Source organism: Clostridium aromativorans, from assembly GCF_020908015.1.
GTDB lineage: Bacteria > Bacillota > Clostridia > Clostridiales > Clostridiaceae > Clostridium_B > Clostridium_B aromativorans.
Map to the genome: position 1 here is coordinate 1 of NZ_JAJJPB010000024.1, position 57,671 is coordinate 57,671.

63 protein-coding genes, 3 pseudogenes and 1 other annotated feature (1 of these 67 running past the window's edge) are annotated in these 57,671 nt (G+C 33.0%); of the genes and pseudogenes, 12 read left to right on the plus strand and 54 right to left on the minus strand.

The genetic code is table 11. The features are described from left to right. Positions 1–246: 246 nt before the first annotated feature. The 12 genes and pseudogenes from LN736_RS14770 to LN736_RS14820 form a co-directional block, all read right to left on the minus strand. Positions 247–597: a DUF2200 domain-containing protein gene (locus tag LN736_RS14770; protein WP_229981841.1), complete on the minus strand. Its 351-nt coding sequence runs from the start codon at positions 595–597 to the stop codon at positions 247–249. 98 nt (positions 598–695) lie between these two features. Next, on the minus strand, positions 696–1,373 hold the full coding sequence (locus LN736_RS14775; RefSeq protein ID WP_229981842.1) for a methyltransferase family protein: 678 nt from the start codon (positions 1,371–1,373) through the stop codon (positions 696–698). A gap of 140 nt (positions 1,374–1,513) precedes the next feature. Further along, positions 1,514–1,897 carry a DUF1648 domain-containing protein gene (locus tag LN736_RS14780; protein ID WP_326839090.1) on the minus strand — a complete coding sequence of 128 codons (384 nt, stop codon included), beginning with the start codon at positions 1,895–1,897 and terminating at the stop codon, positions 1,514–1,516. Continuing rightward, a pseudogene (locus tag LN736_RS19155) lies at positions 1,860–1,961 on the minus strand (VOC family protein); the annotation flags it as partial. The gene LN736_RS14780 and the pseudogene LN736_RS19155, both read right to left, overlap by 38 nt. 18 nt (positions 1,962–1,979) lie before the next feature. Further along, entirely contained in the window at positions 1,980–2,300 is a 321-nt protein-coding gene (locus LN736_RS14785; RefSeq protein ID WP_229981844.1) for a TfoX/Sxy family protein, read from the minus strand. A 21-nt stretch (positions 2,301–2,321) separates the two neighbouring features. Beyond that, positions 2,322–2,429, minus strand: a pseudogene (locus tag LN736_RS14790) (TfoX/Sxy family DNA transformation protein); the annotation flags it as partial. A gap of 7 nt (positions 2,430–2,436) precedes the next feature. Beyond that, positions 2,437–2,751: a hypothetical protein gene (locus LN736_RS14795; protein WP_150356783.1), complete on the minus strand. Its 315-nt coding sequence runs from the start codon at positions 2,749–2,751 to the stop codon at positions 2,437–2,439. A 61-nt stretch (positions 2,752–2,812) separates the two neighbouring features. Beyond that, the gene (locus LN736_RS14800) at positions 2,813–3,685 is read right to left on the minus strand and encodes an AraC family transcriptional regulator (RefSeq protein ID WP_229981845.1); all 873 of its coding nucleotides are present in this window, start codon (positions 3,683–3,685) and stop codon (positions 2,813–2,815) included. A gap of 16 nt (positions 3,686–3,701) precedes the next feature. Continuing rightward, positions 3,702–4,811 (minus strand): C45 family autoproteolytic acyltransferase/hydolase, encoded by a 1,110-nt coding sequence (locus LN736_RS14805; protein WP_229981846.1) that lies wholly within the window; start codon positions 4,809–4,811, stop codon positions 3,702–3,704. Between the two features lie 169 nt (positions 4,812–4,980). Beyond that, positions 4,981–5,832 (minus strand): pentapeptide repeat-containing protein, encoded by an 852-nt coding sequence (locus LN736_RS14810; protein WP_229981847.1) that lies wholly within the window; start codon positions 5,830–5,832, stop codon positions 4,981–4,983. A 112-nt stretch (positions 5,833–5,944) separates the two neighbouring features. Beyond that, entirely contained in the window at positions 5,945–6,427 is a 483-nt protein-coding gene (locus tag LN736_RS14815) for a DUF6773 family protein (protein ID WP_229981848.1), read from the minus strand. Beyond that, positions 6,427–6,627 (minus strand): helix-turn-helix transcriptional regulator, encoded by a 201-nt coding sequence (locus LN736_RS14820; protein ID WP_150356779.1) that lies wholly within the window; start codon positions 6,625–6,627, stop codon positions 6,427–6,429. The genes LN736_RS14815 and LN736_RS14820 overlap by 1 nt, the downstream gene beginning before the upstream one ends. 200 nt (positions 6,628–6,827) lie before the next feature. On the opposite strand from LN736_RS14820, the gene LN736_RS14825 reads away from it, so the two are divergent. After that, positions 6,828–7,310: an RNA polymerase sigma factor gene (locus LN736_RS14825; protein ID WP_150356778.1), complete on the plus strand. Its 483-nt coding sequence runs from the start codon at positions 6,828–6,830 to the stop codon at positions 7,308–7,310. Beyond that, on the plus strand, positions 7,303–8,079 hold the full coding sequence (locus LN736_RS14830) for a hypothetical protein (protein WP_229981849.1): 777 nt from the start codon (positions 7,303–7,305) through the stop codon (positions 8,077–8,079). The genes LN736_RS14825 and LN736_RS14830 overlap by 8 nt, the downstream gene beginning before the upstream one ends. A 180-nt stretch (positions 8,080–8,259) precedes the next feature. Here the strand turns inward: LN736_RS14830 and LN736_RS14835 are convergent, their stop codons facing one another. The 6 genes from LN736_RS14835 to LN736_RS14860 form a co-directional block, all read right to left on the minus strand. Continuing rightward, positions 8,260–8,898 (minus strand): ABC-2 transporter permease, encoded by a 639-nt coding sequence (locus tag LN736_RS14835; protein ID WP_229981850.1) that lies wholly within the window; start codon positions 8,896–8,898, stop codon positions 8,260–8,262. Further along, positions 8,879–9,760, minus strand: a complete 882-nt coding sequence (locus LN736_RS14840) for an ABC transporter ATP-binding protein (RefSeq protein WP_229981851.1) — start codon at positions 9,758–9,760, stop codon at positions 8,879–8,881. The genes LN736_RS14835 and LN736_RS14840 overlap by 20 nt, the downstream gene beginning before the upstream one ends. A 2-nt stretch (positions 9,761–9,762) precedes the next feature. Beyond that, the gene (locus LN736_RS14845) at positions 9,763–10,137 is read right to left on the minus strand and encodes a GntR family transcriptional regulator (protein ID WP_150356774.1); all 375 of its coding nucleotides are present in this window, start codon (positions 10,135–10,137) and stop codon (positions 9,763–9,765) included. Between the two features lie 102 nt (positions 10,138–10,239). Next, complete coding sequence (locus LN736_RS14850) at positions 10,240–11,430, minus strand: cation:proton antiporter (protein WP_179977388.1); 1,191 nt, start codon at positions 11,428–11,430, stop codon at positions 10,240–10,242. A 46-nt stretch (positions 11,431–11,476) separates the two neighbouring features. Further along, positions 11,477–11,533, minus strand: a sequence feature (sodium ion sensor (DUF1646 type); this cis-regulatory element may regulate processes involved in with the transportation of sodium ions). Positions 11,534–11,620: 87 nt separating this feature from the next. After that, positions 11,621–13,228, minus strand: coding sequence for an ABC transporter permease (locus tag LN736_RS14855; protein WP_229981852.1), 1,608 nt, complete (start codon positions 13,226–13,228; stop codon positions 11,621–11,623). Continuing rightward, positions 13,215–14,132 carry an ABC transporter ATP-binding protein gene (locus LN736_RS14860; RefSeq protein ID WP_229981853.1) on the minus strand — a complete coding sequence of 306 codons (918 nt, stop codon included), beginning with the start codon at positions 14,130–14,132 and terminating at the stop codon, positions 13,215–13,217. Before LN736_RS14860 ends, LN736_RS14855 begins: the two co-directional genes overlap by 14 nt. 148 nt (positions 14,133–14,280) lie before the next feature. Here LN736_RS14860 and LN736_RS14865 point away from each other — a divergent pair, with 148 nt between their 5' ends. After that, the gene (locus tag LN736_RS14865; protein WP_229981854.1) at positions 14,281–14,883 is read left to right on the plus strand and encodes a TetR/AcrR family transcriptional regulator; all 603 of its coding nucleotides are present in this window, start codon (positions 14,281–14,283) and stop codon (positions 14,881–14,883) included. Positions 14,884–14,908: 25 nt separating this feature from the next. Here the strand turns inward: LN736_RS14865 and LN736_RS14870 are convergent, their stop codons facing one another. From LN736_RS14870 to LN736_RS14900, 7 genes are all read right to left on the minus strand, one after another. Next, positions 14,909–15,742: an alpha/beta fold hydrolase gene (locus tag LN736_RS14870; RefSeq protein ID WP_229981855.1), complete on the minus strand. Its 834-nt coding sequence runs from the start codon at positions 15,740–15,742 to the stop codon at positions 14,909–14,911. A 13-nt stretch (positions 15,743–15,755) separates the two neighbouring features. Next, positions 15,756–16,247, minus strand: a complete 492-nt coding sequence (locus LN736_RS14875) for a flavodoxin family protein (protein ID WP_229981856.1) — start codon at positions 16,245–16,247, stop codon at positions 15,756–15,758. 171 nt (positions 16,248–16,418) lie between these two features. Beyond that, on the minus strand, positions 16,419–17,018 hold the full coding sequence (gene clpP / locus LN736_RS14880) for an ATP-dependent Clp endopeptidase proteolytic subunit ClpP (RefSeq protein ID WP_229981857.1): 600 nt from the start codon (positions 17,016–17,018) through the stop codon (positions 16,419–16,421). A 20-nt stretch (positions 17,019–17,038) separates the two neighbouring features. Further along, a complete protein-coding gene (locus LN736_RS14885; protein ID WP_229981858.1) occupies positions 17,039–17,389 on the minus strand; it encodes a helix-turn-helix transcriptional regulator in 351 nt (116 codons plus the stop codon). Between the two features lie 128 nt (positions 17,390–17,517). Continuing rightward, positions 17,518–18,138 (minus strand): DedA family protein, encoded by a 621-nt coding sequence (locus LN736_RS14890; RefSeq protein WP_229981859.1) that lies wholly within the window; start codon positions 18,136–18,138, stop codon positions 17,518–17,520. 107 nt (positions 18,139–18,245) lie between these two features. Beyond that, entirely contained in the window at positions 18,246–18,875 is a 630-nt protein-coding gene (locus LN736_RS14895) for a hypothetical protein (protein WP_229981860.1), read from the minus strand. A gap of 12 nt (positions 18,876–18,887) precedes the next feature. Next, positions 18,888–19,202: a PadR family transcriptional regulator gene (locus LN736_RS14900; RefSeq protein ID WP_229981861.1), complete on the minus strand. Its 315-nt coding sequence runs from the start codon at positions 19,200–19,202 to the stop codon at positions 18,888–18,890. Positions 19,203–19,578: 376 nt separating this feature from the next. Between LN736_RS14900 and LN736_RS14905 the strand changes: the two genes are divergently transcribed. The 3 genes from LN736_RS14905 to LN736_RS14915 all read left to right on the plus strand — a co-directional run bounded on the left by LN736_RS14905 (position 19,579) and on the right by LN736_RS14915 (position 22,653). Next, positions 19,579–20,412 (plus strand): hypothetical protein, encoded by an 834-nt coding sequence (locus LN736_RS14905; protein WP_229981862.1) that lies wholly within the window; start codon positions 19,579–19,581, stop codon positions 20,410–20,412. Between the two features lie 123 nt (positions 20,413–20,535). Beyond that, positions 20,536–21,189, plus strand: coding sequence for a response regulator transcription factor (locus LN736_RS14910; protein ID WP_229981863.1), 654 nt, complete (start codon positions 20,536–20,538; stop codon positions 21,187–21,189). Next, positions 21,190–22,653 (plus strand): sensor histidine kinase, encoded by a 1,464-nt coding sequence (locus LN736_RS14915; RefSeq protein ID WP_229981864.1) that lies wholly within the window; start codon positions 21,190–21,192, stop codon positions 22,651–22,653. It begins immediately after the preceding gene. A gap of 7 nt (positions 22,654–22,660) precedes the next feature. On the opposite strand, the gene LN736_RS14920 is transcribed toward LN736_RS14915, so the two are convergent. From LN736_RS14920 to LN736_RS14950, 7 genes are all read right to left on the minus strand, one after another. Continuing rightward, positions 22,661–23,455, minus strand: a complete 795-nt coding sequence (locus LN736_RS14920) for an ABC transporter permease subunit (RefSeq protein WP_229981891.1) — start codon at positions 23,453–23,455, stop codon at positions 22,661–22,663. 11 nt (positions 23,456–23,466) lie between these two features. Further along, positions 23,467–24,366: an ABC transporter ATP-binding protein gene (locus tag LN736_RS14925; protein WP_229981865.1), complete on the minus strand. Its 900-nt coding sequence runs from the start codon at positions 24,364–24,366 to the stop codon at positions 23,467–23,469. Then, on the minus strand, positions 24,338–25,483 hold the full coding sequence (locus LN736_RS14930; protein WP_229981866.1) for a helix-turn-helix domain-containing protein: 1,146 nt from the start codon (positions 25,481–25,483) through the stop codon (positions 24,338–24,340). Before LN736_RS14930 ends, LN736_RS14925 begins: the two co-directional genes overlap by 29 nt. 437 nt (positions 25,484–25,920) lie before the next feature. Then, positions 25,921–27,204: a S41 family peptidase gene (locus LN736_RS14935; RefSeq protein WP_229981867.1), complete on the minus strand. Its 1,284-nt coding sequence runs from the start codon at positions 27,202–27,204 to the stop codon at positions 25,921–25,923. Positions 27,205–28,697: 1,493 nt separating this feature from the next. Continuing rightward, the gene (locus LN736_RS14940) at positions 28,698–29,033 is read right to left on the minus strand and encodes a zf-HC2 domain-containing protein (protein WP_229981868.1); all 336 of its coding nucleotides are present in this window, start codon (positions 29,031–29,033) and stop codon (positions 28,698–28,700) included. Next, positions 29,030–29,506, minus strand: coding sequence for an RNA polymerase sigma factor (locus tag LN736_RS14945; protein WP_229981869.1), 477 nt, complete (start codon positions 29,504–29,506; stop codon positions 29,030–29,032). The genes LN736_RS14940 and LN736_RS14945 overlap by 4 nt, the downstream gene beginning before the upstream one ends. A 52-nt stretch (positions 29,507–29,558) precedes the next feature. Beyond that, on the minus strand, positions 29,559–31,433 hold the full coding sequence (locus LN736_RS14950) for a MutS-related protein (RefSeq protein ID WP_229981870.1): 1,875 nt from the start codon (positions 31,431–31,433) through the stop codon (positions 29,559–29,561). Positions 31,434–31,688: 255 nt separating this feature from the next. Between LN736_RS14950 and LN736_RS14955 the strand changes: the two genes are divergently transcribed. After that, on the plus strand, positions 31,689–32,252 hold the full coding sequence (locus LN736_RS14955; protein WP_229981871.1) for a TetR/AcrR family transcriptional regulator: 564 nt from the start codon (positions 31,689–31,691) through the stop codon (positions 32,250–32,252). Between the two features lie 16 nt (positions 32,253–32,268). Next, positions 32,269–33,360 carry a radical SAM protein gene (locus tag LN736_RS14960; RefSeq protein ID WP_229981872.1) on the plus strand — a complete coding sequence of 364 codons (1,092 nt, stop codon included), beginning with the start codon at positions 32,269–32,271 and terminating at the stop codon, positions 33,358–33,360. An 83-nt stretch (positions 33,361–33,443) separates the two neighbouring features. Here LN736_RS14960 and LN736_RS14965 read toward each other — a convergent pair whose 3' ends face one another. From LN736_RS14965 to LN736_RS15020, 12 genes are all read right to left on the minus strand, one after another. After that, positions 33,444–34,277: a DNA adenine methylase gene (locus tag LN736_RS14965; protein WP_229981873.1), complete on the minus strand. Its 834-nt coding sequence runs from the start codon at positions 34,275–34,277 to the stop codon at positions 33,444–33,446. A 59-nt stretch (positions 34,278–34,336) separates the two neighbouring features. Next, positions 34,337–34,702, minus strand: a complete 366-nt coding sequence (locus LN736_RS14970; protein WP_229981874.1) for a VOC family protein — start codon at positions 34,700–34,702, stop codon at positions 34,337–34,339. 26 nt (positions 34,703–34,728) lie between these two features. Then, positions 34,729–35,295, minus strand: coding sequence for a DUF1835 domain-containing protein (locus LN736_RS14975; protein ID WP_229981875.1), 567 nt, complete (start codon positions 35,293–35,295; stop codon positions 34,729–34,731). 53 nt (positions 35,296–35,348) lie between these two features. After that, positions 35,349–36,083, minus strand: coding sequence for a site-2 protease family protein (locus LN736_RS14980; RefSeq protein WP_229981876.1), 735 nt, complete (start codon positions 36,081–36,083; stop codon positions 35,349–35,351). 71 nt (positions 36,084–36,154) lie between these two features. Next, positions 36,155–37,168 carry a HAMP domain-containing sensor histidine kinase gene (locus LN736_RS14985; RefSeq protein ID WP_229981877.1) on the minus strand — a complete coding sequence of 338 codons (1,014 nt, stop codon included), beginning with the start codon at positions 37,166–37,168 and terminating at the stop codon, positions 36,155–36,157. 80 nt (positions 37,169–37,248) lie between these two features. Further along, on the minus strand, positions 37,249–38,475 hold the full coding sequence (locus tag LN736_RS14990; RefSeq protein WP_229981878.1) for a HAMP domain-containing sensor histidine kinase: 1,227 nt from the start codon (positions 38,473–38,475) through the stop codon (positions 37,249–37,251). A gap of 140 nt (positions 38,476–38,615) precedes the next feature. Beyond that, complete coding sequence (locus LN736_RS14995) at positions 38,616–39,311, minus strand: response regulator transcription factor (RefSeq protein WP_229981879.1); 696 nt, start codon at positions 39,309–39,311, stop codon at positions 38,616–38,618. A 58-nt stretch (positions 39,312–39,369) separates the two neighbouring features. Beyond that, positions 39,370–40,602, minus strand: coding sequence for a hypothetical protein (locus tag LN736_RS15000; RefSeq protein WP_229981880.1), 1,233 nt, complete (start codon positions 40,600–40,602; stop codon positions 39,370–39,372). Between the two features lie 221 nt (positions 40,603–40,823). Continuing rightward, positions 40,824–41,348: a peptidylprolyl isomerase gene (locus LN736_RS15005; protein WP_229981881.1), complete on the minus strand. Its 525-nt coding sequence runs from the start codon at positions 41,346–41,348 to the stop codon at positions 40,824–40,826. Positions 41,349–41,838: 490 nt separating this feature from the next. Further along, entirely contained in the window at positions 41,839–42,033 is a 195-nt protein-coding gene (locus LN736_RS15010; RefSeq protein WP_179977412.1) for a hypothetical protein, read from the minus strand. A gap of 216 nt (positions 42,034–42,249) precedes the next feature. Next, a complete protein-coding gene (locus LN736_RS15015; protein WP_229981882.1) occupies positions 42,250–43,077 on the minus strand; it encodes a DUF6179 domain-containing protein in 828 nt (275 codons plus the stop codon). Between the two features lie 2 nt (positions 43,078–43,079). Next, positions 43,080–43,544, minus strand: a complete 465-nt coding sequence (locus tag LN736_RS15020; RefSeq protein ID WP_229981883.1) for a DUF6323 family protein — start codon at positions 43,542–43,544, stop codon at positions 43,080–43,082. A gap of 274 nt (positions 43,545–43,818) precedes the next feature. Between LN736_RS15020 and LN736_RS15025 the strand changes: the two genes are divergently transcribed. Beyond that, entirely contained in the window at positions 43,819–45,123 is a 1,305-nt protein-coding gene (locus LN736_RS15025) for an alkaline phosphatase family protein (RefSeq protein WP_229981884.1), read from the plus strand. Between the two features lie 15 nt (positions 45,124–45,138). Here the strand turns inward: LN736_RS15025 and LN736_RS15030 are convergent, their stop codons facing one another. Beyond that, entirely contained in the window at positions 45,139–45,894 is a 756-nt protein-coding gene (locus tag LN736_RS15030; protein ID WP_268253917.1) for a dipeptidase, read from the minus strand. Between the two features lie 82 nt (positions 45,895–45,976). Here LN736_RS15030 and LN736_RS15035 point away from each other — a divergent pair, with 82 nt between their 5' ends. Further along, entirely contained in the window at positions 45,977–46,561 is a 585-nt protein-coding gene (locus tag LN736_RS15035) for a helix-turn-helix domain-containing protein (RefSeq protein WP_150358544.1), read from the plus strand. Positions 46,562–46,774: 213 nt separating this feature from the next. On the opposite strand, the gene LN736_RS15040 is transcribed toward LN736_RS15035, so the two are convergent. The 7 genes from LN736_RS15040 to LN736_RS15070 all read right to left on the minus strand — a co-directional run bounded on the left by LN736_RS15040 (position 46,775) and on the right by LN736_RS15070 (position 54,087). Beyond that, complete coding sequence (locus LN736_RS15040) at positions 46,775–48,325, minus strand: hydantoinase/oxoprolinase family protein (protein WP_229981886.1); 1,551 nt, start codon at positions 48,323–48,325, stop codon at positions 46,775–46,777. A gap of 1 nt (position 48,326) precedes the next feature. Then, a complete protein-coding gene (locus tag LN736_RS15045; protein ID WP_150358542.1) occupies positions 48,327–49,427 on the minus strand; it encodes a DUF917 domain-containing protein in 1,101 nt (366 codons plus the stop codon). A gap of 4 nt (positions 49,428–49,431) precedes the next feature. Then, positions 49,432–49,713 (minus strand): DUF6092 family protein, encoded by a 282-nt coding sequence (locus tag LN736_RS15050; RefSeq protein WP_150358541.1) that lies wholly within the window; start codon positions 49,711–49,713, stop codon positions 49,432–49,434. Further along, positions 49,710–50,246: a nitroreductase family protein gene (locus tag LN736_RS15055; RefSeq protein WP_179977416.1), complete on the minus strand. Its 537-nt coding sequence runs from the start codon at positions 50,244–50,246 to the stop codon at positions 49,710–49,712. The genes LN736_RS15050 and LN736_RS15055 overlap by 4 nt, the downstream gene beginning before the upstream one ends. 34 nt (positions 50,247–50,280) lie before the next feature. Next, positions 50,281–51,018, minus strand: a complete 738-nt coding sequence (locus LN736_RS15060; protein ID WP_150358539.1) for an aspartate/glutamate racemase family protein — start codon at positions 51,016–51,018, stop codon at positions 50,281–50,283. 73 nt (positions 51,019–51,091) lie between these two features. Next, positions 51,092–52,417, minus strand: a complete 1,326-nt coding sequence (locus LN736_RS15065) for a purine-cytosine permease family protein (RefSeq protein WP_150358538.1) — start codon at positions 52,415–52,417, stop codon at positions 51,092–51,094. A 425-nt stretch (positions 52,418–52,842) separates the two neighbouring features. Further along, complete coding sequence (locus LN736_RS15070; protein ID WP_229981887.1) at positions 52,843–54,087, minus strand: HAD-IIA family hydrolase; 1,245 nt, start codon at positions 54,085–54,087, stop codon at positions 52,843–52,845. 275 nt (positions 54,088–54,362) lie between these two features. Here LN736_RS15070 and LN736_RS15075 point away from each other — a divergent pair, with 275 nt between their 5' ends. Both LN736_RS15075 and LN736_RS15080 read left to right on the plus strand, forming a co-directional pair. Next, positions 54,363–54,527, plus strand: coding sequence for a hypothetical protein (locus tag LN736_RS15075; protein WP_179977419.1), 165 nt, complete (start codon positions 54,363–54,365; stop codon positions 54,525–54,527). 59 nt (positions 54,528–54,586) lie between these two features. Next, on the plus strand, positions 54,587–55,201 hold the full coding sequence (locus LN736_RS15080; protein ID WP_229981888.1) for a hypothetical protein: 615 nt from the start codon (positions 54,587–54,589) through the stop codon (positions 55,199–55,201). Between the two features lie 96 nt (positions 55,202–55,297). Here LN736_RS15080 and LN736_RS15085 read toward each other — a convergent pair whose 3' ends face one another. Both LN736_RS15085 and LN736_RS15090 read right to left on the minus strand, forming a co-directional pair. Next, the gene (locus LN736_RS15085; RefSeq protein ID WP_229981889.1) at positions 55,298–57,088 is read right to left on the minus strand and encodes a sigma-70 family RNA polymerase sigma factor; all 1,791 of its coding nucleotides are present in this window, start codon (positions 57,086–57,088) and stop codon (positions 55,298–55,300) included. Positions 57,089–57,278: 190 nt separating this feature from the next. Beyond that, positions 57,279–57,671: pseudogene (locus LN736_RS15090) on the minus strand (BREX-1 system adenine-specific DNA-methyltransferase PglX); its annotated part runs 409 nt beyond the window's last position; the annotation flags it as partial.

The window sequence follows — 57,671 nt, forward strand, 5'->3', positions numbered from 1 at the left end:
GTATCTAAATCCATTTATTTTACCTCATTTATATATTTACCACTGATTTTAGAATACATCATATATAATAATTCGTCAAGTAGTTATTATTTTAGGTATCGAACCTAAAATAACAAGGACTATTCATATCCAACTTATAGAAAATAGGAGAATTACGCCCTTTTTGTTAAATTGGAAATTTATCAACTTCGTGTTATGTTCATAACATACTCATAACAAGTTATTTACATAAAATATCAATAGCATTTACTTTCTCAATATTTTCTGCATTGTTTTACCTTTAGCCAGCTCATCAATTAATTTATCTAAATATCGGATTTGTCGCATTAATTCGTCTTCTATCTCTTCCACCCGATGTCCGCAAATTACTCCTTTAATGAGTGAAGCATTGGGATTAATATGAGGGGCTTGTTTAAAGAAGGTTTCCATATCCACTTCATTAATTATTTGCTGCTGTAATGAATGCTCATCATAACCGGTAAGCCAAAAAATGATTTCATTTACCTCTTTTTTTGTTCTTCCTTTTTTCTCTGCTTTTTGTATATACAGCGGATGGATACTTGAAAAAGGCATTCTAAAGACTCGTGTTTTCTCCATTTTGAAATTCTCCTTTGCTTTTTATAAAAATAATTACCACATTATTTTATTTTCTCATAAACTATTGATTTTGTATAATATAATCTCTAATATTGTGTCTACCATATGAATGGAATTAAACGATATGGCACCTTTTCACAATATTCATCATACCCCGATAAATTCTCAGACAAAAATTTTTCTTCACGAAGAAGCCTGGCTATAATAGTAAAAATTAAAGCTACTACACTAAGTAGTGCCCAATATGACCCTAATGCAATTGGTGAAAACATCATCATCAGTATTGCTCCAGAATACATAGGATGACGAACTATCGCATACATTCCAGTTGATATTACTTTCTGGTCTTTATTAACCTCAATTATAGCTGAAGTATAACTGTTCTCTTTGAATACAAGAAATACTATGAAAAACCCTACTATGACAAAAATATTTGCTAATAGACTAATATATATGGGAATATTCGACCAATGAAAACGATAATCAAATCCTGCAATAATATATATAAAGCAGAAAAACACACTTGCCATTGCTTGTATAGTTTTTTGGCTCTTTTCCTTCTCAGCAGTTAAACCTGCTTTAAGCCGTCGTTTTAAAAGTTTCTGGTCGTTTTTAAATAAATATATAGTAATCAATATTGTTGAAACAGCAAAAGTAAGCAAATAAAGCCATGCCTGCAAGTAATTAGCTGTCCATGCAGGTAAAAAAATAAATATTCCCATAGTAACTATAAGCATTATAAATCCAGATATAGTTTTTCCAACTATATTATCCATATGATCACCTCAATTATCAGTTTTATTTATAATTATATCTCATGGATAGCAATAAAATACGTAGACTTGTCAATAAGGTGAAACCCATTCCTTTTTGACAATAAGTCCTTGAGAATTTACTTTTTGCATATTTGAATTTACTATTTATCTTTCGCTAGTTGAAAGATAAAAAACATAATAGAGCCAAATATTAAAATTAAAACAACTGGCAGGAATAGGGATGATAATTTTTCTCCAGTGGTTGAGTGTAACGTTAAATATGAAAATACTGAAACCATCAACAATTTTATAGTTCCTATCATGGTCTTTAAAATTCTATATACTTTTTCTTTGTTTTGCTCTGTTACCTGTACTCCTGTATTCCATATTTGGAGAAATTTTTCTACAACGGACAACCCAATAAATATAATCCATCCAACAGCCAAAAGCACAATCAAAGAATTTTTATCTGTTATTTTATCAACCTTACCAGCAGCATTATTTTGACTCTTTTCCGTCCCAATCAATTTCAAATCCAAGGACATTTTTATAAAATTCAACCATAGTTCTCATATCACTAACAAATATTCCAATACCATCTAATTTTATTTTAATTTTCCTTTCAAGTTATTTTTTCTTTTTCACTTTCAAAGTAGGAAGTTCTTTATAAATCCCCGTAATCAGCTGATATAGAAACTCCTTATCATCAACATCCTCAACCAAAAACATTGGTTTTGCACCATCATAAGGCAACTCCTCGATTGGCTTAACCATCAAACGTTTGCTCGCATTGGTTATTTTAACTAAAAAACGATCATCATATATTCCCCCAAAAACCTTTCCTTGAAAATATAAGATATATTCTTCCATCATTCTTCTATAGGAAATATTGTTTAGTATATCTAATTGTCCAATAATAAAATCTAAATATTCTTGACTAGAAGCCATACCTTACTCCCTTTCAATTTACTATTTATGTTTGTGCCAATTATAAAAATCTTTTAGTTCTACTTTACGTTCCTGTGGTAAAGCTATTTTCTTAACACCGCGAATTGCACCTTCTAATGCTAGCAATCTTGGAAATTTATCTGTCTTTTGTTTTCTCCCCGTAATACACAACCAATGAAACCGCATTAAGTATAATTGTAACTACAAGAAGTAATGCGGAAACCATCGCTACTGCGGAAGACGTATCCATAAGTGCCGACCAATCCGCTATCCTTACTAGATAATCTGTATAGAAAATTTGCATACACAATGAAATAGCGCAGGCGCTGACGCTTGCTACGGATAAGACAGTCCATTTCCTATTACGTCGCACAAGATTAATAACAGGAAGTATCCATGCAATCAGCCCAAGTACAAGACTTCCTAGATTCAGCCAACTTGCTCCCAACAAAACCATCTCCTTCACCAAAATTACTATTTATAATACACAACATTAAATTGGAAATTAGCAACTATTCTATCGAAAAATAAATTTCAATCTGCGATTCTTCATTTTCAGCTCCTAAAAATTGCTCTGTGTAGCATTCCAAATCATCTCTGTCATCAAGTTGGAGACTACTCTTAGGTAACCAAACACCCCAAATATAATAATATGTAGAAAGCAAATTTTTTACTGTACCTTTATGTATAAATTTAGCATACCTTTCACCACTAATTTCTTTTAACTCCATACCTTCTGGAATATTAGAACCACCCGATGTTTCAATTCCTATAAATACAGCAGCTTCACTATTTTTATCAAATGTATTTGACAGACATGTAACACCCGTTTCATAAATACTATACCGATTTTTATTCATTGAAATATAATCTTGCTTTGCCAATTGAGCATTCAACTTTTCCCACATTTCAATACTGTTATTTTTCTCAATACTCATGTTAAATTTAAACCCAACAACAGATTTAGGCTCAAATGTTACGATTTCTGGTAATAAATTTGCATAATTGCATCCGGTTATTTTGTCAAGCTGCATAGGGTGATGTTTTCCTATTAATACATCAACACCATTTTTTCTATATTCTGTAGGTGTAATACCATATCTCTTCTTAAAAGCTCTTGTAAAACTTTCAGCAGATTCGAAATACAGTGAAACCGCAATATCTAAAATTCTCCTATTACTATATATAAGGTCATATGCTGCTTGAGTCAATCTCCGGCTTCTGATATAGCTGCCAATAGTTTCTCCCATCACAGCTTGAAAATAACGGTGAAAATGATAATACGAATAGGAAACTGCATTGGCAACTGATTCTACAGTCAAAGGCTCATACAAATTCGTTTCAATGAATATAACTGCTCTACCAATGATTTGCTTATCTTTCAATACAGCCTCCCCCTTTTTAATAGGTAATATTATAAAAATCTTTTCCCGCCTTTTCATAAGGAAGATTTACTATAATTTCTTGCTCTTGTAATTTTTGTACCATAAAAGTTTTCCAATCGTTGGCTTGCGGCGAACCAAAAGTCATTTCTATTTTTTTCTCGGTTGTATCAAACAACATAGAACGCAAAGTTCCAAAAAACTCGGGATAATAGTGACAGCACAATCCCTGCGGATAAGTTTCCGACAATATATCCTTTAAGTCTTGTGCTGATATTTTTCCCTTTTCAGAAAACATTTTTTCTATTATTTTATAGCGGATTACCGAGTTTTCAATTAACATTTTCTCATATGGCTTTATTTCTTGCAAAATCGTATGGTTTGTAGAAATCAAAAAGTTTTTCCTGGAGTCATTATCTAAAATGCGATATGTTTTATGACCATCTATACATTGCAATAATGCAATTTTATCATTACCATCAGCAAGCATTAGATTTATATTATATCCAATAGGTGCATCCATCGTCCATGCAATGCCTTCCTCAACATTTTTGCAGTTTTCCAAAATGCTTCGAATAACAATCCAAAAAGAAAAACCAGTTACACTTGCTTTCTGTCCTCCATCAAAGTTGCCAACAGGCAATCCATTACTGGCCTTACAAGCTGCTAACCCATATTCATTCATTCCATCACATCGTCCGAATAAATTGAGTGTAGAACCAATGTAACAATATTTTCCCCTAATAGCTGTATATGCAAAACACATTTCTTCCATTTCATCATTAAAATCGTAGTTACGTGCCATCAAAGTGTGTCCAGTTTCAATCTTGTTTGAAACTGCAGACATCAAACTGCACCCACGTTCCAGATATGTCATTGCATAAAAAATCACTTGTTCTCTTGAAATTCCAACTGTATCTGCAAAGCCTTTGATCTCCTCGTTCACACCACTGCAGTATTGGTCAAGCAAATTGGATATTTCCGTTAATTTGCTTTGAGGATAGGCCTTAGGTGGTAAAATCACCTTTTTCAATAAATCAGGTTGTGATAAAATCCAATTACCAATCTGTGTCCCAACTTCATAACTTGTTCCTATAAAATTCTTCAAGTATGTTTTCGTTTTTTTCATTAAAAGCACCTCATCTTTCAAAAAAATTATAAGATAAGGTGAGATGATATACTTGATATTTTCTGCGGATTATTTTCTAACACAAGACTTTCTAGCTTATAACGTAATAAGTTCTCTCCTTGAATTTTATTTTTATCCAGTAATGATTTCAACTCCAGGCAGCTAATTGTTATTTAAGCCAATAAATTGGTCGAATTAGTACCTCTGGCAGTTTTGTATGAGAATCTCCTTTAGCCGTATTGAGCTGAGCCTGAGTAAGAAATATACTATTTGTCAGATCAGCTCCGCTGAGATCCGCATCCCGCAAATCAGCTCCTATTAGGTCAGCACCACTTAAATCAACTCCTCTAAGATTTGCAGCAATAAGACATGCCCCTCTCAAATCTGCACCTTTAAGATTAGTTTTTCTCAGATCTGCACCAAAATAATCCGAATGGCGATATCTGCCGTTCCTATTTTTTACAGGAGTATCCCTTCTTCTGCCAGCTTTAGCACGTATCAGCTGGCTGGTATTTTTAAGCAGCAGGTTGACCTTGACTCTGTGTGCTTCCAAATCCAGTGATGAAAGGAAATCCGCATCAAGAAGTGTAAGCCTTTCAGTATCATCCAGCAATGAATTTATCTTCTCCCTGACACTTGTCTCATCTTGCAGGGTAAACGCTTCTGTTAAATACCATATCATTTCATGGAGCTGTCTCATGATTAGAAACACATGAAACATCTGCTTTGCAGTTTCTGGATACCTTCTCCAATCCCTTCCGCCGTAGGTTATCTGAGAAACTTTCTGACCTGCTCCAAAGCAGTGATAGGCACTGCATCCTTTAAGACCTTTCTTCCTTAGCTGCTTGTGAACAGAACATTTAAAGTCAGATTGTAAGTTTATGCAGGGTTTGCCGGCGTCTTTATTGGTTGGGAAACCTTCTGAAGCTGAAAAGTACAACGCCACACAACATAGACCGAAACATTTTTTACAATCCACCTTCAATTCTCTATTACGCTTATCTTCATCTGTATATATCATATTTATTTACCTCATAATTTTTAATTCAATATAGTCTTATATGAAATTTATTATAACATAATTTACAAAATATCCGATAATATTATCAATTGAAATCACAATATCAATGTCATCAAATTTCATCTTCTTCTTTGTCCAATTTTTCTGATATCTTTTTCTGTCTTTTTTTGTTTAAAATGTGTACAAGTGAAAGTCCTAAAAATGCTGTAAAAGTTCCACAGGCAAATGTAATTGCCAAAGCTGCAAACAGCAGGCTGCCTGTAAATTTTTCACTATATCTTATATAATTTGAAATTCCTACAATGACAGTTACTGTAATACCAGTTACAAGACTATTCACTACCAGTAATTTTTTACCACTATTCTTTGTTCCGTAGAGATCGTTTCCTGAAACAATATTTCTAATTACAATGTACATGGAGGCTCCAAAAAAACATGCAAATTCTGCAGCATACTGTGAAAAAGGTGCATCAAAAACATATTCCTGAACAAGTATTGACATAAGCAGTACAATAAGTAATATACCGCAGGCATCACTTTGAATTTTATGTCTTTGAGCTGTAATTCTCTCATCTTGTATTAAATTTTTTTTCATTATATTTCCTCCTCCCAGAACAATTCGTCCAATGTTTTGCCAAGTGCCTTGCAAATTGAAACACATAATTTCAATGATGGATTATAATTTCCCGATTCAATCATTCCAATGGTCTGACGTGTAACACCCACAGCTTTTGCTAAATCCTCCTGTTTCATGTCATGCTCAATACGTGCGATTTTCATTCGTTTATTTTTCATTATGACCTCCTCTAACTTTGACTGATTTATATTGCATATTATAATATAAAATATACTTTATGTCAAATATATATTGCATACATATTTTAAAAATTTAATTTTAAGCTAAAATTAAATGAACCATTTAGTAGGTATATCCATCTAACTAGTGTAAAGCAAAAAAGTAGCGCTACAGTTTGCTAAGAAAGGTAGGAAATCAATTGAATAAAGATACATTTATAGCCAATGTTCTTGAGGCTGAATCTACTTTATATCGTGTATCCAAGTCAATTTTGATTCATGAGCAGAATTGTGAGGATGCAGTTCAGGAGGCAATTTTAAAAGCCTATGATAAATTGGATACATTAAAAAAAGAACAATATTTTAAAACCTGGTTAGTTAGAATACTTATAAATGAATGTTATAGTTTAAAACGTAAGGAATATTCACAAATACCTTATGAAGAATACTTTGAGTCTGCCAAAGCTAATGATAAAAAAGATTATAGTGAGTTATATTTGGCCATTCAGAATTTACCAGAACGTATTCGTATTACAATTGTTCTTTATTATGTAGAGGGGTATTCAGTAGACGAAATTAAAGATATTTTAGAAATACCTGCAGGAACTGTAAAAAGTAGATTGGCAAAAGGACGGAATTTATTGAAAATAAAGTTAGAAGATATGGAGGTAAATTATGAATAACTATGATTGGAATAACGCCTTTCCGGATACACCTGAAAGTTTTAAAAATAGGGTAAGTGCAACATTGAATAGTTTACCGGATAAAAAGGAGAATGATAAAATGGGAAATGGGAAAATATATAAAAAAGGATCAATCAAGAAAAAAATTATAGTTGGATTAGTAGCTACTATGGTAATAGGAACAACTGTATTCGCTGCAGGAAAAGTAAGCTCTATAATTTCATATTCAAGTAGTACACCAACATATACTACTATGCCTACAGTAGAACAAGTAAAGAAGGATTTTAAATTTAATCCTAAATTAGTTAATAAATTTGATAATGGATACACTTTTGCAAATGGATGTATTGTAGATAACAAAGGAACTGATGATAAAGGTAATTTTGCAGGAAAAACAAAATCACTTGATTTTACTTATACAAAAGGGAATGATGAATTAAGTCTTTATATGGAAAATGGAAGGCTAGGTGAAAGATCAAAGAGAGAGACTGTTATTACTAATTATAATGGTATAGATTTATACTATTATTCATATACTGACAAGTTTGAACCAGAAAATTATAAAATGACAGAACAAGATAAAAAGGATAAGTTATCTGGTAAATATGTATTTAGTTATGGCTCTGATTCCGATAAGGAAAAAATCTCCCAAGTTCAAGGTTTAAATTGGATGCAAGATGGAATTAACTATTCCTTTTTAGGATCTGATTCTAATATATCAAAAGATGAACTAGTTAAAATGGCACAGCAGGTTATCAATATAAAATAAAAACAAGATAAAAGGCTTTCCATGATATATAAAAATATCCTGAAAAGCCTTTTATAGACTTGATATTTACTTGCTTTTCTCAATATGTTATGGATTATCTGTAAATAGCCTTAATAGGATCCAGCTTTGCAGCTTTATATGCAGGAATTATTCCAGAAATCATTCTATTATATCCTCATACTACAACTCTTTTTTCATATAAATATTTATGGAAATCATCATGGAGATTCCCAGAACCAGCACGGCTGCCGTGATCAATAATATATACTGTGCAATTGCAGCCATATTTGAAAATGCTGAAATATCAACACTTATATTGGCATTATAAATTAAGGGTATCCCAAAAGATACCAGCATTATTATAAGAATAAAAGCAAATTTAGTTTTTTCATATCCATATTTAAATTGAAAGGGCATATATACTCCATAGGGAATGGCACAAAAAAGAAATACAGATAAAACTGTCCTCAAATCAAGTTTTCCTATTTGCGGTATGAAAAATGCCAGTACACTATATACAATAAAGCAAATAATAAAAACCACTAAAAAGAATGCATACTTGGCCTCCACAATTGAACTTCTGGTATATGGAGCTGCACATAACAACGCATCTACCTCGGGATATTTAGCCTCTGCCAATGAGACATATTGATAAAGTATAAGTTCTGTAAAAATGACTGTGGACAGGAAAGAAATAAGTCCCGTAAACACAGGAGCACGCCATAGAATGAATAGAGGAATTGCGGCCGACACAAACAGCATGATCACAACATATCTTTTGGCCAGCAAAAAATCCTTTTTAATGAGATGAAACAGCATTATTATCCTCTCCTCCCCCAATATAGGCCAGCATGATATCTTCAATTGTAGGCCTTTCAACTAAAATGTCCTTCATGTTTTTTTTGACTTCATGTATTTTGTGGGTAATCCCTGTGAAACCGAAGTCCGTTGCTGTCAACTTTAAAAATAAATTTCTGCTGCTCTCATCAATGTATCTCTTATCCCCTTTTATCAAGCGATAATTATCAAGTAAATAATCCTTTTCCTTCTCAAATAAAATTTCACCTTTATGTATGAGGATAATCATATCAGCTATCTTATCCAAATCGGATATTATATGAGTAGAAAAAAGTACACCTTTTCCTCCCCGCTTCATGTAATCTGCCATTATATCCAAAAACTGGCTCCTAATTAAAGGGTCAAGTCCGCTGGTAGGCTCATCCATAATTAGAAGTTCAGCACCATGAGACAGTGCAAGGGTAAGTGCAAATTTCATACGCATGCCCTTTGAAAGTGTAGAAATTTTTTGACGCGGATCCAGACAAAATCGTTCCATATATGCTCTATAGTCCCTTTCACTCCAGCCTGAATAAGCAGGTGAAATTATACTTTTCATCTCCGCCATAGTCAGTTCATCATAAAAAAAACCCTCATCGAACACTACTCCAATGCGATTTTTCAGTTCATGCTCATTATGTTCAATATCTTTTCCAAAAATTTTTACACTGCCGGAAGTCTTTTTGGACAACCCAAGAATAGTTCGTATAGTGGTTGTCTTACCTGCCCCATTGATTCCTATAAAACCTGCAATACAACCCTCCGGCAAAGTAAAACTAAGATTGGAAAGTGAAAAATTTTTATAGTACTTGTTTAGGCCCTCAACTTCTAAAATATTGTTCACATTCACTCCTCCTCATACAAAATATCCATCATTTCATTTAATTCCTCTTTGCTGATACCCAGCATCTTAGCTGTTTGTATCATATCCTGCATTTTTTGTTCCACAATGCGCCGTTTTGAATCTCTCAGCAATTCCAAATTTTCTGCTGAAACAAAAGTGCCTACCCCCACCTGACTTGTTACAAAACCTTCTTGTTCCAGTTCATCATACACTCTTCTAATAGTCAGCACACTGACTTTCACATCATTGGCAAAACTTCGAATGGATGGAAGCTTATCACCTTCAGCCAGTTCTCCTCTAAAAATTGCATCTTTAATTTGATCTTTTATCTGTTTATACAATGGATTGTCAGATGTATTTGAAATTAATATTTTCATATCATACCTCTTTTTTCAATATCTTTAGTGCCGGTGTATATGTATATAATACACACTATATACTATATACACTATTTTGTCAACAAAGTTCAAATTAATTGTTTAACAATTCACCTTTTTTTCTATTCTATGAGAAAATGCCAATTTAAGTAAAATAGGCGTTATAATTGTAGTTAAAATTACAACAATTAAGGTTGGAAGAAATATTTCCTCCGTAATTATTCCCTCCTGAAGACCTATATTGGCAGTAATTATAGCAACTTCCCCTCTTGAAATCATACCTGTTCCAATTTGAATCGATTCACTCCTGCTCATCTTAAGAAACCTTGCGGCAGCACCACACCCTATCAGCTTTCCAAATACTGCTGTGACAAACATAACTATGGTAATAAAAAGCACTTCCAGATTAATTCCCTTTAGATTTGCTTCAATCCCAACACTGGCAAAAAATATAAGGGATAAAAATCCTGACGAAATTGCCTTTATGTTTCTCTCCAGATATTCCTTATAGACAAATGATGAAAACATGAGGCCGCATATATATGCACCGGTAATAGCCGCTATACCCAAAACCTCGGCAACATATGCCACTAGCAGGGTAGAAGCTATGGAAAAAGTAAGCAGTTCCCTGCCTGGTTTTATATGCTCCTTGAATTTATTTATAAGTTTGGGCAGATATACTACTCCGATTATGGCAAAAACACAAAATAAAGTTATTTTTATAAATACATACGCAATGGATAATGCTTCTGCAGCTCCGGCACTTGCCCCAGCTCCAGGGCTTTGACCTACTGCAAGAACTACAGATATGAGAATAAGCCCCAATATATCATCTATAACCGCTGCACCTAGAATATTTATACCGGTTCTCGTGTTCAGCTTTCCAAGTTCCTTGAGAGTTTCTACTGTAATACTCACACTTGTAGCAGTTAGAATAACCCCTACAAATACATTCTCCAAAAAATTGTCAAAAAATAGATATGCGCTTAAGGTTCCAAGTACAAGTGGAAGTACTATACCTGCTGTGGCAATTATCAATGAAGAAAATCCCGCCTTTTTAAATTCTTCTACGTTGGTTTCAAGACCTGCAAGAAACATAATCATAATTACTCCAATGTTTGACAAAAGCTTAATATTATCATCATACTGTACAACATTCAACATAATTGGACCAAGTACTACACCTGCCATCAATGCTCCTAGAACTTCAGGCATTTTCAGCTTTCTGCTTATAATACCCCCTATCCTTGTAAATATGAGGATCAACACAATATCCAGCAACACATTTTCCAATATAATACATCTCCTTCCAGACAAAAAAATAGGAAGCCCTTAAAAGGACTTTCCACCCCAAAAGTCATATTCTCTTGAAATCAAACAGAAATTTGATTCAACCGAAATGAAATATCTAAATTTATTAATAATACTATTTTAACAATAACATATCTGAAAACATTACGCAATAATTTAACATGTATCTATTTTATGCTTTTGTTAAAATATCTCTATTTTTAAATCCAAGCAATCCAATTACCGCCACCACGGCTGAGAGACAAATTATACAGAGCAGCGGAAAGAGCGGCAAATGTGTAATATCAATAGTATAATGGGCATAAGAGAAAGGAGATATACGCATCAGCGACCAGTCAATTATCTTCTCTTCCCAGGCCAGCTCCAGTATACTGAAGGACAACCAGATTACCCATGACAGTGCTGTTATTTTAGGCCATAAGCCATACAATAGGGCTGTTACAGCCAATAATATCCACACTGCTGGTATTTTTGAAATACTCATCATAAAAATGTACCAGAATTTACTGTTTAAATCGCCAGACGTAATCACGTAAACCAGCCCACCTACAATGCCCACGGACAGCATCAGTCCAGCAGAGCACAAAAATGCCAGAATTAAATGACTGTTCATCCACGTAATCCGACTGACTTGTTTATCCATCAATATTTCTGCCCTGCCTTCACTTTCTTCTTTTTTCAGACGCAGTACAGCAATCATGGCATAGGGAGCCACAAAAAGCGACATAAGATAAATGCTGATGCTGATAAAAACATAGCCCAGGCCTACATCCTTAGACCAGCTTGTGCCTCCCAGATTGGACAGCCAGTCACTCATTCCACCGGCATTGGATAACCCGGGAGCTATGGCTGCAAACACTACAATATACAATACTGTCCCTGTGAGCCAGCCCATAAAATTTTTTCTCTGCAAGCGCCAGGCCAGTGCCAGAGGAGTGGAAAAGCTGGGAGCTGCTTCGCTGGGACCGGAAGAAGCCGGAAGAATACCTGCTCCAAGATCCCTGCGATCTGAAAGTACATAGGCAATAAAAGTAGATACAGCTGTAAAGGCAGCACAATACAGAAGACCCCAGCCGTTATTGCCTGCAAATGGCTGGGTTAGGCGCTGCCATGCCATGGGAGTAATCCATTTGAGCAGAGTATCCCCACCTCCGAAGTTATTTAAAATAGCCATCACCATACTTAATCCCAGGGCTGCAACACCAATTCCCCGTGCAGTCCCACTTCTTTCACGGATCTGAACAGCTAAAGCACCTATTCCGGCAAAAAAACATCCGCTGACCGACATGGTGGCTCCAAAAATAAAAGAACCAACTGCGTCACCTCCAAGAGCAATGGTGCTCAAGGCGATTAACATTCCTGCTGCCAGGTTTCCAATACATGATAGAATAAGCACAGCAGTCAGATTAGCATAGGGACCTACTACATAGGAACGAATCAACTCACTGCGGCCCGACTCTTCATCTGTACGAGTGTGTCGTATTACGCTGAACAAGCTGCCAATGCCCAATGCCAGTGCAATTTGTGAAGTTCCCCGCCACACAACAGCTCCAGGAAGGTCAAAGGATATAATCGGACCAAGGAGTGAAGAAACCAATGAGTCTTCATTGAATTCAGTCAGAACATTCTGCAGTCCCTGACTGGCCATAGCAATAAAAGTAGCTGCTACTATCAATCCCAGAATCACAGGAACCAATGTCCATAAGGGCAGCAGGAACCGATCCCTACGCAGAAAGAACCTTAAAAGTGTTTTTGTACCTGTAAAATCACTGCTTTTCATTTCTAAATCCCTCCACTTTACGAATATCGTCGTCATAATGGCGCATGAACAGCTCCTCCAAGCTTGGGGGTTCAACCGTCAAAGATTTTATTCCGAGAGGCAGCAACAATTTCATGAATTTTGTGATGAAATTACGATCTACAGAAAAACGATATTTCAGGCCATTTTGTGACACATCATGAACTCCTGACAATTTTTCTAGCCCAATGGCAGCATTTTTAGTTTCCACATTGACGGTAGTACGAGTGAGATGTTGAAGTTGAGATAAAGTTCCATGTTCTACAATTTTCCCCTGTCGTATAATGCTTATTCTGTCACAGAGGGATTCCACCTCAGACAGAATATGGCTTGAAAGGAGCACAGTCCTGCCGGCCTTTTTTATTTCCGCCACACATTCCTGGAATATCATTTCCATGAGAGGGTCAAGTCCTGAGGTAGGTTCATCCAGAAGATACAGTTCCGCTTCACAGGAAAAAGCCGCCACCAAAGCTACCTTTTGACGATTCCCTTTGGAATAGGTTCCGCTCTTTTTGGTTGGATCAAGCTGAAAGCGCTTTAGGAGCTGATTTTTTCGTGAAACATCAAGCCCTCCGTGCAGCCTCCCAAGGAAGTCAATAATTTCACCTCCGGACAGCTCAGGCCATAATGTGACATCACCGGGAACATAAACAAGTCGTCGATGTAGTTTCACCGCATCACGCCAGGGATCTCTATCAAATAATGTAATTTCTCCTGAGGTTTTCTGCAAAATTCCCAGCAGTATGCGAATAGCCGTAGATTTTCCAGCACCATTGGGACCGATAAATCCGTGTACCTCCCCTTGTTTCACTGTAAGATCAATTCCCCTTAATGCCCGGGTACTTCCAAAGGATTTGATCAAATTTTGAATATGAATTACATCCATGTACATTTCTCCTTATTTATATATTTTATAACGAATTATTATAATATCTCTATAATATCCAAAAAGAAAACTTTTGTCAATAAGTTTTATATATTTTATATTGACTCATTATAAAACTTTTAGTATTATTAGAATGAGGTGAAAATACATGAATGGATATGAACGCAGAACAGAGTTGAAAAAAGATAAAATACGTGCTGCAGCATTAGAGCTTTTCTGCTCCTACGGCACGGATAAAACCAGTATTAATGAAATTGCCCAAAAGGCAGGAGTTGCACCAGCCAGTATTTATAATTATTTCGGGAGCAAGGAGGGATTGATGAAGGATGCAGTCATAAATCTCCTTGAAAAGGGATGGAAGGCAAGAAAAGAAATATGGGAAACTGATCTGCCATTTCCAGAATTGATGAAGCATGCCATATTTATGAAGAACAGCTTCATTGACAATATCAACTTGGAAGCTTTAAGAACACTTCTTGATATCGACATGGAGATAAAAAAGCTGGCGGATGATTTTTACAAAAACAGATATCCCTATATTGTAGGTAAATTCATTGAAAAAGGACGCAGAGAAGGGTATATTCGCAAGGATATTTCTACTGAAGCAGCTACGATTTATTTAAAAATGTATCAAAATGTAATTCAGCAGTCTGAGATGATGAAGAACAGCAACAGGGATCTGCTGAAAGAATTATATGATTTAATGCTGTATGGGCTAGCAGGACATCCTGCCGATGATAGGACTGAGTAAGGTGAACTCTTGCTCAGCCGTCTAATCAATCCAGTTGCATAGGGGTTTCCTGTGAATTGACTAAAAGGAACTTAGAAATTGCCCTATTAACTGCTTTAGGATTATCCTGATTTGAGTTGTGTCCGGCGTTTTCTATCATACACAGCGTACAATTCGGATCACTTTCAGCCCAGGAAACTGCAATTCTACGAATATTTCCGGATCTATCATCCCTTCCACAAAGAAGCAGCACGGGTTTTGGAAAACGGTATGTTTCATCTTCACGCAGACACGTCATGAGGGACATCATCACCTCAATGAACTCCCTTTTTTTCATCTGTGAAAGACATTCCCGTACATACGCTTTTACAGTCTCAGTGTTGCCGCAGACATTGGCACTTTGGTCTATCAGTATTTTCCATGGATAACAATAAAGTATAGGTTTTGTCAGTTTCAGCATAAATCTTTCTATTATAGACAACCTGCAGGCATTCCGTGTACAATCCACTAGCACAAGCTTTGAAACCAGTTGTGGATTTCGGTACAGTATCTCCTGGGCAAGGTTGCCGCCCATGGATTGACCTACTAGAACCGCATTTTTAATCCCATACATTTCACATAATTTTAAAAAATCCTTTAGCATATCATCAAAGCGGAATTTGTCTCCTGAAGCAAGCTTTGACAGTCCATGACCGCGTGCATCCCACAAAAGTAAATTGTAAGAGTAATCGAAAATCGGCAATTGAGGCTCAAACATCCTGTGATCACAGCCTGCACCGTGCAGGAAAATAACATACTTTGAGGTACTGCCCGGCCTGTGCCAATAATGTATATTGCATTTTTCACTTTGAAATATTTTATGCTGTAAATTCACACCCATACCTCCATGTCAATTATAGTTTCCTACAGACATCCTCAGCCCACTGTACAGCTTTTTTTACATTTTCTTCTGTATCATTTTTAAGAGGATTTTTGAATTCAATTTCACCTAAAAATTCATTTTCTCCAAGTTCACTTTTCATATTTTCAAAAGTTTTTCCATTGTTCCCACCATTGCAGCTAAATAGAGCTATTTTCTTGTGTTTTAAATTTGTCCTGGCAAAAAAACTTCTCATGGCAGGAGCAAAATTCCACGCCCAGACTGGAGTCCCAATAAATAAAACATCATACTCTTCCGGTTTTATATCATAGGGTAAAAGTTCCGGTTTTTCCTTGGCCATAGATTTTTTACCGCCTGTCAGATATCTCATCTTGCTGTTTGGATCTATATCCTTTTTGGGCTTTATCTCCAGCATATCACCTGATACAGCTTTTGAAACAGTTTCAGCTATCAGCTTTGTATTTCCTTCAAGGGAGTAGTATACAACGAGAATTTTATTTTTCATAACAAAATCTACCTCTTTTCCATTTATTAAAAATTCTTCTAACTACATATTATAATAAGTAGTTAAAAAAATCCATTTAAATGTAAAAAAAGACTTTTATATGAAGTGTGCCTCCAAATGCTAGATTTATTTGTCTAACATTTGGAATTCAGCATAAGGTCCTTTTCAATATTAAACTATGATATTATTTTTGGAAAGCACTTTGTCTACTATTCCATAATCCACAGCCTCTCTCGCAGACATAAAATAATCCCTTTCCATATCCTTTTCCACCTTTTCAAGCGGCTTGCCTGTCCTTTCACTATATATTCGGTTTATTTTTTTCTTGGTTTCAAGCAGCCACCTGGTGTGAATTTCTATATCCGTAGCCTGGCCCTGCATTCCTCCATATACTGATGGCTGATGAATCAATATCTCACTGTTTGGAAGTGCATACCTTTTTCCCTTTGTACCTACCGCCATTAAAAAGGATGCCATGCTGGCGGCCATACCAATACATATGGTTGACACATCCGGCTTTATATACTGCATTGTATCATATACCGCCATCCCTGCAGTAGTGGATCCTCCCGGACTATTTATATAAAAATTGATATCTTCATCAGGGTTCTCGGATTCGAGATACAAAAGCTGTGCCACAATGACACTTGCCGATGTATCCGTCACCTCCTCATTCAACATTACTATCCTGTCCTTTAGAAGTCTGGAATATATATCATAGGAACGCTCTCCTGAATTCGTATTTTCAACGACAACTGGCACATAACTCATAAAACCACTCCTTACCGTATTTATGCTGCCATAAAAGCAATACCATTGTTTGGATTTTTCCTGAATTTTCTGGGAGGTGCTCCATAAAACTTCTTGAATGCTTTTGTAAAAGATTCCTGTGAACTAAATTGATATTTCAATGCTATATCCACAATTTTGCTATCCGTATTTACAAGTTCCCTCGCAGCTTCTTCAAGTCTTCTTTTCCTTATATATTCAGCTACAGATTCCCCTGTAGCAGCATGAAAGATTCTATGAAAATGAAACTTCGATAAAAACACCTTTCCTGCAATATCTTCAAGCCCTATTTTTTTATCCAGATTATCATTTATATATTCAATGGATTTTCTGATGCAGACGTTATAATTCATCTAAGATCAACTCACTCCTCTGAGCTTTTCTATATTATATATCAGCCGCCAGTGTAAATCCTGTCTTTTCTTGCTCTTCTATCATAAAGGCGTTGTTTTTGTTTTCGGTATATAATAATAGAAATTTCTTAATTTTCCCTTTGTAATATCCTTTTCTTTAAAAATATCAGACAAACGACTATACATATACCTCCTAAAACAAATACCGTTATTGACGAATACATATCAAAGTAATAGAGCACCTTTTCCCAGGAGTTTCCCATAAAGGCACCAAGAGAAACCAACAGTATATTCCACGCTGTACTTCCAATTGCGGTATAAAGTAAAAACAGGAAAAAGTTGATTTTAGCCATTCCGGCAGGAATAGAAATAAGGCTTCGTATTATAGGTATGCACCGTCCAAACAGTATTGCTTTTTTACCATGTTCTTCAAACCATTTTGCGGTTTTCGCTATATCACCTTTTTTAAACCCCAAAATCTTAAATAATTTTCTGTCCAATAATTCTTCCAGTCTTTCAGGGGTCAGTAAACATCCAATACCATATAAAGCAATTGCTCCTAGGATAGAACCTAATGTTGCAAATGCAACAACACCAGCCACATTCATATTTGTATATGTGGTCATAAAGCCGCCAAAGGACAATATAATTTCTGATGGAATGGGTGGAAAAATATTTTCCAGGGCAATTAATAAGCACACTCCTATATATCCAGCCTGATTCATAATTTCAATAATCATTTCTTGCATGACAATACCTTCCTCCTTTTTAAATTACTAAATAATATTAAGTATATATCTCTCAAAAAGGCACAGTAACCAGCAGATTTATACTGTACCTTTTATGTTTTATTCTTTCACCTTTTCATCATCTTTAAAATTATTTTATTTGCAAAGTAATATATAAACATTAAAAAAGCAAATCCCATGGAATACATTAACGAAATCCATCCAACAGCAGAAAACCAAAAACTTGGCAGCACCACGTCAACAATAAACATTATAGCACTGAGCATAAGAGCTGATATTGCATAACCAATTAGATAAACATGCGATGAAATCCAAAGATAATTGCTTTCTTTTGACAAGGAATTAAATTCTTCAACCTGAAACTGACTAATTGCATGCCGTACGGCTTCTTCTTTTGACTTTCCATTATGCATCAAGTCTTCTACAAAGTCATTTAAATACGTTTTTAGTTCATCTTTCTCTGCTTTATTCATTGACAACGTATTTACATAACTGTCAATAGAATCCCTTCGCTTATATATAGAGTTTATCTTAATATGTGAAACATAATTAATAATGCTCCAGATAAAGGCAATAGCCATAGATGATCCGTACATAATCCACAATACAGTATTATTAGCTGCTGGATTTAAAGTATTGTAATAAAGAGAGCCTATCATTGCCAATGCGGATATTGCTAATAACACCGGAAAATTAATATCTTTAAAATTAAAAATCTCATTTAATAACTTATTCATTGAATTATCCTCCTAAACAAATTTGTTTACAATTTCAACTGTCTTTTTCCAATCATCTTTTAATTGTAATAACCTTTCTTTTCCTTTTCTATTTATCTTGAAGTATTTTCGTTTACCACCATTAGATTTGTTTCCAAAATAGGAATCAATAAACTCCTGCTTTTCAAGACGTTTTAAGGACAGGTACATAGTTGCCTCTAAAATTTCGAATGTACCGCTTGTTGTTCCTTTGATTATCCTAGAAATCTCATAACCATAATTGTCTCCTTTTTCCAAAACACTTAATATAAGTATATCAATGGTACCTTTCAACATTTCTTTATTCAAAATATCACTTCCTTATAGCTGTCTCATGGTAATTTCTTTTTTTAGAATTACTAAATAATATTAAGTATTTAAGGGTATTATATCATTAGTACTTAACACTGTAAAGTAATAATTTTAAAAAAGTTAGCATGAAATCTTTCCATAACTCTGATAAAGTCCATATCAACACATCTTTTAAGGAAAATAAAAAAACTTTTATAGAAATAAAAATCATATTTTACAATTAGGAGACAATTAAAGGATGAATTTAACACATACATAGTTCATAATAGAAATTGTAGTAAATATTACATGCATGGAGTAAATTACTATTTAAAAAATCATTATAATTAAATACACATTTTATACTTAAAAATATAAGAAAGGACGGTAAAAAATGAATAAAAAAAGATTGCTGACTGCAACTCTAGCTTCGGTATTGATAGCAGCAAGTACAGCAGTAATTGCTTTTGCCAGCCAATATTCTGCCAGTTCTACTAAAAATGTTGTAAAGTTGGCAGGCGATAAAGAGAATTCAACTTCAAAGGCTGCTGCTTCAAAGACTGTAACTTTAAACACTGATACTGGAGAAATTATTTTGACAGATACAGATCAAGCTGAACTTACCGATGAATTGAAAAAGATGGAAAATGGAACTATAAGGAGTAAGCCAGAAGCTGTCCAAGATCTAAAAAATTTAATCAATGATATTAAAAGTGGTAAAATTAAATTATTAGATATAAGTGATGAGCAGGCTGTTAAAACTGCCAAAAATGCAATAAAATATTACACTGGACTGGATGTAGAAGAAGTGATTCGCAGGGATGGCTTAAGACCATATATCACCAGATACAATAGTCCCTATGCCTGGGGGCCGGATATATTAGTGTCTTTTGATGGTGAGGGCAACACCAAAGATAATATTTCTGCTTCAATATCAGCTGTTGATGGAAAAGTCTACAATGTTACAGCAATAATTGGCCGTTATCCAAAAGTCAATATTGATAATGATAAAGTTAATGAAGCTGCTGCTTCGTTTCTAAAGGATAAAGGTTTTGGTGATAATTTTAAAAGTATAGCTGTTGATAATGAAAAAACTTCAGCAGGTATTGTGGGAGCAAAAGCATTATATGAGGATGGAACTGAAATATTGATGGAGTTTAATGCATCAGATAATTCTGTTGTTAACTTTACTCACTACAATTTAAAGACAATGAAGTTCGCTAAGTAATTATTAAAAGCTATAATAGACAAAATAACTTTATATATAAACAGAATTCGGGCATCAGATGGGGCTTTTTTATATTCTATCTGATGCTTGAAAATTGTTATCCAGGGTTTGGGAGGGTTTTAGATGACAAAAATATTGATTGTAGAAGATGAAGTCCCAATATCAAATCTCATTAAACTAAATTTGACATTGGCAAATTATGAATGTAAACAATGTTATGATGGACAGGAGGCTTTAAATATATTGAAAAATGAAAGCTTTGATTTAATACTTCTAGATGTAATGCTTCCTAAAATTGATGGTTTTACGCTTTATAAAAAAATAAAACCATTGGGATTACCGGCGATTTTTTTAACTGCAAGAACTTCTGTTGGTGATAGGGTAAGCGGACTCAAAATGGGGGCGGACGACTACATAATAAAGCCCTTTGAAGGTGTTGAACTAATTGCAAGAATTGAAAATGTATTAAGACATTATAATAAAAATTATAAAATACTCAAATGCAGGAATTTAGAAATAAATTTAGAAGAAAGGACAGTAAAAGAAAATGGAAAATTGATAGATCTCACATTAAAGGAATTTGAACTTTTAGCATTTTTAATGCAAAACAAAAATAAAGTTCTTACAAGAGAACGCCTGATAGAAAAGGTATGGGGATATGATTATATTGGAGAAACCAGAACTATAGACAACCATATTCAAAAATTAAGAAAAAAATTGGCCATGAGAGATAGCATAAAAACCGTATTTGGCTTGGGATATAGAATGGAGGAATAGATGAAGCTCTGGGAAAAAATATTCATAAGTACTTTACTTGTTTTTCAGGTATTCTTTATTTCTTCAAGTATTTTTTTGATTAATAGAAGTTTTAATTCGAATTTGGATAATGAAATCAATTCTGGAATAAGTGAACAAAACAGGCTTTGCATTTCACTGGCAGCGGATGTGTATTTAGCTAAAATGCATCAATATCCGGACAATATCCAGAAAAAGTTTAGTAAAGAGGATACAGACTCCATTGTAAGCACTTATATAAGCTATTTTAAAGAAGGAAAAATATTTATAAATGTAACAAACAAAAATGGAAATGAAATCATTACTAATTTTAAAGTAAATGAAGGCAAAACAAAAGAGCAATTACACGCTCCCTTAAATAAAGTTTCTTATGTAATAAAAGATGTGAAGGGTAAATCCTATTTATTTATAGACAAAAAAATTAATTTGAATGACAATGATTATAACATTTCTTATATAAAGGAAATATCTTATATATATGAAAATGAAAAATTCATGTTTAACCTTTTAATGAAGTTAAATGTGTTCTTATGTATAACTCTAGCAGCAGTCATGATAGTATTAAGTAAAATTATTACAAGACCTATAAATGGATTAATAAAATCCACCAGAAAAATATCTGAAGGAAATTTTAGTGAACGGGTGGAAATAGATACGGATGATGAAATTGGCCTGCTGGCCGAAAATTTTAACAATATGGCTGATGTCATAGAAGATAAAATAAAAGCTTTAAAAAATGTGTCACAGGATAAGCAGAGGTTTATTGATAATTTGGCACATGAACTGAGAACTCCACTGACTTCCATTATAGGCTATGCAGATTTTTTACGAACTAACAAGTGTAATGAAGAAACTTCCATACAATCTTTAAATTACATATACAGTGAAGGTAAAAGACTGGAGAGCTTATCTTCTAAATTGATGGATTTAATAATTCTTAAAAAAGAAAATTTGGATATAAAAAAGGTAAATGTAAAAGAACTTTTATATGAAATAAATAGTCGATTAACTCCCAAATTAAAAGAAAGGACTATAAATCTAAAAATCACTTCAAAAGATTTTTATATGTCAATTGATAAAGAGCTTATGATAATACTAATAAGCAATCTTGTTGACAATTCAATAAAGGCTTCTAAAAGTGGTGATGAGATTCATTTAAAGGCATATATGAATGAAGACCCTATTATTGAAGTTGAGGATATGGGGGTTGGAATTTCTAAAGCTGATATGGAAAAGATATTTGAGCCCTTTTATATGGTTGATAAATCAAGGGATAGGCGTAATAATGGAGCTGGTTTAGGACTTGCATTGTGTTCAAAAATCGCTGAAATTCACGATGCCAAAATTCATGTGGAAAGTGAGCTGGGTAAAGGCACTAGAATAAAGCTTCATTTTGTGAACAACTGTGACTTATCAGGCGTAAAATCCGGTCATAATATTATCTAATGTGTATTCAAATCAGCTTTTCAGGAATAAATCCGGAGGAAATCCTATTTATCAATATATAATCAAATACCAGCAGAATACCGCCTCCTATAAGCATTACAAGGTTATTGAGCAAAAGTACGCCTGTCATTTGACCAACTAATAAAAGGATTACTGGAATGAGAAGAAAGCCGCTTACCTGCTGTGCTTCCTGGAAGGTTTCCGATTTTGCAGATACCATCACAGTAAATGTCAGCGATAGTAAATTAACTGCAGGTGAAATCCAAAATATGATTATAAGCCATTTTATATCGGGGAAAATAAGTTTTCCAAAATAGATGAAACCACCGATATCAAATATAATACCAAAGATTATAAATGAAATAAAGGTAATTATATAAGATGGTACAAAGACACCTAAAATCTTGGCTCTGAGCAGCTGTTCCATGGATATCGGCGTATAAAGCAGGGACTCCATGGTCTTGTGTTCCTTTTCTCCCACAAAACTGCTGGCTCCGATAACTCCTGAACACATTATGGGAATTATAAGAAAATATGACGGAAACATAAAATTTAACGATACTTTTATTAAAAGCTGGGCAGGAGCATATGCACTATATTCTGAAGGCAGCTTTTTCAAGAGAGGAGCCATCTTTGCAAAGGTACTTGAATCACTTCCAATAAAATTCGCACCTACAAGTACTGCCAGAGGTATAATTACAATGAGGACAATAGGCACAATAGCCATGGGAACAATAACCCGTTTTGAACTTATTGTTTCATTTACATCTTTATATATCAATGCTTTTTCACTTTTATTCATCATTCTTTCAGTCACCTCAAATTTATATATTTAAAGTACAGCTGCTCCAGGGACCATTTCTGCTGTACTGCCTCATAGATTTCTCCACCGTCTGTCAGTATGCTTTGTATTAGAGCATTCACCTCTTTGTCTCCTGAAATAGATTTGCTGTATGTGTCATTGCCATCATGAATAAATCCAAATTTACTCGAAATATTTTTTCCTCTTATCTTCAACTGAAGAGCTGCATTTTTCCTTGAGGCAAGCTCATCAAAGGTACCCAATCCAAGGACATATCCATTATTTATAAAGCCGTATAGCGTACAAATATCCTCAGCATATTTTAACTGATGTGTGCAGAGAAATATTGTAACCTGGTTTTCCTCAGCAAGTTCTTTTATAAGCCTTGTAACATTCAGTGCATTTTCCGGGTCCAAACCGGAAGTAGGTTCGTCAAGAAATAAAATCTGAGGATTGTGAACTAATGCTACAGCCAGTGAAACCCTCTTTCTCATTCCCGTACTGAAAGATTTCACCTTCTTGTCTCTTACATCCCACAGCTCCAATCTTTTTAATATAAAGTCCACCCGTTCATCAAGCAGTTTTTCTTCCATCTCATGCATTTTTCCAAAGAACATCAGATTCTGTCTGGCAGTAAGATTTTCATAACAGGAAGCGCTTTCTGTCATAACTCCACACAATCTATGAATCTCGATATTATTTTTCCCTACAGGTATCCCCAGAATTTCAGCATGTCCTGATGTGGCTGAAAGAACCCCGTTTAGGATTCTAACTGTGGTGGTTTTCCCCGAGCCATTGGGACCGAGAAAGCCGAATATCTCACCTTTTGGTATGCTCAGACTTACACTGCTTAAAGCATTGACCTTTCCATCATAGGATTTTTCAAGATTTTCTATATTTATGGCATCCATCTGTCCCACCTAATTTCCCTTTCAATTTTTCAACAAGCAAATTGTACCGTTCATCTCCTTTTAAAGGTGAAAATGCAGGATTTTCAGCAACTGTATCAACAAAATTTTTCTTGATTGTCATATCATCTATGGGAGTATTTGTTCCGATACAATTATTATCCTCAAACCATTCAGCTACCTGGTTAAAATATTCATTCCCTTTAAATCTAATTGGAAATTTAATTCTGCAGACAGTATCCACATAGCGCTCTAAAGCATCCATTGCCTTTTCTTTTTTCTGTTTCATCAGATATCCCTGTGCAGCAGTGATATGAATTCCAAAGACATCATTTGTCAAAATATCTTTAAGTTGAAAAGAATCAATAATCTGGAGGCCCTGGGAATAGATCTTATCAAATAGAACTGGCTCTTCCACGTTCAGAAAAAGATAATTGTTTAAAAGTGTCAGTGTGCTTATTACATTATTGTAAAGCAGTATTTGATTCACGATTTTTGCTTGGTCAGTTTTTCCCTGCATCCTATATGCATTGATCAATATGGAATCATCCCCGCTGTAGGGAGCTAATTCATTATCCAGCAGGCGAATGACTTCTTCACTGTTTCCCAGTACCATCTCTGCCAATGCTTCCTTGGTATTTGCATCTTTTATTTCAGAAATATTCTCCGACTCCTCTTTTATTCTCTTGCTCAGCAATATACACTGCTGAAAAATTTGTTTTTTCACCACTTCTGTTTTTGCCAGAATGGAATAATTCAATAATAATTGAATCATGGAAAGCAAAAATGGGAAACAGGAATAATACTTTTTTATCAATTTCCTGCACTGCTCTATGACTTCATCAAAGGGATTCACGGCAAATTCATGTGAAAGACTATTATATATTTTTTTAATGTCTTGCTTTGTAAGCTGCGGAGAATATCCCAGTAATTCATCCACTGAAATGTTGAAATAGGCTGCAAGCTCTGGAAGGAGCAAAATATCAGGGTAGCACAATCCGGATTCCCATTTGGAAACAGATGCTTTGGAAACTCCAATATAATCTGCCAGCTGTTCCTGTGTTATTCCTCTCTTTTTTCTCATATGAACAATACATTTACCTATATTCAACACTTTCATATCTATCACCTCTAATAATATTTTATATGTTAATCTGTTCCCCGTAAATGGATTTGTAGTTGATTTTAGTAGAAAAAATCAACCTGGAGGAAACCTGAAAACAGGTGCTATATCTCATCCAAAAGAAGATGAGATAAAAGAACAGGGATATAATCTGTCCCTGCCCGTTTTACGGCTGATTTAACCTATTTTTAATAACTGGTTTTATATAAAGTATAAATACAATTAAAAGTATAACTAATTGTATTGCATTTAAAACAAACAAAGAATTATTAGTTAACATCTTCTCTAAAAAAAGTACTCTGCAAAAATCTATAACGAAAAAAATTACTAAAAATAATAATTTTATATTTTCTTTATTTCCATACCACCAACATAAAAACAAAAAAAGTATAATACCCTTTATTATAATATTCATGTGAATATCTCCTCTCACATTAGATTGTACTTTTAATGTAATCCATAAAGTCATCTCTGCCATTGAAATATGAGGAAGACTTCAATTTAATATTAACATCTGGATAAATTGAATCCAGATTTTTATCACTTGTTTTAAAATAATTACTTGAATACTGTATATCAACATTTACATTTGACAAATGGAGCATTTTTACTTCTCCAAAATGATTTGGCTTTCCCCCTGTTGGTTCTCCAACAAGAATTGCATTAGTATTATTTTTCAAGTCCATAGCATTTAATATAGCAGATGAAAATGTTTTTCTACCTATGATCACAAATAGATGTCCTTTACTATTTATATTGCTTCTCTTTTTAAGTTCATCCAGAAAAGTATTGAAAATCTTAGAATTTCCTCCTCCATTGTCTCTTAGATCTACAACAAGTATACTTGCTTTTTTATTATCAATAATTTTAAATGTATCTTCCGTAAACTTTGAAAATAAATAACCTTTCATATTCTGGCAGCTATTGTATTTAACATAAGCTATCTTACTGTCTTCAATATACTTGAACCAATAATTTTTATCCATTTTTTGTTTTGTAAAAGGACTTTTTGAAACATATTTTGAATCATTTGATAAAAACTTTATATTTTCATAGTCAGATCCTTTCAAAGGCCCTACCTTTACATTATTATTTTGATCTCCTGAAAAATTCACGACCACGTTATTTCCTTCAGTTATTCCTGAAATTTTAAGAACTTCATTAGATCTTATTAAATTACAAAATTGATTTTTTAAGATGGCATTATTATCTCTGGATATAAAAGAATCAATTTTGGAATGCAGCTGTTCTATTGAATATCCATTTATTCCAGTCAATTTTTTCCCCCATAAATCCTCATACTTAAGAGGTGCATCCACTACATAAATACCATCTTCAAATTGAAAAAACTTTATGGGATAAGCTGAATCACCATATATATCAACAGCTGTATGACTATCATTTATGGAACTTACTATTTTTGCAAGCTGTCCTTTCATTTGCATATCATTATATTTTCCAACTCTGCCTATAAGTAAATCCATATCCCTGTCAAATTCGGTTTTACTCTTTGAAAAAAATAAATTTTTATGTTTTTTGGGTAATTCTCTTTTTACAAACTGCAAATCCGCCCTCCATTTTTCACTTCTATCTGCTGATTTTAATACAGGTGAGCTTGTACTTCTATTAAATAAATGATATATAAAAATACCAGCTGTAATTATTATTATCAGTATTATTATTAATACAATGATCATTTTTCTTTTTTTAAATTTCATAATTTACCTCTTTTCACCTAGAATTTTAATAAGTGCTGCTATTGTTGATAATCTTACAAAAATAAAAAGAACATACTTACAATTTGGCGAACCATATTTGAAATCTGATGGCAGGTATGATTACTACTACATAGAAGAATAAAAATTATTTAAAAAATCTATAAGGTTATTTTTTGACACATACCATTTACTTGATAGTACATTATTTTTATTATCATAAGATATAACATGTATTTTATCAGAGAATAAAATTAAGGTTTGATAAGCTATTTTAGAAAATGGTTTATTTACTATTTTTATTGAATATATATTACCATCTAAATCATCCTTTGAATTTATTTCTTTTAAATTTAAAGAATCTAAAAATTTAAAAATAGTGTTTTTATCAGTACCATTTACAGATTTTATTTTACCCAATTTGTATATGTAAATGGTATCTATATTCTCTTTTAAAAAATTCTTATTTATATTTACATACATTAAATATAATAAAATACAAAATATTATACTAAATAATAAAATTAAATTATATTTTTTTTTTCATATATACACCACACCTATTTACAAAACTTAAAATACAATTCTTAAGATTTTCTTGCATACCAGCTTAAAATTTGCATTAAACAGACCGCTGTATACCAGGTCATTGTAGTATTTCCAAAAAAATAAAATGTACTTCCTGAAGACTATGCTTGTTTATAACATTCATAAGCAGGATACATTAGAATTAATGTATTATCATCCTCAGATGTTATCCATCCATTTATGACTGCAGCATGATTCCCTATATTAGAAGTTTACCTCATATATACAGATTTATTATATATATTATAACAACATAGGTAAATACTTTCAATTTATTTACGTTTTATGTATTGTAGAAAGTCACATAATAATACTAAATACTTGAATATGCATAAAATTTATAGCTAGAGGTGTACATGCAAAATTTAATTATTTTTTCTTTATTAGAAGAATCAGTATTGATTACACCTATGGCTTATTATATTTTCCATAAAAAATATAATAAGCCATGAGAAAATAGTCTAGCATATATTTATTTACGTCATAATCTTACAATTCATACTTCCTAAAGAGGAACAATCCAATTGCAGTAGACAAAGACAGGATTACAAGCGAATTTATGATAATGCTCATTGCTAGGCCGGCGGAAACCGATGTTCCGGAAACAATGAGCGACATACCGTAAATGGAGTGTCGAATACACCATTCCGCAGCTTTTGCGGCTATATCGGAAAAACTGATTAAGTTTCTTATGGCCGATACCAGTGTTTCGCTTAATAACACATAGCCAAGGCAAACAAGTATTTATGCCGTACTGTTTTTAATCAGCATGGCAAGCAAACAGATTACCGATCCCAATGCGGCATAAATAAAAATTTGGAAACATCCTGTAAAATTGTATTTCCGCTGTATTTTTTTTGAATATGTTCTCCCTTTAAAATATAGTGGCTCATATTATTTTCCTCCAATCAATAGGGTTTGGGTTCAATTCTAAAACCTATAAAGCAATAGAGAACAAGAGCCAGAAGGGCCATGAACAAGATAGTTATTAAAATGCCTTTCAATAATGATTTTATCATTCCTTTCTTCCACCTCTTTGATAATTTTTTTACCGCATCCGCATCCTTCAAATTCTGTTCTGCATTGTTAGCAAATAATGATGCATCCTCCATTGCCTTCAGCTCTGCTTTGCAGCTATCACAATGGGCAAGGTGCTCTTCAACCACCCTTTTACTGTCGTTACTGCAAACGCCATCGTGATACAATGGCAGTAAATCTTTAATTATTTCACAAGATACTTTCATCTCATCGCCTCCTGTAATTGTTTTTTTGACCTGTAAAAAATCAATCTTGCCCAGCTGTCGGTTTTCCTGAATAACTCACCAATTTGCATAAATGGAAGTTCTCCGAATACCCGTAAAGTAAAGACCTCTTTGTATGGTTCATTCAGATTATGGATCAGAACGTGTAATTGCCTTGCTGCATCTTTATCAAGATAATCTCTTTCCAGATCCCATGTTGTATATGGAAAATCCCCATCTATTTCCAGAGCCATCCGCTTTCGTTTTTTGGAAAGCGAGAAGTAAGTGTTTTTAGCAATCTGACAAAGCCATACGTATAATTTGCAGCTTCCATTGAACTTATCTATATGCTGCATGGCTTTGAAAAAAGTTTCCTGTGTAACTTCTTCAGCAATATCCTCATTACGACACAGAGCCAGCACGTATTTATATACACCGGAAAAGTTTTCTGCATATATTTCTCCAAAGTCTGCCATTTCACACCTCCCATGTATAAGACTCAGCTCCTGTAAAAGCGTTTCAAAGTTTTTAATTTTTTTCTATTTCAATACCAGCTAATTTCATTAAATATATGGCATTTCTCGTATCTGAAATTCCTTCCTTCAATTTATAGTCAAAATAAATTTTGTTGTTCCTGTAATACTCGGAAAAATGATAATTTCTGATTTTTGATTTTCTATAATTGGCCATTTCACCTAGTTCTAAGTCATGAGTAGATATAAATCCCAAATTACCGATTTTACTCAATTGTTTTACTAAAATCATTGCTCCGGTATGCCTGTCTCTCGAATTGGTTCCTTTAAAAATTTCATCTAATAAAAATAATATCTTTTTTCCTTTTTTTGAAGCTTCAACAATATTCTTAATCCTCAATATCTCCGCATAAAAAGAAGATATATTTTGTCCCAGGTTATCATTTACTCTCATACAGCTGTAAATATCCATAATAGTACAGAAAAATTCCTGGGCACATACAGGAGCTCCGGAATATGCCAACACAATATTAATTCCTACAGTTCTCAAAAATGTGCTCTTTCCAGACATATTAGACCCCGTTACAAGCATAACCGAATAAGTTTCTCCTATATTCAAATCATTACATATGCGTTTTTTTTCTTCCAGAAGAGGATATCCCATATTCTTTGCTGTAATTCTCGATGATCCAGTTACAATCCCTGGCATACACCAATGTGGATTATCGTATTTAATAACTGCAAGACTGCATAAGGCCTCTAATTCCCCTATTACATCAATCCACTTCCGGAAGCTGTCTCCCGACTTTATTTTCCATTTTTCAACAGAAATATTCCAGTAATATTCTGTCATGAGTATTGGATTCAAAATGGAATACAATATATTACGTCTATTGGCTATAGACCCGCATATTTTAGAAAAAGCCTCTATTTGCACGTATGCACTTGCTCCATCATTACTGTAAAGCTTTTTACATAAGTTCACAATATACTTTGATTTAAATTCATGCTTCTCTATAAGTCCAAGCATACTTTTATACACTTTTATGTCAGAATTATATTTTTCGGCAATAATTAAGTTTTTAATCCTGTCTTTTTTATTTATTTTTAGAATAATACACTGAATTAAAATTAAGCTGACAGAAACATAAGAAGGAACCAAATAAAACATTTTTGGCACAGTTTTGTAAATATCAAATAAAGCAGCTAAAATAAAATAGACTATTTTAACCACCAACGTCAAAGTAGCTGCGGCTGTTACAGCTGAAAGAATTCTCAGAGCCCAAATCAGCTGTTTTTTTAATATGAAATTTTTTCTCTCTTTTAACCATGAAAAAAGTTCCTTTGAATTTTGTTTATTATTTGGAATCATTTTTCCTTCTGCTTCAAATTGCTGTCTAAAATAGATTTTATGTGCAAGCTCTACAACTGTGGACTGTCTGTCATATATATTTTGTTTATACTGAGGCTTTTCTGTCAGCAATTTTTTTAACTTCTGCCTTCCAATACAAGTGTGGGCTGTATTTATCAATTGAAATAGAGAACCTTTGCCAAAAATATCGAGATCATATGAATAATTATGATTCTTATCTATAAAATCCCCGCCAATATCCTCAAAATTCCTCCATTCTCCATTTAATCGTTTTATTGAAGCTTGATTTACTTTAACCAGTGCAGCCGAGTGCATTATTTTAGTTTTCATATTTGTCTGTAAATAAGCTAGATAAAACAGCAAGCTGAGCATAATTAAAACTGTAAAATTAAATATAAAAGATTCTCTTAATATATACATTTCTATTAAAGCTATAAATCCTATTATAAAAATAAGAAGTCTTAAATTACTTATACCAGCCATATATTTTTGCTGCCTTTTAATTAATAAATTGTACCTGTGTTTTCTTTTTTTATATTCTTCCAGTGCCGATAGCATTTTTAAATCCTCCCAATTTAAATCATATTTCATCTGCTTTTTTAAAGGGCTATAAAAACTTTTTTATCTAAATTCTTGAATATATTATAGTACTACCATTAGTTACTTTCATTTCAACTGTTTCCCTTAAATGGATTTACAGTTGATTTTATAATTAAAACCTTTTTAAATTGAGCAAATTCGCATATTGATATATTATTACAATTAGGTTATAATAAAACGTGTATTAAACATGTTTGAAAGTGAGGTATCAAATTGAACAATCCAAATAGTACAAAAGAGCTATTGATAAAAACGGTAGTAGAATTATTGCAGGAGTGTAGCGATATTTCAGAAATAACCTCGAGAAAAATAACAAAAAGAGCCAATGTGAATTTATCAACAATAAATTACTATTTTAATTCCAAAGATGAATTGGTAAACATTGCTGTAAATAAATTAATAGGAGACACTGCAGATATATATTTTCAAAATATGACAAGCAGCAGCAGTTCACCAAAAGATAAGCTTAAAAATTTCTTGATTAGTATTAGTGATATGGTCGTCAATTATAAAAAATATACAAAACAGATAATTCCCTATATCTTATTAAAGGAGAAATTCATTCAAACTATGGAAATACTGCCCTTAATCAGAGATTGTTTTGAAGAAAGCAAAAGTGATAAAGAGTGCAAAGTTATTTCATATCAATTGATTTCATTTATGCAGCTGGTATTCTACAGAGCGGATGAATTTAAATCCTTCAGTAAAATTGACATCATGAATAAAAAGGAAAGAGATGAACTCATTGATATGGAACTGAATTTATTGATCAAATAAAAGTTGGAGGTTAATAATGAAAAAAACATTTAATTTATCTGAATATATGAGCAGGGGTATTGAAATTATAGTGAAGAATGTTCTAAAGTCATCTATAAAAAATCCAAAAGAAACTCAATTTTTAATAAAATATATGCTGTCGGTATCAGCTGCAAATAATAGAAGAAATATACTGGAAAGTAAAGGAGAGCATATTCCTCCGTTTTTAATGGCAAGCATTTCCTCCAGCTGCAATTTATATTGTAAGGGGTGCTATGCAAGGGCCAGCAGCTCCTGTGGAGATAACTTAAAGGATACTGAAATATCAGAAGAAAGGTGGGAACAGCTATTTAATGAAGCAAGGGAACTTGGAATCTCATTTATATTGCTCTTAGGCGGAGAACCCCTGATGAGAAGAGGTATTATTGAAAAGGCTTCTTCTGTTAAAGAAATAGTTTTTCCGATCTTCACAAACGGAATCCTGTTGGATGAGGATTATATAAATTTAATTGATAAAAATAGAAACCTGGTGCCGATAATAAGCATTGAAGGCAATGAGTATCAAACTGACTCCAGGCGTGGAAAAAATACCTATAATTCAATAATGACTGCAGTGGATAATTTAAATAAAAGAAAAATTTTATTCGGATGTTCTATAACTGTAACAACTGAAAATATAAAAACTGTCACAAATGAAGGATTTGTACAGGATCTTTATAATAAAGGAACAAGAGTACTGGTATTTGTAGAGTATACTGCGGTAGTCAAATCCACTGAAAAGCTTGCACCAACAAAAAGAGAGCGCCTTTTGCTGGAAAAAAAGCTGGAGGAATTAAGACAGGCATTTGAAAGCATGGTATTTTTATCATTTCCAGGTGATGAGAAATACATGGGAGGATGCCTGGCGGCCGGAAGAGGATTTTTTCACATAAATGCCAATGGCAGCGCAGAGCCATGTCCCCTCTCTCCCTATTCAGATGTAAATTTAAAAGACTCCAGCCTTAGAGAGGCTTTAAAATCACCATTATTCAAAAAACTTAAAGATAACGAGATGCTGGTTGGAGAACATAAAGGAGGATGTACATTATTTAAAAAAGAAGATGATGTCAAAAAATTTTTAAGTACCTGATTGCAAGTATTATATACAATATTTGCTAAATATCGTTATTGTATTTGTAGACATCAGGAAAACAGATACTATAGATAATTTACCTATATGCTATAATTTCTAATCAACACTTCTTCGACTTCCCCTCTTTTAGAGGCAACACTGTTAATTGATCTGTTAGCATTAACTATTTCAATACTATAATCACTATAAAGCTTCCTGATAAATTCGGTATTACTGTTCGATAAGAGAAATCTTACTTTCTTTTTATTTAATTCATCACAAGCTTCCTTTAATTCAATTTGCTGCTCCTTTCTAAATCCTCCTGTGGTATATCCTGTAAAATTGGAACTGTGGCTTATAGGATCATATGGAGGGTCAAAATATACAAATGAATTTTTTTTAATTCCCTTTAAAACTTCTTTATAATCACCAGATTTTATTACAATATCGTTCTCATTTAAAAATTTGCTCACTGCCCTCAAAATTGCATCATTAACGATATTAGGATTTTTATATCGTCCAAAAGGAGTATTAAAATATCCTGCTTGGTTTACTCTATATAGTCCATTATAGCATGTCTTATTCAAGTATATGAACCTGCTGGCCTTTTTTACTTCTGACCAATTTTTATACTCCTCTTTTCTGTCAAATTCTCTCATCTTATAATAAAACTCTTCATCATTGGGATAAGTTTTCAAATATTGAATCAATTCCTCTACTTTATTTTTTATAACATTATATGTATTTATTAATTCAAAATTGTAATCATTTATAACCGCTTTTTTAGGCTGCAAATCGAAAAGAACAGCTCCTCCACCCACAAATGGCTCATAATACTTATAATTACCTTTAGGTATATATTTGCTTATTCCTTTAATTAACTGACGTTTTCCCCCAACCCATTTGACAAAAGGTTGAACTGATTTATTCTTCATAAATATATTTCATTCCTTTAAAATAGATACTTTTATAAGAAAAAAGAAAGTGATGTACATCATCTGTTTTCAACTATCTGAACCTCCACTCCATTTGGATCCTCTATAAAAAAGAATTTAACTTTTGGTGATGGTGAAATAGGTCCTCTTTTAATTATTATACCTTTACTTTTCATATACTTCATAGTTTCATCCAGTGATTTTACCTCAAAGCCAATAGATATACCACTGGCTTCAATTTCAGAATTGCTGTTTCTACTGCATATCAGTTCAATTTTAGGTTTATCCTTTTCCCCAACCATGGCAATATCCACTCCTGGGCCTGGGCTAAATCTATTAAAAACTTTAATTCCCAGCAGTTCGCTGTAAAATTTCAAAGATTCCTCCATATTCTTTACATTTAATGTTATCCAGCAAAGATTCATAATATACCAATCCTCCATATCATATTTTATACTTTTTTTATTTCCAATTCTCTCATAAGATTTAAATTACCTCTATATACAATTTTTCCACTTTTTATTAGTTCTGTTATTCTCCAGAAAATAAAAATATCAGAAACATAATTCTCAGCTTTGCCTATGACTTCTCCTACTGTTCTTGGTGTAAACTCATTTCTTTTTCCGGTATTGTAAGTAATATCTGATACATTTATAGTATACAAATTATGAATTTTCTCTTCAATCATGGATAGAACATACAACATTCCACAAATTTCCGCTGGATTGTTACCATACCACAGATAAATATCTTCATCTTTAATTTTCATCAAATCATCATCAAGTTTTTTATAATCCTCCTTGATCTCCCCAAAAGTTTTGTTATCCTCTTCAATACATATTTTTTTACACCAATTAATTCTTTCTTTTAATTCAATAAATTTATCTATGGGACCATTGGATAAATCATCAAAAAATCCTATCACTTTTTTACCGTCCAGCAGCCCTGTTCCAATTGCATATTTTATACTCCCATAAGGACTGTCAGAGCAGCATATATGTATTATTTCCCCTGACATTTAATTGACCCTCCCTGCTTTTATAATTTAAATGATTATGACAAATCCCTCAATTATTTATATCGAAGAACACTTTGAAAAACTTCATTAAAATCAAATGTGACATAAAGATATATTCCGCTAACTGCCAATGATGCCAGTAGTATGCCATAAATTATTATGAATTTTATTCTGCTGCCTTTAGCTAGTTTAAAATAGAAGCTGTTTTTATATTTTATGGTAAAATCATATGTTTGGTAAATCCCTATTGCAAGAATAATAAATAATGAAATTTTGCCTTTCAGACCTTTTATAGATACAAGTAAATACAATATAAATGGCAGCCCTATATAACATATAACGGGAGATATCGCTTCAGCTATATGACCTCCATCAAGGGGTTTTACAGGAATTAAATTTATTAAGTTAATTACCATGGAAGTGAAGCTCAACACCAAGAATGTAACATCCCCTGTAAAATAATAAATTGCATAGTAGATAAATCCAAGTATGCCCCCAAAAAGTGGACCTCCTATTGCAACAATTGCGTTTTCCCTGCAGTTTTCAATATTTTCATGAACTATATATGCACCAAAAGGCGTAAACCCTCCAAAAGCAACTTTTAAATTTAAAAATTTTGCTGAAACATAATGCCCGGCTTCATGAATAAGTAAAATAAATAAATATCCCAATGCATAATAAAAATTAATGACAAGTCCCAATACCAATATTGTCAGAGAAACTATGAATACATTAAATACTATTTTCCCCACACCTGGCTTTTTTATTAAATCCACACTGTCTTTCACATTGTAATCCTCCCTATCTCCTCATTAAGTATTTGTCAATTATAGGCTTAGTTTTCTTTTATAAAAAGTATTTACAAATCATTTCTCAATTTCACATATATTATAAAGGTATTGTCCTTGTTTTTCGCCCATACCTCTCCCTTATGCAATTTAACAATATTCTTTACTATTGCAAGCCCTAATCCTGAATTATTTTCATAAGAATTTCTTGACTTATCTCCCATGTAAAACCTTTCAAATATCTTTCCAATTTGCTCATCTGATAAATCCTGAATGGGTTTGTTTTGAAAACTCACTACTGTGTTTGTTTTATCTGAAGTAATATTCACATATACACTGCTGTTTTCAACACTGTATTTTACGGCATTGGACAGTATATTCTGAAAAGCTCTGCTTATGAGGTAGGGATCCACATTCAATTTCAGATCTTCCATATCATACTTTTTTACAAATTCAATACCCGATTTCTCCGCCAGAATGGACATTTCCCCTATAATCTGTTCCATAATTTCAACTATGTTCACATTACACAACTCGGTTTTTACTTCACCGCTTTCCAGCTTTGAATACTGAAACAGATTGTCTATTAACAGCTTGAGCTTTTCCGCCCTTTCCAGAGACTTTTTACTGTAGATTTCTCTATTTTTTACAGAAGTGTTTTTGTCGTTTAATAGATATAGATAGCCAATCAAAGAGGTAAGAGGAGTTCTCAAATCATGGGACAGATTTGTCATCAATTCATTTTTAAACCTTTGAAGAGATTTTTCACGTTCCATCATATTTTTCAGATTGAGTGACATCCTATTTATTTCCTCTGCCAAAATTCCCAGTTCGTCACTGCCTCTTTTTTCAAGTTTACAGTTCAAGTTTTCCTGGGAAATTTTTACTATACTTCTGCATATATATTTTATATATATGGCTTTTTTGTAGGACCAGAAATAAATAATTCCCAGTGAGATCACAATTGGAAATGCTATTATATGCATATGCTTGAATATTTCATATACCGTAAAGCTGAATATAATTATTATAAAAAGCTCTCTGGATATACTTTTTAGGAAAAATTCTTTCATTTTACTTATCAATTTTATAACCTACTCCCCAAACCACTTTTATATATTTGGACTTTTCTGGATTTATCTCTATATTTTTCTATAAAGAGCACCTATAAACTATTTCTCAATTTTACGCATATTGTAAAAACATTATCTCTGTTTTCCGCCCACACCTCTCCCTTATGCAATTTAACAATATTCTTGACTATTGCAAGTCCCAATCCTGAATTATTTTCATGAGAATTTCTTGACTTATCGCCCGTATAGAATTTATCGAATATCTTACCTATTTGTTCATCCGACAAATCCCGAACAGGTTTATTTTGAAAACTCACTACCGTGTTTTTTTTATCTGAAGTAATATTCACATATACACTGCTGTTTTTCGCACTGTATTTTATGGCATTGGACAATACATTCTGAAAAGCTCTGCTTATGAGGTAGGGATCCACATTCAATTTCAGATCTACCATATCATACTTTTTTACAAATTCAATCCCCGACTTCTCCGCCAGAATGGACATCTCTCCTATAATCTGTTCCATAATTTCAACTATGTTCACATTACACAACTCAGGTTCTATTTCACCGCTTTCCAGCTTTGAATATTGAAACAGATTGTCTATAAATAGCTTGAGTTTTTCCGCTCTTTCCAGAGACTTTTTGCTGTAAATTTTTCTATCTTTTATGGAAACATCTATGTTATTCAATAGATACAGATAGCCAATCAAAGAGGTAAGAGGAGTTCTCAAATCATGAAATAGATTTGTTATCAATTGATTTTTAAATCTTTGAAGAAATTTTTCACGCTCCATCATATTTTTCAGATTAAGGGACATTTTGTTTATTTCTTCTGCTAAAACTTTCAATTCATCACTGCCCCTTTTTTGAATCTTATAGTCTAGATTCTTCTGTGAAATTTTTACTATGCCTTTGCATATATACTTTATATACTCAACTTTTTTATAAGACCAGAAATAAATAATTTCCAGTGAGATCACAATTGGAAATGCTATTATAAATACATGTTTGAATATTTCATGGTATGCCCCTGAGTTTTTCCATGTAACAAGTACATATTTATTTCCTGAGATATACAAATCATATAATTCATATACTGTTTTCCCAATGTGATCTTTCACCATATGCTCTCTTAAAGAATCCAAATCCATATACCTGTCTTTTATTCCCTTTGATTTCAAAACTATATTGCCTTTCATATCAGCAAGCGCTATGTTTATATTATTCAACTGTGCAAGATTATCTATATAGTAATTATTTTGGAGGTCGGTGGATTTAACATACCTGGTCCTGTACATAAGCATCATTTGATGCATTGACAAAATTCTGGGTGTTATTTTTATCAGAAATTATAATTTGGACAGAAATAGCTATTCCAATTACTAATATTATAAAACTGAATATGTTTATTATAAGAAGTTCCCTGGATATACTTTTCAGAAAAAATTTTCCTATTTTATTTATCAATTTTATAGCCTATTCCCCATACCACTTTTATGTATTTGGGCTCTCCTGGGTTTATCTCTATCTTTTCTCTTATATTCCTTATATGCACTGCCACCGTATTCTTGGAATTGTAAAAAGCTTCATTCCATACATTTTCATATATAGTTTCCGTACTGAGCACCCTTCCCCTGTTTTCCGCAAGTACCTTTAAAATAGAAAATTCAATGGGAGTAAGTTCTACTAAATTCTCCCCAACAAATACCTCATGGGATTCAGTATCTATTGTAAGATCATCTATAACAATCTTATCCCTGTTATGAGGTTTCTCCCCATTGAATTCTGAATATCTTCTGATTTGGGATCTTACCCTGGCCACCAGTTCCAGTGGATTAAAAGGTTTTGTCACATAGTCATCGGCACCTATATCAAGGCCCAATATTTTACTGCTGGGATCATCTTTTGCAGAAAGCATTATAATAGGTATTTTTTTCTCCTTTCTAATTTCAAGGCAAGTATGCAGTCCATCCAGCCCCGGCATCATTATATCCAATATTATCAAATCCACAGCTTGCTTTTTCAACTTTTCTATTGCTGACCCCCCATCACAAGCAGTGATCACCTCAAATTTGTCATTTTGGAGATAAATCTTTATTATATCCAGAATATCCTCGTCATCGTCTACTGCCAATACACTGTATCCCTTCATGCAAATGTCCCCCTTACTGCAATTCACAATTAAAACAATAATTTTATTATAACATGTTCTATAATTTTACGCTTTTTGCAGATTTGATAAAATTAAATCTTTCCGCAAAACATGAGAAGAAGTAAATCATTATAAATGTACAGGGAAATGAATAACGGGGCTGGCCTTCAGAAATAAAATACACAAGGGCAAACATGTAAAAACAAACAAGGTTGTATATTGAATAGCGATCTACAGACTTTTTACCTGAAAATCCCTTAATTGTTATTACACTGTATACAAGCAGCATGACTACAGCAGGAACAAATACCACATATCTTGCAGCATAGGCGTAAAATGAAAATATAAATTTAAAAATTGGGTTTACATTTGCACCATTGAAACTATAGTCTATTTCACTGAAGCCGATATAGGTAATAAACAGCCGTTTGAACCCAAGCTGAACAAATTCTGCTGGATGTGCTCTTATCCATTTCCGTGCTGCCCTGGAGAGCATTTTGTTTTTATCCGTAGCATTGGCATTTATATATTCAGTCTTTTTTACAACAGAATTGCGCACATTTCTGGCATCCATCCACAGGCCATATCTGTTCTGGGAATTATTGTTTACATAAAGTACTATTCCCCCATTGTTGGATATAAAAGTGAACTGCCCCAGGAGTCTGGTATTTCTATATAACCATGGGGATATGGCTACAGCACTTATTATAAATACTATAATTGAATGTTTTAATACTGCCGAAAACTTCATTTTGAAGCACAGTTCCACTATAAAAACCAGAAGAAAAAATCCCAGGAAAAATGGTTTTACCATGGCACCCGCAGCTGTCAGTACGCCAATCAGTATGTATTTGTGTTTAACATCATAGAAGTATAAAAACGTTATTAAAAGCAATATGGCAGTAAACAGTATTTCTCCTGCTAAAATACTGTTGTAGAATATATTGCTGGGGAAAACAACAAATAGACCATATGTAAATTTACGCCTTTTCTCACTCAAATCTGCTTTTTTTAATATTTTATAAAAAAGTACGTAGTTTACGAATGTAAGTGTTAAATTAAAAATTTTTGCTGCTGCCAAGCTACTGCCAAAAATTCTATATACAAGCCCCAGCACAACGGGATACCCCACAGAAGTGTAGGTGTCACCCCAAGGTCCTCCAGCCGCTATCTGTCTGGCTAGTCCATCATAATAGGCAAAATCGGAAAAGGGCTGTGTATTTACCAAAAGCACCCACAGTATACTCATTAAAATTCCGAACAGAGCAGCTTTCCTATAATATTTCTCCATAACAATCCTCCTTTTGATTTTCATATCAGATTCCATTTTAAAAAAAACTTTTAAAGAATTAGTTATAAAATCTATGAAGATTTTCTGAAGATTATACTGACAAGCTGCAAAGACTTTCCTCTTGAATAAAAGAAAAATGAGAAATATAATTCCCGAGCCTAAAAGCTCAGGAAAATTGATTATCACTATTCTATAACTTTTTACAATTTTAAATATGTATTTTAACCCTCTACCTTTTCGGGTTCATCATATTTTTCCCCAAAAGTCTCTACAGTTACCTTTTTCATTTTTTGATCCTCATAAGGCCTGTCGTTATAATCCCTTTTTTGTGATACTATTTCATCTATCTCTTCCATTCCCTCTATAACTTTTCCAAAAGCAGCATACTGGCTGTCAAGATGAGGGGCATCATCCGTCATTATAAAGAATTGAGAGCCTGCAGAATTTGGTGCCATGGTCCTTGCCATAGAGATCACTCCCCTTGTATGTTTTAAATTATTTTTAAAATTATTCGATGAAAACTCACCTTTAATGGAATAACCTGGTCCTCCCATTCCACTGCCTTCAGGATCTCCTCCCTGAATCATAAACCCGGGTATTACTCTGTGAAAAATTGTATCATCATAAAAGCTCCTGTTTATCAAAGATATAAAATTATTCACCGTATTTGGTGCAATATTTGGATAAAGTTCCATCTTTATGGTTTTGTTATTTTCCATTTCAATTGTAACTACAGGATTTTTCATTTATTTTCCCTCTTTCTATAATAAGATTTGATTGTGTATATTTATCCGATAGCTACCTGCCCTAATACTGCCACTTCTACAAGTGACAGATAAGGGCAGCTACGCTCCTGGATAACGATTTCTAAACTTCAGGTGATGTCAAAAACCCCACCTGAAGCAAGAACTCTGTTTATACTATTGAAGCTTTTATATAATTATATAATATTCACCCTGTTTATTAAAGCCCTGGATCTCTCTAGAGCTTTTCTTTGTATTTTTACCAGCCTATATTCTCCAATTTTACCTTTATAAATATATAAATAAAAAATTAAGCAAATAACAATTGAATTGATAAAAATAATAAAAAATATTATAAAAGAGTGTATTTTTTGCTTCAATTATAATATAATAATAAGGTATGTAGGTGAGTGATTACAGAGAAATTGTAAATTCACAAAATCATGTTATACGAGAAAGAACCTATATATAAGCAAGTAACTTCTCCCAAAAGTTACTTGTTGTTTTCATTTTTTGGTTCATCTATTTTAACTTTAACATCTGTCAAAATCTTATCTTTCGAAACACCGGTCTTGCTTTCAAAAAACATTTTAAGTTTATCCTGTTTATAGCAGAAAACTGAAATAATACATAAACTCAATATCTCGGTAATTGAAAGCACTACAATGCACAGGAAGAAAAAGTTCATTCACATTACCCCCTTCCATTGTGCCAACCTGTCATCCCTGTAACCACCCATACAGTAATGATAGAAAGGGGTAATTCTATATAACATGAATCATTACTATTAAATACATTATAGCATAATAATGGTAATGATTAAAAGATACCAAGTTTATGTATTTTTTATATTTATGTGAACAAATCAAAAATGAGAGGTAGATAAGATACAGGTACATTAATATCAGCCATAAATATGAATGATTGTTTTTCCTATATTTTTTATCCTTTTTTCACTCTGTCCCAGCAAAAAATTGACATAGTAATTCTGCCACTCCCTTTCCATGTTTCCTCTACAGTTTATCAACTGCTCGTGTGTAAGTTTAAAGGAGCTGCATGCCAGATCATCATAAAATACAGTTTTCCCCAATAGGGCAAGAAAAGTATCATCAAGAGATTCAAATACCTCACATAGAGTTAAAAAAGCACATTGTTCAATAAGTATTTGAAAAACACTGATCGGTGATTGTGAAATATCTATTTTATATTTTTCCCCATAGCCTTTAAGTATTTCTAAAATAGATGATTCCTTAAAAAAATTGCAGAATTCTGTTTCAACTTTCAATTTTTCAAGATACTGTTTTATGTAAAAAATTCCTTTTATATTCATATCATCAAAAACAAGAGGATAATCCATACTGGAGTATGTATCCTGCGCCCCAAAAATTATATCATAATTTTTAAAAAAATCCGGCAGTGCAGCATCTATCGTATCATTATACATCTTAACTGGAACCCGAAGTCTATTTTCTTTTATTTCTTCGTAAAGTTTTTCACATTGGCAGAAAGTTTCTTTTAAAATTTCAATCCCCTTTTTATAAATTTCAAGTATATTTCCTTTTGAAATTAAAAAAGACCTGCTGGAGTCTTGCTGATTTTGAACACAGGCATTAACTGCATAATAAATCGAACCTAAAATACGAAAAGCAGTATCTTCCTTTATGGAACTGCCCTTTCCCCTTGTATATTTCACTATTAGGTTTTGAAAAATTGACATTATATCTCCTTCCAATGTTACTCCTCCTCTTTCCTACAAGTAAGCTTTTTACCATGCCTGAAATTATTTATAATTTTTTCAGTACCCTTTCCCATTACAAGTTCCATGGAACCATTATAGACATTTCCATAAAAAAACATTAAGGCTTCCAATACCTGTTTATCAGGTAAAAAGTCTGACGTACAGTTTTTTACATAGTGAAAAATCGCATACATATCATTGATTGTTTCCACTAAATTATCCTGATTTACATAAGGAGATTTTCCAATTTTTCTTATAATGAATTCAATTATATCCAGATTGAGCTCAATTCTACCCTGACTTTTCAAGGTGCTGTTTTTTGCATTTATTATATCTTTTATATCCTCTACACCAAGAACAAGATTGTACTTACTTAACTCGGCATTTAACTTGAAAATTTCATCTATGCTGTTAGATTTTTTAGATTTACTTATTGAGTCAAATATTTTGGGTAAATTCATGACTTTTCCTCCTAAAAATTTAATTTAGTACATTTGACATATAATTTATTTTGTGATAATATATGATATACTGGGTTTTTGTATGTATTTTTAATTTATTATATCATACCAATATATAAAAACAAGCCATTTCTATTTTTTTCTACCTCAAATTATCTCATCTCATTATTAATATTCTTTAATAATCTTATAATATGATCATAATCTACAAGTGGTATATTAAAAATATTGTTGTAATTATTTAAAAATCACTATTATCAGGGGGAAATTTCAAATGGAAAAGCTTACAAAATATTTATATATAATATCTTTTGACGGACTTGCCACTTTAGATTTTAAATACATCTCTTCTTTACCTAACTTTAAAAAATTTCTTGCCGAAGCTTCCTATTGTAAAAAAGTGTACAGTGTTTACCCCTCCCTAACATATCCTGCCCATGCCAGCATTGTCACGGGAAAGTATCCCAAAAATCACGGAATAGTAAACAATACCTTATTACAGCCTAATAGAAAATCACCGGACTGGTACTGGGACAGACAATATATAAAAGGAGACACAATTTATGATCTTGCAATAGACAGGGGAATGACAGTAGCAGCCTTGTTATGGCCTATCACAGCAAAATCCAGAATACAATACAACATGCCGGAGATTTTTCCCAATAGGTCCTGGCAAAATCAAACTATAGTATCTTTATTGAATGGAAACCCTTTATTTGAATTTCAACTAAATCAGAAATTTGGTTATTTGAGAGATGGTATGAAGGAACCTGAATTAGATAATTTTACCCATGAATCACTTCTATATACTATAAAAAACAAGAAATCTGATATAACATTTGTCCACTATTCCGATTTGGATTCTATGCGCCACTGCAGTGGATTTTATTCTGAAGAAGCAAATGCCGCACTTCTAAGGCATGACAAAAGGTTAGGTGAAATAATTATAACCTTGAAAGAAAATGATATGTATAACGACAGCACAATTATAATTTTAGGTGATCACAGCAGCATGGATGAGGATAAAATTATAGAACTCAATGTATTATTGAAAAACAATGGATATATTGATGTAGACGAAAGAGGGAAAATTAAAAACTACAGGGCAATATCAAAAAATTGTGATGGCTGTGCCTATATATATTTAAAGAACAAAGACGATAAATTGTTGATAGACAAACTCTATTCTCTTATAGAAAATTTCAATAAAGAAAATCAATGTATCGAAGAAATATACAAAAAAGATATTGTAATGAAATTAGGCGCTGATCCAAATTGTGCTTTTATGGTTGAAGCAAAAAAGGGATTTTATTTTCTTGATGACACGGTGGGAGACATAATAAAATATATAAAACCGGAAGATGTGAGCAGCTCACATAATATCACAAGAGCCACCCACGGGTACTCGCCATACAGAAAAGACTATACAACCGTCTTTATGGCAAGCGGCAGAGGAGTAAAAAAAGGTGTAGTTGTAGATGATATGAATTTGGTTGATGAAGGACCAACTATGGCAAAATTGCTTGGAATTGAGTTAAAAGATGCAGACGGAAGAATTATAAATGAAATATTGGAGTAATAAGTTGATGTCAATCTACTTATTTATGACATTATCTAACACCCGAAGATAATTTTCACAACCTATTTTCTCAATATCTTTACTGTTGTAACCACGATTTGAAAGTATTTTTAATACCTTATTTACTTCTCCATGCCCTTTTATAACATCAAATGATATTCTAGAGTTGCTATATATTTGTCCACTTTCTTCAAAACGATCGCAGAAATCAAATCCGAAACCAACATGATCTATCCCTGCCAAATTAACAATATAATCAATGTGTTTTGCTAAATATTCAGCATTTGAATCTTCATCATTATCGGCTACCATAATACTGGATGCATTAACACATATTATGCCACCTCTGTTTGCAATCGCCTTTATTTGAAAATCTGTAAGGTTTCTTTTTATATTAGATAAAGCTCTACTATTAGAATGTGATGCGATAAATGGATTTTTTGTAAATTTAAGTACATCATCAAATCCTTCATCATTCAAATGGCTTACGTCTATAAGCATCCCTAATTTTTCTGCTTCCTTTATGAGGTTAAATCCAAAATCGGTCAAACCTCCTTTATGGCCTTCAGGAACGTCTGTATAGTGACACCCATCTGCTGCATAATTTCTTCTACTCCAGCTAAGTCCTAACCCTCTTACGCCGAGTTTGTAGAAAATTTTTAAAAGATTAAGACCATTGTATAAAGGCTCTACCCCCTCAAAAGATAAAATAATACCTAATTTTTTATTTTTAATTGCACTCATTACATCATTAAAATTTTTACAAAGCATAAGTTTATTGATTTTTTTAATAGGAAAGTATACACTTATAAAAGGGCAGCTGTAAAATATTAATTAAAAGGGGAGTTATGCTTTGAATCCGGAAATATTTAAAAAGCTTAGATTAAAAAAAGGATATACACTAGCTGATATGTGTCAAATGACAGGATATACAGCAAGCTTTCTTTCACAATTAGAAAGAGGATTAAAAAAGCCCTCACTTAATTCTTTAAGGAAAATTGCTGAATGTCTTGAAGTTCCTATAATATTTTTCTTTATGGAAGATAACAATATACATTCCAGTGAAAATAGCACTGATAATAGATGCGTTGTTATACATAAAAATAGCAGAGATAAACTAGTATTACCAGGAATCACTGCAGAATATGAATTGTTAACGCCAAATTCAATGGATTCAAAAGTTAAACCTGAAATAATTGGGCTATATTACAAATTAGATTTAGGTTGCTGGAGTTCTGAAAAAATGATTACTCATAAGGCTGATGAAAGTATTATTGTACTAAAAGGAAAAGTAAAAGTTTATGCAGGAGATTCTGTATATGAACTTGAAGAAGGTGACAGTATATTAATAAAGAAAAATACACCTCATAATATTTTAAATTGTGGAGAAGAAATATCTGTTAATTTAAGTTATACAAAAAATGATTATTTTCTATAAAAAGGCTAAACGATACCAATAATACATAGTATCTCCTGTTGTACTGTCACATACAAAAAATATATCAATACAGCAATCTCTCGTCACATTGTCAGGAAATAAAAGGAAATCACGTGGGTAAATCCAGTTACAACAATTATACGTAACTGGATTGTAGTTGCATATAATTGCTGCTGGAAATTAATTTAAATTATTTGCGGAATTCCCCTGTATTTATTTCAGAAGATTTCCTGCTGCTTTTACTCTTATTCTAGTTGCATTTCCCGGAATATATGCCAGCGGTACGTCATCAATATCTACAATTTCTATAGATTCAGGATCAGCCCCTGCTTTAATTGCCTGTTCAATCGCCATATTTTTGGCTTCCTTAATAGCCTCTTCACGTCCAATTTTATCCAACATAAATATTTTCTCAACTTGTCCACTTATTTGAGCTATTGCTGCCCCAATGGCGTTCGCCACATCAAAATAATCAGGTCTTATAACTTCTAATGCCCCTGATAATTTATCTGGAAGAAGTACACTTCCTCCTCCTACCAATACAACCTTCATATCATTTGCATTTGTTTTTATCCTATCAATTGCTGATTCTGCCATAATTATCATCCTTTTATATACTTCTTCTGCCATATTTAAGTGAACACCATTTATTTTTTTATCATGACCTATTTTAGCCACTCCAAGTAAAGTTGCTATATCCGAAGCAGTAAGTGTATCTCCCCCGAAACACATGGCCTTTTCTGTAAGTTTATATCCAACGCTATCAGGCCCAATTGAAACTTTATTACCACTTTTTCGTATAACAGTTCCTCCACCGAGACCTATAGATACAAGATCCGGCATACGGAAATTTGTCCTTACACCACCTATTTCAACTGCAGTAGAAGATTCTCTTGGAAATCCATTTACAAGTACGCCAATATCTGTAGTCGTACCTCCTACATCAACAACTAGTGCATTTTTTTGTTTTGCAAGATAAGAAGCTCCCCTAAGACTATTAGTCGGTCCACAAGCAATAGTAAATATAGGGTATTTCATGGCATAATCTACTGACATAAGTGTACCATCATTTTGTCCAATATAAACTTGACAATCTATATTTTCATTTTTAAGTGCTTTTATGAATCCTTTCACTGTAGTTTTTGCCACATCAACTAATGATGCATTCAATATATTTGCATTTTCACGTTCTAAAAATCCTATACTGCCTATTTCGGATGACAGTGACACTGGTACATCCGGCATCTCTTCTTTAAAAATTTCTGCTGCCTTAATTTCATGCTGATTTGACACAGGTGAAAATACAGACGTAATTTCTATAGAATTAACTTTTCCCTTTATTTCACTGGCTATTTTTCTCAAGTATTTTTTATCAAGTGTTGAAATTTCATTTCCATTAAATTCAAATCCACCTTTAACTATGTAGCTAAAGTTACCTATCGCTTCTTTAAGCTCCTCAGGCCATCCTGTCATTGGTTTTATTGCAGTTGTAGCAGGGTATCCAATTCTTATGATACCAACCTTATTCAATCTTTTGCGTTCGACAATTGCATTGGTACAGTGCGTAGTTCCAAGCATGGCATATTTTATATCTTCTCTCGGTACACTACTCATTTTCAAAACTTCCAAAAGTGCCTTATATATCCCTGAACTTACATCCAAAGTAGTTGGGGTTTTTGTTTTTACCACAGGTGTCAGATTTTCATCAAGAATTACTGCATCTGTATTAGTTCCACCAACATCTATACCAATTCTATACTTCATTTTAAAATTCCCCCATTCTGCTTTTAATTCTCTGCTCAATAGGAACATAGTCTACATCGTAACCAAAATATCTTGGCCCTACAGTCTTAATTCCATCTTTGGTCCTCCATTTTTCATCGCAAGGTATACAAATTACTATTCCTCTATTTCCATATCTAAGAGTTTCTGTTGTTATAGCATGTCCTGTTTCAATATCAAGTACCACAATAAGATCTGGAGCCGTAGCCAGTATTTCTCCCTCATTAGTTTGTACTATTAAATTTTCATTTTGGAACTCTATTTTAATGGATTTCCCCTTATACTCGTCGATGCCCGTCATTTTACTTTCTCCACGTACAAATCCACCGTCTGTTTTTCTCAATATGTCACATACCTTGCCTTTGAATAATTCAAATCCTCCACTTACCTTAAGCACTGCATCAACAGGATTTGTATTTTTATTTTTTGCTATTCTTATTGCACGTCCAACTTCTTCAGTTTTAGTTACAATTCCCCTAATTGAAGTTTTTTTAACTTGAGATCCAGTCATAGTGTAGCTTGCCATCATTGTCGATCCACCCGATGCTACAGTTACAGCCCTAGCTAAAGTTTCACTCCACTTATTGCTTACAGTATTAAACATTGTGGCATTTCCCTTTTCATCACACACTACCAGAGGAGTTGATTTTACTCCGCCAAGGCTAAAAGTTACCATTTGAATTTCCGGAAAAGCCCTTCCCATCCCGTCTCCATCCACAATGGGCATTCCCAATGTTGCTGCTACTGCAAAAGGTATCATAGAATTGAGTCCCCCCGCCTCAAATGGTATTGTAGCAAAAATTTCTTTGCCAAGATAATCTTTTAAAAGTGAAAAAGCATTTATGGCTTCTTTGCCATTAGGAATTTTCTCAATTAAAATAGTTGGCGCTCCCATCATATTAGTTGGTACAACAATTGCATCATCTGGCACTTCATCTACATCAAGCATTGTGACTTCTCCATGAGTCTTAATGGCATCGATAGCCATAAGTTTACCAACATATGGGTCTCCACCGCCTCCTGTACCATACACTGCAGCTCCTGCCGCTATATCTTCAATTTCCTTGACGCCTATTTTTCTCATACCTTTACTCCCTTTCATCTATCAATTGAACTAATTTATTTGATACATCATTAAGCATCTGTTCAAATGCTGTATTGTCACTCATACACAACAATTTTTCTCTATTTATAATGTTGGCTATTTCAACTAATTTTTTATCCTTGACAAGATCCAATTCATCAAATAGTTCAATTATCTTTTGAGCCGTATCAATAAGTCTAAGTGAGCCATATATTTTAGGTTCATCTATACACCCAACTGCACTTGAAACAATATAAGCAAGTAATTGAATCAGCTTTTCACTCATATTTTTTCCTCCCACTTGTTATAGAAAACAACATCTTCTAACTTTTTTTTGGGAGGCGATTTAGGCTCATTTTGAGGATATCCAATACTTATTATCAAGTCTGGTGATATATAATCAGGAAGTTTTAATATTTTTCTAACCGCCTCACCATTAAAAGACTTGACTGGGCATGTTCCCCATCCTCTCTCTGTGGCTAGAAGAATAATATTTTCCGATGCCATAGAAACATCCATTATTGCCATCTCATCACTTCCCAATTTTCCTCCCCTATCATATGCTAGCTTTCTATTAGAACAAACTACGATTATACATGGTGGTTTTCCAATTAATCCCGGGCTAAAAGGAAAGATCTTATTTAATTGTTTTATATCATCTATAATTCCAAACAGCCATGACTGAATGTTACTGCCAGAGGGAGCTGTAACAGCCCCTTCAAGCAATTTCATAACTTCAGATCTGGCAATAGCCTTTTTGGAGAATGCTCTGATGCTTCTCCTTTTTTTCATAATATTTAATAATGTACTATCCGCCATATTTTCCCTCCTAGATATTTTTATCCGAATATTGCTATTTATTTAGGATATTCCATATACTACGTGATTTTTTTGGAGATCTCGGATATGACATTCTGCTATGACTTAAGCCGAGCAATACTAAAGATTCCAGATATCTAACCGACACAGATACTGGATATATTACAGGTACATCATATCTTTTATCATGCAATAACCCCATTAACTTTTCACTAACCCCTATCATACCGGTACAGCCCAGTATTAAAAGTTGTGCATTATATTTTTCTATAGCTTCAATTGCCAATTTAAATAAAGATTGTATTAGGCGATCTTTCTCACCTAATTCTAAAACTGGAATGTTAACAGCCTTAACTGATGCAAGCTTTGCTGCAACTCCTGCATCATAAGCTATTCTCTCAATAATGGGAACAACACCATCTGTAACAGTAATTACTGAAAACCTAGTTGAAAGATCTGCAGCACATAACATAGATGTTCTACATGGACCAACTACAGGAATATCAACCAGCTCACGTAATGCATCCAATCCAGGATCTCCCATACAACTGACAAATATACCATCATACCCTTGTTTAGCGGCGTCCAATCCAACTTTAATAATACCAGGCGCAGCTAATGCTTCATCAAAAGAGCATTCAATTGACTCTGTTCCATAGGGAACCCTTTCAACATCAATTTGTACTTTAGAAGATGCAAAGCCTTGTGCTTCAGCAATAGATTTTTTTTCGAAATCTTCATCTGTAATAGGACTTATATATTTGATTTTCATATTTGTATAATCATTCCTTTCGTTTCACTAATTTCAAACCAGAATTACTGACTTGCGGCATATATTTCAATATTTAACCAATATACTTATCTGTCTGAGCAAATTTAGCATTAGTCTGGCCTTTGAAAGCAGCATAAATTTTCATTAAAACATAGTATGTTACCACAGCTGTGATGATAGAATTTAAGGATGAAATTCCCTGCTTAACAAAATACCCTACCATAAATGCACATAGCCATGATATTATTGTTATTGGATTCCATGATTCACAAGAATCAGGCAAATTTCCATTTTGTCTCGCTTCATCCAAAACAGTTCTATCCCTTTTTAATATAAAGTAATCCACTACCATAATTCCTGCAATTGGAGGTACAAATACACCTAAAAATGTCAGATAGGCGACAAAATAATTCATTATTCCAATGGCAGATAACAAAGTACCAAATATGCCAATTACTACAGTTATAGTACTTCTATTAAATTTTTTCTTAAATATGGTGCTAAGTACAGTAGTCAAGCCCAAACTTGAAGAGTATAAATTTATATCATTTATTTTTACAGTTGAGAAAATTACAATTGCAACACCTAACCATCCAGATAAAGAATACATTATTGTCATTATGTCACTGGATTTAACAACATGAGCCATTAGAACTGCAATCATGCACATACTAAGTTCTCCAACAAATGTGCTAATTAGTATCATCCAGAATACTTGTTTACTATTTGAAAGGAATCGACATATATCAGGGGTCATAACTGCTCCAACAATAAAACCACCTGCCACCATAGTAGTTCCAACTGAAAGTGACATAGAAGGGCCAGGCTGCGTTGAAGTTAAAAGTGTTGATATATTTGTGTTGCTTAACATTTTAACTGTTGCTATTCCTACAGCCAGTAAAAATAACGGAAGCGCAATATTAGCAGTATAACTCAACATTTTAAATCCATAAACTACTATGGCAACAATTGAAAGGCCGGTAATAATTGCCCATATTTGAGCATTAAAAATCTTAGTAGCATTAAACATTCCTTCCGCACATACAGAATTTTGTACTCCAAACCATCCTATACATCCTATAGCTATAATCAATCCAACTATTGTAGAGCCTAAATTTCCAAAACCTGACCACTTTGACAATAAGCTTGTTGACAATCCTTCTCTAGCAGCTATAATTCCCAATGCAACGCCAACTATTTGTAAAATTACACTTCCAAGCAAAACTGACAATAGTGCTTTGTTAAATGTCATGCCATATCCCAATGATGCACCAAGCATTAACTGTGATACACAAGCAAAGCCCCCTAATCTGACTACAGTTACCTGCCAAAAATTTTGTTTTGCAGTTTTTGGAACACGCTCTAGAGAATAATCATCTTTAGTTTCTCTGTTACTCATATTTGTCCTCCTCCTGTTTTAATAATTTCAATATTTGATTACTTATAACATTGTGCCTAAATTAGTTTTTTTGTGGTATTATAATTATAATAATTTAACCTGTAGTTAATTAACTCACAGTGAATATGGTATTAATTTATATTATAAAGCTATTTATCAATTTGTCAATAATTTAATCAAATTTGTTATTAAATATCAATTTAATGATTATTTTATTATTGAAATCGTTAATAATTAAAATATAAATTATAAAACTGTCTATTTGATGAAGCTATTTCTTATACTAATAAAAACAAATATATCTTTATATATAAAAAAAGTTGAGAATTATTGTTTCTCAACTTTTTTATACATATACCAAGAACTAATGGACCAATTTTTTATTTTGGAAATAATTGATCAGGCATATTCAATTATAAAAAATTCTAACGTATATATGAAACTTTTTCTTTCTGCAGGGCATCTTTAAGCCACATTGGGTGCATGGGCAAAAGATTTTTTGGTAAACGGTAAAAATCAAAATAATCTACATCCAATGTTTCTTCTCCACTTTTAATTAAATTGCCCTCCACAACTTCACATTCAAAACAGGTTGTAATAAAATGGTCTATCTTGCCACTTGGATATGAAAAAACTTGTGAAAGGGGGTTTGAATAAACTCCAATTAATCTATTGACCTTAACTTTCAAACCGGTTTCCTCCATAATTTCTCTGATAATTGCTTCTTCTACGGTTTCTCCAGGTTCAACATGTCCTGAAGGAATACCCCACAATCCATTATCCGCACGTTTCATCAGAAGAACTTTTTTATGCCTGTCAAATATGATGCCTGCAACTCCTGCTTTAACACCATCATTAGGCCAGGGAAAAGAAGGTGAAGCCCACTTTTTCACAGCTAAATTATCATCAAATAATCCCTTTAAATTTGAAATAACAGCATCGGGATTACGAAAATCCCTAGCAGATGGAAAGCTATTTGTCTTTTTATTCGATACTAGAATGGCTTGTATTCCCATCTGATGTGCTCCTAAGATATCGCTATATGAATTGTCACCTATCATTACTGCCCTAGAAGGTACTTTTAAATCCTCAAGAGCTTTCTTAAACATATAGGGATAGGGTTTTCCTATAATTACAGGCTTTTTTTCTGATGCTACCTCAACTGCTTTCACAATTGCCCCAACTGCCGGTAAAAGGCCTTCTGTACCTGGAAAATTTCTATCATTGTTTGTCCCAATAAATTTTGCACCATTATCAATTAATTGCACTGCTTTTTTAATATCACGAAGACGCAATTTATCATCCCAGCCCACTACAACTGCTTCTGCACTCATCGTATCATCAATTAAAATTCCGGCTTGTTTACACTCCCACTTTGAATTTTCATCTCCAAGGACAAATACAGTCTTTATATTTTTCTTCTTCAAGTATTGAGCTGTAACCCAACTTGCTGTAATTACTTCTTCACTATGTGCCTCTATGCCAATTTTATTTAAACGTTTCACCATTTTTTCCCGCGTTGTGCAGGGGTTATTTGTTAAAAATCTAATCGCTTTTCTATTTCTTCGAAGAAGTTCAAGGCATTCTACTGCCCCTGGAAGAGGATTGCCTTCTATATAGATAACTCCATCTAGATCAAATAAAAATACATCAAATTCATCAGCTGCCATGTACTCTCTCTCCTTTAATTTTATTCAGTAACGTTTTCAACTATATAAAAGTAGCATTTCTATTGTATATACTGTATTTATTTCATATTAGAAAAATATCAACGGGTTTTACCTTTAAATTATATCATAGACATCACATGTCATTTTCTTCTTCATCTAATTTTTTTGATATTTTTTTCTACTACTAATTTTTTACACCCTACAGATCGTTTCATGAAATTTCGAATAAAAAACTCCCTTAAGTAAAAGCTATGTTAATGAATGGAGGTGTCTTTATGTCAAAATCAATACATGATAAAACTAAGGATATAAAACAAAAAAAAGGTAAAAATACTCAGCCTATAGGTAACAGTGACTTTGAATCAAAAACACGCTGGAAAGTTTACAGCAGTAAAAAGGGATATCAGATTTGTGGAAGGGATACTCATTCTGAACAGTAATTTTCATGAGAAAGCTCCACCTAAATCTAACAATCACTTAATTTGAGGAGGTAGATAAAATGCCAAAAAGAACTACTAAAATAATTGCCGGGTTAATTACTTTAATTTTGTTAAATATCAGCCCTGTAATGGTTCATGCCCTGTCACCCGACAATGTACCCATAACAAGTCAGACCGTTTTGAAAAGCAATAAAAATCATAAACATCCTGATTATAAATTTCGTCTTGATAAACTAGTAAAAGATGGTATAATAACAAAAGATCAGGAAAACATAGTACTGAATTCAATAAAACATGATGATTTCCGAAAATTTATGAAAGAGAAACATAAATGCTCTAAAAATAAATTAGATGTTCTAGTTAAAAATGGTACGATAACCAAGAAGCAAAAATCAGCCATACAAAAGTTATTTTCCTCTTCCAGAAAACAGGGAAAAAATTTCAAAAATTATTTTAACAATGGGTTGAATGAATTAGTAACTAAGGGAACTTTAAATAAAGAGCAAAAAAATGCTGTACAAAATTTATTTATTTCCTGTAGAAAAGAACACATAAAAAATATGACTGAATTTTTCAGGAATAGATTGGATAGTTTAGTAAGCAAAGGTACAATTACTAAAATACAAGAAAAATCCATAATAAAGAGTTTGACAGATTTTAGGCATACTTCATAGCTTTGTCCATAAATATATTTAATTTAAAATTTCACATGTTATTGCTGCTCGGCGAGGCAGCAATAACATATGGATACCTCAGAATGCAGACTTAAATCACTCATTTAAATCTATTCTAAATTTTAGATCTTCTCTGAACTCAAAATTGCTGAGATCAGTCGTTTTTAAAGTATATTTCTTATTGGAATCCAGTGCTGGAAATACTATTGTAAATTCATTGGGATGTTTATCATCCAATCTGTCAATATACCTCTTAGGAGCGAGATCTTTTCCAGAATTGTCTTTTACAAAGAGGTTGGTTGCCTGAAAATAGGGAGCCTTTCCAACGGCTGTAAATCTAATTGTAGTTGAATTGCTTTCAGTTTTAATTTCATTTATTATGAGTTTACCCATCCTGCCCTGGGGAAGTTCTATGGGATATTTTCCATCTATGACTCTGTATATTTCTTCAGGTTTATTCCCCTTCATCTTATATGAAACTTTTTTACCATTCTTGTCTGTATATGTTCCTCCTGCACCTGTAGAATAAATATTGCAGGGAATAACAGTCAAATATTTCGGGATACGTTTTACGCTCATATAATTCATCTCGGCAGAGAAAGTCCCTGGAAAATCACCAGTAATACCACCGCCTTTAGGCAGAAGCTGTACTCCATTATCATCAAAAACAATCCAGTAATTGTAGTTGAATACATTGTTATAAGAATTATTGGATGAATCAGATATATATTTTTTTGTTTTAACATTTCCACTTACAAAAATAGAGGTATCTATAGGGGAAAATACTATTTTGTCTATATTTGCAGTGCTGTCTGGCAAATCGATTTTCTTATCTGGTTTAAATATACGGCTATTCTTAACCAGTTCATCCTTAGATATACTGAATTCAAAATTCCATTTACCTCTTATATTGGATAGTTCATCAATATTTAAATCCACATTGAAATTAGAAGAATTCTTGAATAAATCAGTATGAATTTCTTCAGTTCCCACGTAAGTGCAGCTGTTAATATAATTTCCAGAGGCAGAGCCAGTAGAACCATCTATATATTTTCCATTTATTTTTAAAAACCTAGATAGACTTGAAGATTCCAGGCCTTCAATTTTTTTATTGCTTTTTACAGTATAACCTATAATCAATTTTGAACCATCGGCCATGGCCTCATTTATGGTAAGAGTTACTCCATTGCTTGTAACACTTTTATTTATGGGCTGAGAATATTTAGAATAGTTTCCATGAGAACCCAATCTATCATTTAGAGTTTGAATTATAGAATTTAAAATTGGAATATTTTCGGCAAAAGCAGGAGAAACCATGCCTATACCTGTAATACTGATTAAACTAATAGCTGCCGCAATTGAAGCACATTTTAGAAATTTAAAATTTCTCTTTCTGTTAATTCTTCTATTTAATCCATAGCTTTCTGCTATATTTTCTATATTTTCGCATAAAAAATACCTTCTTATAAATATTTGCTTATCCAGATCTTTCATATCATTTATTGCTCTCAAAATCTCTTTTCTATTCTCTTTTGATATTATTGTATGTTCCGTATTAATATCACATTGGAAATCGTAGTTATCTACACTATCGTTTGTACTTTCATTGAAAAGTTTTCTTTTATAATCTATAGCCTTATACTTTGCTATAGCAGTTATCCAGTATTTAAATTCCCCCTTTTCCGGATCAAAACTCCATATATTGTTCCAAACAGCCCAGAATACATCATTAACACATTCTTCTGAGTGTTGAAGCTGAAATTTGGAATTCAGCACTGTCCGTACCACCTTAAAAACCAGATTGCTATATTTGTCCACTGCAAATTCCAATGCTTTTGAATTTTTCTCTTTTATTTGTTCCACAAAATTATTTTCATCTATATTCACATTTTTCCTCCTTAAGAAGCTTTCATAATTTAATACGAAGCCATGATAGATTTTCTGACATCAGATTTTGTACTTTGATTGTAAACATAAAAAACTAGCTTAATCAATGCACTAAGCTAGTATCATTCTGAATATATATTCAATGTTTTTATCTTCCGGAATCAATATAAAATATTCACTGAAATCAACATTATATTTTGGCCAGCAAATTCATTTCAACTTTTTTCCCGCTGGAATCAATAACTTCAACTTCCTGAAATCTGGCATAGTTTACTTTAACTCCTTCATCTAGATCAATTTGTATTCTCTTATTTGCTAGATATGCCGCAGCCTGGTCATATTCTCTGCACTCTTCCATCTGCTTCTTTATCCTATATATTTTCTTCTTAGCAGAATTTCTCTCTTTTGATGAATAATCTTCCGAATCAACTATAAGCCTCTGTCTCTCAATTTCAGTCTCATATTTTCTCTGAAGCACATGCAGATAATCTGTCCTGACTTTGGCTACAGTCTGATCGCTGTACCTGTGCATATAAATAAGCGCCTTGAATCCGTTGCTTTTCCCGGAATCGAAGAGCCAGTA

What these genes read in the sequence shown, in the direction of transcription:
- LN736_RS14915 (WP_229981864.1), top strand. Translation starts at nt 21,190, where the DNA reads ATGAAGCTCTGGGAAAAAATATTCATAAGTACTTTACTTGTTTTTCAG.
- LN736_RS14970 (WP_229981874.1), bottom strand. Translation starts at nt 34,702, where the DNA reads ATGAATCTTTGCTGGATAACATTAAATGTAAAGAATATGGAGGAATCT.
- LN736_RS14885 (WP_229981858.1), bottom strand. Translation starts at nt 17,389, where the DNA reads ATGAATTATAACGTCTGCATCAGAAAATCCATTGAATATATAAATGAT.
- LN736_RS15030 (WP_268253917.1), bottom strand. Translation starts at nt 45,894, where the DNA reads ATGCTTTGTAAAAATTTTAATGATGTAATGAGTGCAATTAAAAATAAA.
- LN736_RS15050 (WP_150358541.1), bottom strand. Translation starts at nt 49,713, where the DNA reads ATGAGTGAAAAGCTGATTCAATTACTTGCTTATATTGTTTCAAGTGCA.
- LN736_RS15000 (WP_229981880.1), bottom strand. Translation starts at nt 40,602, where the DNA reads ATGGAGAAATATTATAGGAAAGCTGCTCTGTTCGGAATTTTAATGAGT.
- LN736_RS14820 (WP_150356779.1), bottom strand. Translation starts at nt 6,627, where the DNA reads ATGAAAAATAAACGAATGAAAATCGCACGTATTGAGCATGACATGAAA.
- LN736_RS15010 (WP_179977412.1), bottom strand. Translation starts at nt 42,033, where the DNA reads ATGAACTTTTTCTTCCTGTGCATTGTAGTGCTTTCAATTACCGAGATA.
- LN736_RS15075 (WP_179977419.1), top strand. Translation starts at nt 54,363, where the DNA reads ATGTCAAAATCAATACATGATAAAACTAAGGATATAAAACAAAAAAAA.
- LN736_RS14975 (WP_229981875.1), bottom strand. Translation starts at nt 35,295, where the DNA reads ATGTCAGGGGAAATAATACATATATGCTGCTCTGACAGTCCTTATGGG.
- LN736_RS14990 (WP_229981878.1), bottom strand. Translation starts at nt 38,475, where the DNA reads ATGCATCAAATGATGCTTATGTACAGGACCAGGTATGTTAAATCCACC.
- LN736_RS14805 (WP_229981846.1), bottom strand. Translation starts at nt 4,811, where the DNA reads ATGAAAAAAACGAAAACATACTTGAAGAATTTTATAGGAACAAGTTAT.
- LN736_RS14870 (WP_229981855.1), bottom strand. Translation starts at nt 15,742, where the DNA reads ATGGGTGTGAATTTACAGCATAAAATATTTCAAAGTGAAAAATGCAAT.
- LN736_RS14775 (WP_229981842.1), bottom strand. Translation starts at nt 1,373, where the DNA reads ATGGATAATATAGTTGGAAAAACTATATCTGGATTTATAATGCTTATA.
- LN736_RS14770 (WP_229981841.1), bottom strand. Translation starts at nt 597, where the DNA reads ATGGAGAAAACACGAGTCTTTAGAATGCCTTTTTCAAGTATCCATCCG.
- LN736_RS14860 (WP_229981853.1), bottom strand. Translation starts at nt 14,132, where the DNA reads ATGGATGTAATTCATATTCAAAATTTGATCAAATCCTTTGGAAGTACC.
- LN736_RS15020 (WP_229981883.1), bottom strand. Translation starts at nt 43,544, where the DNA reads ATGAATTTACCCAAAATATTTGACTCAATAAGTAAATCTAAAAAATCT.
- LN736_RS15025 (WP_229981884.1), top strand. Translation starts at nt 43,819, where the DNA reads ATGGAAAAGCTTACAAAATATTTATATATAATATCTTTTGACGGACTT.
- LN736_RS14940 (WP_229981868.1), bottom strand. Translation starts at nt 29,033, where the DNA reads ATGAAAGTATCTTGTGAAATAATTAAAGATTTACTGCCATTGTATCAC.
- LN736_RS14895 (WP_229981860.1), bottom strand. Translation starts at nt 18,875, where the DNA reads ATGAATAAGTTATTAAATGAGATTTTTAATTTTAAAGATATTAATTTT.
- LN736_RS14960 (WP_229981872.1), top strand. Translation starts at nt 32,269, where the DNA reads ATGAAAAAAACATTTAATTTATCTGAATATATGAGCAGGGGTATTGAA.
- LN736_RS15040 (WP_229981886.1), bottom strand. Translation starts at nt 48,325, where the DNA reads ATGAAGTATAGAATTGGTATAGATGTTGGTGGAACTAATACAGATGCA.
- LN736_RS15065 (WP_150358538.1), bottom strand. Translation starts at nt 52,417, where the DNA reads ATGAGTAACAGAGAAACTAAAGATGATTATTCTCTAGAGCGTGTTCCA.
- LN736_RS14945 (WP_229981869.1), bottom strand. Translation starts at nt 29,506, where the DNA reads ATGGCAGACTTTGGAGAAATATATGCAGAAAACTTTTCCGGTGTATAT.
- LN736_RS14810 (WP_229981847.1), bottom strand. Translation starts at nt 5,832, where the DNA reads ATGATATATACAGATGAAGATAAGCGTAATAGAGAATTGAAGGTGGAT.
- LN736_RS15060 (WP_150358539.1), bottom strand. Translation starts at nt 51,018, where the DNA reads ATGAAAATCAAATATATAAGTCCTATTACAGATGAAGATTTCGAAAAA.
- LN736_RS14920 (WP_229981891.1), bottom strand. Translation starts at nt 23,455, where the DNA reads ATGAATAAAAGTGAAAAAGCATTGATATATAAAGATGTAAATGAAACA.
- LN736_RS14930 (WP_229981866.1), bottom strand. Translation starts at nt 25,483, where the DNA reads ATGAAAGTGTTGAATATAGGTAAATGTATTGTTCATATGAGAAAAAAG.
- LN736_RS14950 (WP_229981870.1), bottom strand. Translation starts at nt 31,433, where the DNA reads ATGCTATCGGCACTGGAAGAATATAAAAAAAGAAAACACAGGTACAAT.
- LN736_RS14925 (WP_229981865.1), bottom strand. Translation starts at nt 24,366, where the DNA reads ATGGATGCCATAAATATAGAAAATCTTGAAAAATCCTATGATGGAAAG.
- clpP (WP_229981857.1), bottom strand. Translation starts at nt 17,018, where the DNA reads ATGAGTTATGTGCCAGTTGTCGTTGAAAATACGAATTCAGGAGAGCGT.
- LN736_RS15080 (WP_229981888.1), top strand. Translation starts at nt 54,587, where the DNA reads ATGCCAAAAAGAACTACTAAAATAATTGCCGGGTTAATTACTTTAATT.
- LN736_RS14910 (WP_229981863.1), top strand. Translation starts at nt 20,536, where the DNA reads ATGACAAAAATATTGATTGTAGAAGATGAAGTCCCAATATCAAATCTC.
- LN736_RS15055 (WP_179977416.1), bottom strand. Translation starts at nt 50,246, where the DNA reads ATGGCGGATAGTACATTATTAAATATTATGAAAAAAAGGAGAAGCATC.
- LN736_RS14865 (WP_229981854.1), top strand. Translation starts at nt 14,281, where the DNA reads ATGAATGGATATGAACGCAGAACAGAGTTGAAAAAAGATAAAATACGT.
- LN736_RS14785 (WP_229981844.1), bottom strand. Translation starts at nt 2,300, where the DNA reads ATGGCTTCTAGTCAAGAATATTTAGATTTTATTATTGGACAATTAGAT.
- LN736_RS14890 (WP_229981859.1), bottom strand. Translation starts at nt 18,138, where the DNA reads ATGCAAGAAATGATTATTGAAATTATGAATCAGGCTGGATATATAGGA.
- LN736_RS14965 (WP_229981873.1), bottom strand. Translation starts at nt 34,277, where the DNA reads ATGAAGAATAAATCAGTTCAACCTTTTGTCAAATGGGTTGGGGGAAAA.
- LN736_RS14845 (WP_150356774.1), bottom strand. Translation starts at nt 10,137, where the DNA reads ATGAAAATATTAATTTCAAATACATCTGACAATCCATTGTATAAACAG.
- LN736_RS14935 (WP_229981867.1), bottom strand. Translation starts at nt 27,204, where the DNA reads ATGAAATTTAAAAAAAGAAAAATGATCATTGTATTAATAATAATACTG.
- LN736_RS14905 (WP_229981862.1), top strand. Translation starts at nt 19,579, where the DNA reads ATGAATAAAAAAAGATTGCTGACTGCAACTCTAGCTTCGGTATTGATA.
- LN736_RS14830 (WP_229981849.1), top strand. Translation starts at nt 7,303, where the DNA reads ATGAATAACTATGATTGGAATAACGCCTTTCCGGATACACCTGAAAGT.
- LN736_RS15005 (WP_229981881.1), bottom strand. Translation starts at nt 41,348, where the DNA reads ATGAAAAATCCTGTAGTTACAATTGAAATGGAAAATAACAAAACCATA.
- LN736_RS14780 (WP_326839090.1), bottom strand. Translation starts at nt 1,897, where the DNA reads ATGTCCTTGGATTTGAAATTGATTGGGACGGAAAAGAGTCAAAATAAT.
- LN736_RS14855 (WP_229981852.1), bottom strand. Translation starts at nt 13,228, where the DNA reads ATGAAAAGCAGTGATTTTACAGGTACAAAAACACTTTTAAGGTTCTTT.
- LN736_RS14995 (WP_229981879.1), bottom strand. Translation starts at nt 39,311, where the DNA reads ATGAAGGGATACAGTGTATTGGCAGTAGACGATGACGAGGATATTCTG.
- LN736_RS14875 (WP_229981856.1), bottom strand. Translation starts at nt 16,247, where the DNA reads ATGAAAAATAAAATTCTCGTTGTATACTACTCCCTTGAAGGAAATACA.
- LN736_RS15070 (WP_229981887.1), bottom strand. Translation starts at nt 54,087, where the DNA reads ATGGCAGCTGATGAATTTGATGTATTTTTATTTGATCTAGATGGAGTT.
- LN736_RS14815 (WP_229981848.1), bottom strand. Translation starts at nt 6,427, where the DNA reads ATGAAAAAAAATTTAATACAAGATGAGAGAATTACAGCTCAAAGACAT.
- LN736_RS14835 (WP_229981850.1), bottom strand. Translation starts at nt 8,898, where the DNA reads ATGCTGTTTCATCTCATTAAAAAGGATTTTTTGCTGGCCAAAAGATAT.
- LN736_RS15045 (WP_150358542.1), bottom strand. Translation starts at nt 49,427, where the DNA reads ATGAGAAAAATAGGCGTCAAGGAAATTGAAGATATAGCGGCAGGAGCT.